This window comes from Terasakiella sp. (genome assembly GCF_048267425.1).
In the GTDB taxonomy this organism is placed as follows: Bacteria; Pseudomonadota; Alphaproteobacteria; order Rhodospirillales; family Terasakiellaceae; genus Terasakiella.
The window spans coordinates 1-57,671 of record NZ_JBLWXN010000003.1 but is presented as its reverse complement, the minus strand read 5'-3'; the positions used below and the strand labels follow the sequence as shown (position 1 = coordinate 57,671).

At 47.7% G+C, this 57,671-nt stretch carries 40 protein-coding genes and 4 tRNA genes (1 of these 44 running past the window's edge); 26 read left to right on the top strand and 18 right to left on the bottom strand.

Annotation, left to right across the window (positions count from 1 at the left end; genetic code table 11):
• The 3 genes from ACN0VA_RS06410 to ACN0VA_RS06400 form a co-directional block, all read right to left on the bottom strand.
• A protein-coding gene (locus ACN0VA_RS06410; RefSeq protein ID WP_417820358.1) for a bacteriohemerythrin crosses the window boundary here: on the bottom strand, positions 1-2,547 show its 5' portion. 108 nt of this gene lie to the left of the window's left edge; the window shows 2,547 of its 2,655 coding nt (coding positions 1-2,547); it begins with the start codon at positions 2,545-2,547; its stop codon lies beyond the left edge, outside the window.
• 67 nt (positions 2,548-2,614) lie between these two features.
• Complete coding sequence (locus ACN0VA_RS06405) at positions 2,615-3,100, bottom strand: YchJ family protein (protein ID WP_417820357.1); 486 nt, start codon at positions 3,098-3,100, stop codon at positions 2,615-2,617.
• Between the two features lie 124 nt (positions 3,101-3,224).
• On the bottom strand, positions 3,225-8,939 hold the full coding sequence (locus ACN0VA_RS06400; protein ID WP_417820356.1) for a cadherin-like domain-containing protein: 5,715 nt from the start codon (positions 8,937-8,939) through the stop codon (positions 3,225-3,227).
• Between the two features lie 328 nt (positions 8,940-9,267).
• On the opposite strand from ACN0VA_RS06400, the gene ACN0VA_RS06395 reads away from it, so the two are divergent.
• Genes ACN0VA_RS06395 through ACN0VA_RS06380 form a run of 4 tightly spaced genes read left to right on the top strand, consistent with a single transcriptional unit; the run spans position 9,268 to position 15,884 of the window.
• Complete coding sequence (locus ACN0VA_RS06395) at positions 9,268-11,016, top strand: peptidase domain-containing ABC transporter (RefSeq protein ID WP_417820355.1); 1,749 nt, start codon at positions 9,268-9,270, stop codon at positions 11,014-11,016.
• Positions 11,016-13,199, top strand: coding sequence for a peptidase domain-containing ABC transporter (locus ACN0VA_RS06390; RefSeq protein ID WP_417820354.1), 2,184 nt, complete (start codon positions 11,016-11,018; stop codon positions 13,197-13,199). Before ACN0VA_RS06395 ends, ACN0VA_RS06390 begins: the two co-directional genes overlap by 1 nt.
• Complete coding sequence (locus ACN0VA_RS06385) at positions 13,196-14,560, top strand: HlyD family type I secretion periplasmic adaptor subunit (RefSeq protein WP_417820353.1); 1,365 nt, start codon at positions 13,196-13,198, stop codon at positions 14,558-14,560. The genes ACN0VA_RS06390 and ACN0VA_RS06385 overlap by 4 nt, the downstream gene beginning before the upstream one ends.
• A 43-nt stretch (positions 14,561-14,603) precedes the next feature.
• Positions 14,604-15,884 carry a DUF2336 domain-containing protein gene (locus ACN0VA_RS06380; protein ID WP_417820352.1) on the top strand — a complete coding sequence of 427 codons (1,281 nt, stop codon included), beginning with the start codon at positions 14,604-14,606 and terminating at the stop codon, positions 15,882-15,884.
• Positions 15,885-15,890: 6 nt separating this feature from the next.
• Here ACN0VA_RS06380 and ACN0VA_RS06375 read toward each other — a convergent pair whose 3' ends face one another.
• On the bottom strand, positions 15,891-16,718 hold the full coding sequence (locus tag ACN0VA_RS06375; RefSeq protein WP_417820351.1) for a substrate-binding domain-containing protein: 828 nt from the start codon (positions 16,716-16,718) through the stop codon (positions 15,891-15,893).
• A gap of 147 nt (positions 16,719-16,865) precedes the next feature.
• On the opposite strand from ACN0VA_RS06375, the gene rnd reads away from it, so the two are divergent.
• Complete coding sequence (rnd, locus tag ACN0VA_RS06370) at positions 16,866-18,029, top strand: ribonuclease D (RefSeq protein WP_417820350.1); 1,164 nt, start codon at positions 16,866-16,868, stop codon at positions 18,027-18,029.
• Between the two features lie 3 nt (positions 18,030-18,032).
• Here rnd and ACN0VA_RS06365 read toward each other — a convergent pair whose 3' ends face one another.
• Together ACN0VA_RS06365 and ACN0VA_RS06360 are read right to left on the bottom strand one after the other, a co-directional pair.
• Positions 18,033-19,526 carry a hypothetical protein gene (locus ACN0VA_RS06365; protein ID WP_417820349.1) on the bottom strand — a complete coding sequence of 498 codons (1,494 nt, stop codon included), beginning with the start codon at positions 19,524-19,526 and terminating at the stop codon, positions 18,033-18,035.
• A 24-nt stretch (positions 19,527-19,550) separates the two neighbouring features.
• On the bottom strand, positions 19,551-21,704 hold the full coding sequence (locus tag ACN0VA_RS06360) for an RNA degradosome polyphosphate kinase (protein WP_417820348.1): 2,154 nt from the start codon (positions 21,702-21,704) through the stop codon (positions 19,551-19,553).
• 169 nt (positions 21,705-21,873) lie between these two features.
• Between ACN0VA_RS06360 and ACN0VA_RS06355 the strand changes: the two genes are divergently transcribed.
• Entirely contained in the window at positions 21,874-22,392 is a 519-nt protein-coding gene (locus ACN0VA_RS06355) for a SixA phosphatase family protein (protein ID WP_417820347.1), read from the top strand.
• On the opposite strand, the gene ACN0VA_RS06350 is transcribed toward ACN0VA_RS06355, so the two are convergent.
• Positions 22,389-22,769: a hypothetical protein gene (locus ACN0VA_RS06350; protein ID WP_417820346.1), complete on the bottom strand. Its 381-nt coding sequence runs from the start codon at positions 22,767-22,769 to the stop codon at positions 22,389-22,391. The genes ACN0VA_RS06355 and ACN0VA_RS06350 overlap by 4 nt on opposite strands.
• Before the next feature lie 97 nt (positions 22,770-22,866).
• On the opposite strand from ACN0VA_RS06350, the gene pyk reads away from it, so the two are divergent.
• Positions 22,867-24,282, top strand: a complete 1,416-nt coding sequence (gene pyk / locus ACN0VA_RS06345) for a pyruvate kinase (protein ID WP_417820345.1) — start codon at positions 22,867-22,869, stop codon at positions 24,280-24,282.
• A gap of 4 nt (positions 24,283-24,286) precedes the next feature.
• Entirely contained in the window at positions 24,287-25,162 is an 876-nt protein-coding gene (locus ACN0VA_RS06340; protein WP_417820344.1) for an AEC family transporter, read from the top strand.
• Positions 25,163-25,236: 74 nt separating this feature from the next.
• On the opposite strand, the gene ACN0VA_RS06335 is transcribed toward ACN0VA_RS06340, so the two are convergent.
• The 3 genes from ACN0VA_RS06335 to ACN0VA_RS06325 form a co-directional block, all read right to left on the bottom strand.
• Positions 25,237-28,707 carry an indolepyruvate ferredoxin oxidoreductase family protein gene (locus tag ACN0VA_RS06335; RefSeq protein ID WP_417820343.1) on the bottom strand — a complete coding sequence of 1,157 codons (3,471 nt, stop codon included), beginning with the start codon at positions 28,705-28,707 and terminating at the stop codon, positions 25,237-25,239.
• Between the two features lie 239 nt (positions 28,708-28,946).
• On the bottom strand, positions 28,947-30,059 hold the full coding sequence (locus ACN0VA_RS06330) for an HD domain-containing phosphohydrolase (RefSeq protein ID WP_417820342.1): 1,113 nt from the start codon (positions 30,057-30,059) through the stop codon (positions 28,947-28,949).
• A 107-nt stretch (positions 30,060-30,166) separates the two neighbouring features.
• Positions 30,167-31,951 (bottom strand): AMP-dependent synthetase/ligase, encoded by a 1,785-nt coding sequence (locus ACN0VA_RS06325; protein ID WP_417820341.1) that lies wholly within the window; start codon positions 31,949-31,951, stop codon positions 30,167-30,169.
• A gap of 145 nt (positions 31,952-32,096) precedes the next feature.
• Between ACN0VA_RS06325 and ACN0VA_RS06320 the strand changes: the two genes are divergently transcribed.
• A complete protein-coding gene (locus tag ACN0VA_RS06320; protein ID WP_417820340.1) occupies positions 32,097-33,860 on the top strand; it encodes a M3 family oligoendopeptidase in 1,764 nt (587 codons plus the stop codon).
• A 37-nt stretch (positions 33,861-33,897) separates the two neighbouring features.
• Here ACN0VA_RS06320 and ACN0VA_RS06315 read toward each other — a convergent pair whose 3' ends face one another.
• Entirely contained in the window at positions 33,898-34,176 is a 279-nt protein-coding gene (locus ACN0VA_RS06315) for a DUF3572 domain-containing protein (RefSeq protein ID WP_417820339.1), read from the bottom strand.
• A gap of 6 nt (positions 34,177-34,182) precedes the next feature.
• Positions 34,183-35,274, bottom strand: coding sequence for an HD domain-containing phosphohydrolase (locus ACN0VA_RS06310; RefSeq protein ID WP_417820338.1), 1,092 nt, complete (start codon positions 35,272-35,274; stop codon positions 34,183-34,185).
• A gap of 506 nt (positions 35,275-35,780) precedes the next feature.
• Here ACN0VA_RS06310 and ACN0VA_RS06305 point away from each other — a divergent pair.
• Positions 35,781-36,743: a DMT family transporter gene (locus tag ACN0VA_RS06305; RefSeq protein ID WP_417820337.1), complete on the top strand. Its 963-nt coding sequence runs from the start codon at positions 35,781-35,783 to the stop codon at positions 36,741-36,743.
• 14 nt (positions 36,744-36,757) lie between these two features.
• Here ACN0VA_RS06305 and ACN0VA_RS06300 read toward each other — a convergent pair whose 3' ends face one another.
• Positions 36,758-37,693: a LysR family transcriptional regulator gene (locus ACN0VA_RS06300; RefSeq protein WP_417820336.1), complete on the bottom strand. Its 936-nt coding sequence runs from the start codon at positions 37,691-37,693 to the stop codon at positions 36,758-36,760.
• Between the two features lie 127 nt (positions 37,694-37,820).
• On the opposite strand from ACN0VA_RS06300, the gene ACN0VA_RS06295 reads away from it, so the two are divergent.
• Entirely contained in the window at positions 37,821-38,741 is a 921-nt protein-coding gene (locus ACN0VA_RS06295) for a DMT family transporter (protein ID WP_417820334.1), read from the top strand.
• Here the strand turns inward: ACN0VA_RS06295 and ACN0VA_RS06290 are convergent.
• Positions 38,738-39,424, bottom strand: a complete 687-nt coding sequence (locus ACN0VA_RS06290; protein ID WP_417820333.1) for a GntR family transcriptional regulator — start codon at positions 39,422-39,424, stop codon at positions 38,738-38,740. The genes ACN0VA_RS06295 and ACN0VA_RS06290 overlap by 4 nt on opposite strands.
• A gap of 199 nt (positions 39,425-39,623) precedes the next feature.
• Here ACN0VA_RS06290 and ACN0VA_RS06285 point away from each other — a divergent pair, with 199 nt between their 5' ends.
• The 12 genes from ACN0VA_RS06285 (at position 39,624) to ACN0VA_RS06230 (ending at position 53,103) form a co-directional block, all read left to right on the top strand.
• Positions 39,624-40,439 carry a transporter substrate-binding domain-containing protein gene (locus ACN0VA_RS06285; RefSeq protein ID WP_417820332.1) on the top strand — a complete coding sequence of 272 codons (816 nt, stop codon included), beginning with the start codon at positions 39,624-39,626 and terminating at the stop codon, positions 40,437-40,439.
• An 81-nt stretch (positions 40,440-40,520) separates the two neighbouring features.
• Positions 40,521-41,180, top strand: a complete 660-nt coding sequence (locus tag ACN0VA_RS06280; protein WP_417820331.1) for an amino acid ABC transporter permease — start codon at positions 40,521-40,523, stop codon at positions 41,178-41,180.
• A 13-nt stretch (positions 41,181-41,193) separates the two neighbouring features.
• The gene (locus ACN0VA_RS06275; protein ID WP_417820330.1) at positions 41,194-41,856 is read left to right on the top strand and encodes an amino acid ABC transporter permease; all 663 of its coding nucleotides are present in this window, start codon (positions 41,194-41,196) and stop codon (positions 41,854-41,856) included.
• Positions 41,853-42,575, top strand: coding sequence for an amino acid ABC transporter ATP-binding protein (locus ACN0VA_RS06270; protein ID WP_417820329.1), 723 nt, complete (start codon positions 41,853-41,855; stop codon positions 42,573-42,575). The genes ACN0VA_RS06275 and ACN0VA_RS06270 overlap by 4 nt, the downstream gene beginning before the upstream one ends.
• 151 nt (positions 42,576-42,726) lie before the next feature.
• On the top strand, positions 42,727-43,626 hold the full coding sequence (locus tag ACN0VA_RS06265; RefSeq protein WP_417820328.1) for a dihydrodipicolinate synthase family protein: 900 nt from the start codon (positions 42,727-42,729) through the stop codon (positions 43,624-43,626).
• A gap of 21 nt (positions 43,627-43,647) precedes the next feature.
• Entirely contained in the window at positions 43,648-45,078 is a 1,431-nt protein-coding gene (locus ACN0VA_RS06260) for an aldehyde dehydrogenase family protein (RefSeq protein ID WP_417820327.1), read from the top strand.
• Positions 45,079-45,089: 11 nt separating this feature from the next.
• Entirely contained in the window at positions 45,090-46,325 is a 1,236-nt protein-coding gene (locus tag ACN0VA_RS06255) for an NAD(P)/FAD-dependent oxidoreductase (protein WP_417820326.1), read from the top strand.
• Between the two features lie 17 nt (positions 46,326-46,342).
• Positions 46,343-47,344: a 4-hydroxyproline epimerase gene (locus ACN0VA_RS06250; protein ID WP_417820325.1), complete on the top strand. Its 1,002-nt coding sequence runs from the start codon at positions 46,343-46,345 to the stop codon at positions 47,342-47,344.
• 1 nt (position 47,345) lies between these two features.
• Positions 47,346-48,383: a trans-3-hydroxy-L-proline dehydratase gene (locus ACN0VA_RS06245; RefSeq protein ID WP_417820324.1), complete on the top strand. Its 1,038-nt coding sequence runs from the start codon at positions 47,346-47,348 to the stop codon at positions 48,381-48,383.
• Positions 48,384-48,387: 4 nt separating this feature from the next.
• A complete protein-coding gene (locus tag ACN0VA_RS06240) occupies positions 48,388-49,317 on the top strand; it encodes an ornithine cyclodeaminase family protein (RefSeq protein ID WP_417820323.1) in 930 nt (309 codons plus the stop codon).
• 3 nt (positions 49,318-49,320) lie between these two features.
• Positions 49,321-50,817 (top strand): L-serine ammonia-lyase, iron-sulfur-dependent, subunit alpha, encoded by a 1,497-nt coding sequence (locus ACN0VA_RS06235; RefSeq protein WP_417820322.1) that lies wholly within the window; start codon positions 49,321-49,323, stop codon positions 50,815-50,817.
• A gap of 144 nt (positions 50,818-50,961) precedes the next feature.
• Positions 50,962-53,103, top strand: coding sequence for a methyl-accepting chemotaxis protein (locus ACN0VA_RS06230; RefSeq protein ID WP_417820321.1), 2,142 nt, complete (start codon positions 50,962-50,964; stop codon positions 53,101-53,103).
• A gap of 160 nt (positions 53,104-53,263) precedes the next feature.
• Here ACN0VA_RS06230 and ACN0VA_RS06225 read toward each other — a convergent pair whose 3' ends face one another.
• The 4 genes from ACN0VA_RS06225 to rlmB form a co-directional block, all read right to left on the bottom strand.
• Positions 53,264-55,783: a DEAD/DEAH box helicase gene (locus ACN0VA_RS06225; protein WP_417820320.1), complete on the bottom strand. Its 2,520-nt coding sequence runs from the start codon at positions 55,781-55,783 to the stop codon at positions 53,264-53,266.
• A gap of 148 nt (positions 55,784-55,931) precedes the next feature.
• Positions 55,932-56,007 (bottom strand) — tRNA-Thr (locus ACN0VA_RS06220).
• A 34-nt stretch (positions 56,008-56,041) separates the two neighbouring features.
• Positions 56,042-56,117: transfer RNA gene (locus ACN0VA_RS06215), tRNA-Thr, on the bottom strand.
• A gap of 93 nt (positions 56,118-56,210) precedes the next feature.
• Positions 56,211-57,074, bottom strand: a complete 864-nt coding sequence (rlmB, locus tag ACN0VA_RS06210; RefSeq protein ID WP_417820319.1) for a 23S rRNA (guanosine(2251)-2'-O)-methyltransferase RlmB — start codon at positions 57,072-57,074, stop codon at positions 56,211-56,213.
• Between the two features lie 166 nt (positions 57,075-57,240).
• Between rlmB and ACN0VA_RS06205 the strand changes: the two genes are divergently transcribed.
• The 3 genes from ACN0VA_RS06205 to ACN0VA_RS06195 all read left to right on the top strand — a co-directional run.
• A tRNA-Tyr gene (locus tag ACN0VA_RS06205) sits at positions 57,241-57,325 on the top strand.
• Positions 57,326-57,395: 70 nt separating this feature from the next.
• A tRNA-Gly gene (locus tag ACN0VA_RS06200) sits at positions 57,396-57,469 on the top strand.
• Between the two features lie 57 nt (positions 57,470-57,526).
• The coding region (locus ACN0VA_RS06195; protein ID WP_417820599.1) for a GTP-binding protein at positions 57,527-57,671 on the top strand (145 nt) is incomplete at its 3' end.

Below are 57,671 nucleotides of genomic sequence, written 5' to 3'. Positions count from 1 at the left end.
CTTCAGGAATGTATGGATTTCTTCCGCGTCTTTTTCTGATATTGGGAAACGGAAGTTTCTTTTCAATTCATCAACCTGTCCGACCAGTTTGGCATGAGTATCCATATGCGAAGCGGCTTCTGAATAGCCGGATTCAATAAAGATGTCTTCTTCGCGGGAAAAGTGGAAGCTTGTGTAATCCATCAGGCCATCAATAAGGCGTGCAATGTCTTCTTGAGGTTTTTGAGCGTCAATTGCATGAATAAGGTCTTTGGTTAATTCAAGCAGGCGCTTGTGATGGGCATCAATTTCAGGGATACCGACGCTATAGGCATCGTGCCATATCAGTAAGCTTTCATCCCAAAGACGGGAGTTGGACAAAGCACGCATTTGACGGGTCACGGTTTCCAGAAGTTTCCACTGTACGATGGGGATTTCCTGAATGGCAGAAACTGGGATTAAAGCGACCGCGCAATTGGGGGAAAATGCCAGTGTAAAGATGCTTTTCATCTTGTAAACAGCATGATCTTCAAATAGGGCGTCCCCTGACGAAAGTGTAAGAAAGTCATTTTTGCCCAGTTGGAGGGTGACTTGGCCTTCCTTGATTAAGCCAATATAATTTTGGGTCAAGCTGTAATCATGCAGGTCATTGATATCTTTTATTAAATGCATACTGGCCGCAATCGCATTTTTTATGCCATCGGATATAGAACCACCGAATAGCCATGATTTTTGCAATAATTCGCGTTTTTCTGCCAAGGCGGCAATGGCGGAAAATGAATCGTTGCGCTTAACAAATTCCCGGTACATTTGGATGGGTAGCTTCAAGGCTTTGACAAAACTGACTGCCCGATATGTTTCGCTGGACAATGCATCGCAAAGACCATGCATATCGCCCACAAAACAACCTGCCGACATACGGTGTGTTTGGTTGCTGATGGGGTCGAGGATTTCTGTTGTTCCGCTTAAAATAAAATAAGCATGGTCGATTTTGTCACCGGCTTTGAGAATAATTTCTTCCGGGTTGATCGTCACAATTTCATGGTTCAACAAAAGCCTGAATTGGTTTTGTGGGAGATCGGGGAAAAAGGATTTGAGCGATTTTAAGGCACAGTCAAACGTATAATCATGATTGCTGGGGATAATGATATCTTCGGTGCCAAAGGGGGCACCACTGCCGATCAGGCGTTCATCTTCATTCAACAGGCGTGCGGTGTGGGCAAAGATGATTTTGCTGGATTTATCATCCGTAAAATCTTTAGCTTTACCGTGAATCATGCCCCCACCGTTATCGACCTTTTTTATATCACAGGGTTCGAGATAGGCTTGTTTCACCTGATCACAAAATTTCTGCGATATGCCGGGGGCAGTCTCGTCTGTGGTGATCATGGTGTCCAGTACATCAAAGGCCGCAATATCAGCGAGATGCCCGTAGGTTTTATAACCACCGTCCCATTGGGTGCGGAAATACAGAATGCTGGTTTCCATCGGATGAGGGGAGTTGACAGGTTTGACTTCCAGCCCGTCAATATCGTTCCATGTGCCTTCATACAGTTCGTGAATATCGAAGAATTGATCAAAACGGCTTTCGTCCAGGCCCATAAGGGCGGATAATTTTTTAACGGTTGCATGGCGAACCAAGGAGGTTGCGAAAAATTTAATCCGATGATCGGAACGGATTAATGTCGGTAAACCTGCAAAATGATCATCATGGCAGTGGGTCATAAAAATCCCTTCAACTTCGCTGATATCGACGCTGAGGGATTTTAAAGTCGTTTCAATATTAGGGCCGACATCAATCAAGTAAATGCGCCCTTGGAAAGTAAGCAAGCTTGCCATAGAGGGACGTTCAATATCCCAGCCATCGCCTTCGCCAGAATGCACAACACTGAAATATTCTCGTGCAATTTCAAAATGGCCCAAGGCATAAGACGGCATATATTGTTCGCCCTCAGCCAAATTTAGGTCAACTTGGACGCTTTCATTTTCATAAGTGAATTCAAAAACATTTACATCCAGACGGCGCACGGCGACACCGTTTCGAATGGGTGTTATTGCGCTGTCCACAACAAGACTATCGAGTAATTCTTTAGGGTTGGCAATTTGACCGAAGGCGAATTTCAGTTTCAGGCGCATTAATTCTTTCGCCTGTTCAGGGCTGGCCCCTGCGTCCATCAGTTCACGTTCACTTACCAGACCGTAATTGCCACGATAGATATATTGAATTTGTGCAGAAAGTTGGTCGGGATGACCAATCAACAGGGGTTTTACCCCGGTATTGCCCGGATGATCCGGTAAAATCATCCCTTGGCGGTATAACATCTGCAGGACAGGGAACTCGCCCAGATTAGAGAAACTGCCTTTTTGAACACTAAGATCTGATAGTAAAATGGCATTGGGGCCGGTTTCTAGAAACACGGGGCTTGCCTCATTTTGCAAGATAAGCCCGCGTTTCATCATATGTTTGACTGAGTCGGCCGGACATCCGCATAAAATACGCAGGTCTGCATCAGGAAATTCCAGCCAGAAAACACCGTTTGCCAGTTTGGACTTGATAATCCGCCCCATGAATAAGCCCCTTCATTATATCAGTTTAAGACATTCTGACATAACTTAGGGCTTTATCCCAAATGCTTTATGCCCCACAGCATTTTTTGAATTTCTTACCGGACCCACAAGTGCAGGGATCGTTGCGCCCGACTTTATTGGCCACAATGCGTTGTTCCTGAGCGGGGTTCATTTCACCGTCTTCATAATACCAGCGGCCCTCGACCTTGGTAAAACGGCTACGTTCGTGATGGACCTGCTTACGTCCATTGATTTTGAAAAAGGCACGAAATTCAACAATGCCTGTGTCGTCATCTTCCTGACCACCTTCAGTTTTGACGATTTCCAGACTGTCCCAGCGTGCTTGATTGGCCCATTGCGCGGTTTCTTCAGCGTCATAATCTTTGCGACTGGCAAAGCTGAGTGTTTCTTCAAGATAGCCAAGATGGCCTTTTTCAAAAGCACTATAACGTGAACGCATCAGTTTTTCAGCGGTGGGTGCAATCTCACCGTTATGAAATGGGGCGCAGCAATTTTCGTATTCCTCGCGAGAGCCGCAGGGGCAAAGAGACATGATCTCGTCCTTTATTCCAAATGTTAAAATTTTCTTGTGATCCCATTTGACGCGGGCTCTGTCAAGTCACAAAAAAAGGCGGATCCTTATTCACAAAGATCCGCCTTATAGTTTTAGGGGTTCCTTACCATTCGAAACGTTCAATTCCTTCGAAGGTTAATTCGCTGCCGTCGGAGAAAGTGATGGTACCGGAGGCATCGTCTGAAAGCTCGATATATCCATCGGCTTGTTCTTCGACAGATCCATTTTCCAGATCCAGTGACCATTCATGTTCGGCTGCGGCGCTGCCATCTTCATTTTCAAGATAGACGGTATCCATCCATCCTTCGGCCCCACTGTCTCCACCATGAATAACATCATCGCCGGACCCTTCACCGAAATAGAACAAGTCATCGCCTTCACCGCCAATCATGGTGTCGTTGCCAGCTCCGCCATAGAAGGTGTCGTTACCGGCGCCACCGTCCAGCGTATTGCTGCTCCAATCATTGCCGGCATCCAGAACATCATTGCCATCTCCGCCGGATATGTCGTCAGAACCACGACCACCAAACAAGGTGTCGTCCCCGGCACCGCCATCGATATCGTCATTGCCCCAATCGGTACTGTCGCGATCATCGCCGTAGATGGTGTCGTTTCCGCTCCCACCAACCAGCTTGTCATCGCCCCCATCGCCCATCAGGGTGTCGGCGCCGGACCCACCGACCAATTCGTCGTTACCAGACCCGCCTTCAAGTGTATCGTCGCCCGATCCACCATGCAGGGTATCGGTTCCAGAGTCCCCAATCAATTGGTCATCACCGGACCCGCCGACAAGGAAATCATCACCGGATCCACCGTCCAGAACGTCGTTACCACCTTCGCCGTAAATTTCATCGTTGCCGGACCCGCCGTCTAATGTGTCGTTGCCATCGGTGTTATTGTCTGTGGCGGCATCCAGATTGTTGCCATTATCGCCGTACATTACATCGTTATGTGCGCCACCATAGACACGGTCATCGCCAGCCCCACCGGACATAAGATCGTCGCCATAGTTGTCACTGTCGTTGCCGACACGGTCATCACCTGCATTACCTTCGTAGACTTCCTGACCGCCTTTAACCCAGTCAAAACGGTTGGCATTCATATTGTCTGCGTGATCACTTCCTTCGTTGTGCACAAAGGCGTTATCCCCGCCCATATCCGTTTTTGCTTCTTCGAATTCACGATAAGCGCTGTTATCTGTATTTTCGTTTTCGGCTTCGATATTGGATAATGGTACTTCTTCTTCTACGACTTCATGTGCTGCGATTTCAGCACTTACACTTGTCGTTGCTGTATCAGAACCTTCACTGGCGGTTACAGAAGCAGACAGATTAAATTCGCCATGACCTTCGGGTAAGCGAAGGACGACATCTCCCAGATTGTCAGCCGAAACATCAGCCGATCCTGCGGTGATGGTAACTTCTTGTCCGTCAACCAACAGGACGGCTCCATCAGGAATATCGCTAAGCGTTACATCAGAAAGAGTTTCTGAACCGTCTGTATCCGTTAATTCGGCACTCAGGTTTACGGGGTAATCGACAAATGTTTCACCCGGATTATCCGGCAATGTTTGTGTTGCATCGATGTTATCGAGATACATTCCCCGGCCATAATCCTGTGCATCGCCGACACTGACAAATTCGATGGTCATAGGCTCGCCCGTTCCGGTAAAGCTGAAAGACCCATCTTGCCAGTTGGTATCTGATCCATGAGAATTGTCGTGGCTGAACTCCGCAACCGTTTGGCCATTGATGCGAACTTCAATGGCATTGACGTTTTCATCAAAGCCGGGGCGACCAGAATAATCAAACTCGATGTTGTAGGTCGCATCTTCTACCGTATCAATGGTCCGATTAATGCTGGTTGCATCATCATAATGGTCGCGCGCATCGTCATTTAATTCAACGTAGGCCCCATCACCGGAATAATCATCGTTATAACGTGACTGGTTCCAGACTTCGATGGCATCAGAATTTGTGTCCCAACCATCCACTTCACCGGAATGGAAACCGCTGCTGGCTTCGCCAAAGCTTGTGGAAAAGACTGATGTGGTTTCACCTGCTTCGGCGCCTAGAACGATTGGGCTTGCGTCACCGATTTCAAGGTTCAGTAAAGGGGCATCAGCATGTGCATCGGCTGTGACCTGGGCCGATGTGCTGCTTGTCGCGCTATCATCCCCGTCTGTTGATGTGACGGAAGCGGAAAGATCAAAACCATCGTGGCTTTGTGGCATCCGCAGAACAACATCACCTAAATCATCCGTGGAAAGAGTTGCGCTGCCATCATTGACCTCGACTTCTTCTCCGTTTACCAGAAGAACAGCCCCGTCGGGAATGTCATTTAAGGTGATGTCGGATAATGTTTCCGATCCATCCGCATCTGTTTGGGCAACGTTGATGTCAATGGGGTAATCAATGACAGGGTCACCTGCTTCAACATGTTCAAATTCGATATTGTTGATCAGGAAATCGTCATCATTTCCAGGTGCGGTGAAAATAATTTGATCAAAGGCGCTGTTGTCATCTGTATGGATTGTGATTGCGGCATCAACGCCGTCACTTCCCCCATGAATAACGCCTTCACCAACTTTTTCACCATCCTGATACAGTTCGTATTTGGCGTCTTCTTGACTGTTTTGCCAAGCAAAGGAAACATCGACACTGGATACGTCATTATCAAAATCAACGATTAATTCCTCAGATAAACCATTGCTGTGACCTGTTTCGACATCGGCACCTGAAGCTTGACCGTTGACGCCAAAACCTGAAGGGCTTCCGTTGCTAATACCTATATTATCGCTGGAGGCTTCGCTCAGTTGCCCATGATCAATGACCCGACCAGAGACGCTAAATCCATTTCCACTGTCCAGCACGTTATTGTTGTCGATTGTTACTTCTGTGGTTTGTCCACCCACAATCTGGGCTGTTCCGTCACCAATATTCATAGAAATTGTGGGGGCATCGGCCACTGCACTGACATCAACAGTCGCGCTTGATGAGGCGCTGTTGGTGCCATCGCTGACGGTATAGCTGAAGCTTTCGGTTCCACTGTAATCGTCATCGGCGCTGAACTCGACCGTGCCATCTTCATTCAATGTGACAGTCCCATTGCCAACGTCAACGCTATCACCTGCTGATACATCGACACCGTTGATTTGAGTGATGTTGAGATCATCACCTTCAATGTCGCTGTCATTGCCTGTCAGATCAAGTGTGACCGGCGTATCTTCCAACGTACTTGCCGTATCGGCACTCGCTGTCGGACCGTCATTGACCGCGGCCACTTCGATGGTACCGCCGGCGGCTGTTGTTGTGGTGCCATCAGAAACATCATAAGACAGATCGATGGATCCGTTGAAATCATCGGCCGGTTCAAACGTCCAGGTGCCATCGCCGTTATCGGTGAGGGTGCCGCCGTCAGCAGACAGGTTCTGAACGGACAGGGTATCGCCATCGACATCTGATGCGTTGGCGAGCAACTGATCTTCAGAGATGGTGATGGTGCCATCTTCGTTCATGGCAAACGAGGTGTCTTCGGACACGACCGCTGCGTCATTGACCGCGGCCACTTCGATGGTGCCGCCGGCGGCTGTTGTTGTGGTGCCGTCAGAGACATCATAAGACAGATCGATGGATCCGTTGAAATCCTCAGCCGGTTCAAACGTCCAGGTGCCATCGCCGTTATCAGTAAGCGTGCCACCGTCCGCCGACAGGTTCTGAACAGACAGGGTATCGCCATCCACATCCGAAGCATTTGCCAGCAACTGATCTTCAGAGATGGTGATGGTGCCATCTTCGTTCATAGCAAACGAGGTGTCTTCGGACACGACCGCTGCGTCATTGACCGCGGCCACTTCGATGGTGCCGCCGGCGGCTGTTGTTGTGGTGCCGTCAGAGACATCATAAGACAGATCGATGGATCCGTTGAAATCCTCAGCCGGTTCAAACGTCCATGTGCCATCGCCGTTATCAGTAAGCGTGCCACCGTCCGCCGACAGGTTCTGAACAGACAGGGTATCGCCATCCACATCCGAAGCATTTGCCAGCAACTGATCTTCAGAGATGGTGATGGTGCCATCTTCGTTCATAGCAAACGAGGTGTCTTCGGACACGACCGCTGCGTCATTGACCGCGGCCACTTCGATGGTGCCGCCGGCGGCTGTTGTTGTGGTGCCGTCAGAGACATCATAAGACAGATCGATGGATCCGTTGAAATCATCGGCGGGCTCGAACGTCCATGTGCCGTTCCCGTTATCAGTAAGTGTGCCGCCGTCCGCCGACAGGTTCTGAACGGACAGATTATCGCCATCGACATCGGATGCGTTTGCCAGCAACTGATCTTCGGAGATGGTGATGGAACCATCTTCGTTCATGGTGAAGCTTGTGTCTTCGGACACGACCGCCGCGTCATTGACCGCTGCGACCTCGATGGTGCCGCCGGCGGCTGTTGTTGTGGTGCCGTCAGAGACATCATAAGACAGATCGATGGATCCGTTGAAATCATCGGCGGGCTCGAACGTCCATGTGCCATCGCCGTTATCAGTAAGCGTGCCACCGTCCGCCGACAGGTTCTGAACAGACAGGGTATCGCCATCCACATCCGAAGCATTTGCCAGCAACTGATCTTCAGAGATGGTGATGGTGCCATCTTCGTTCATAGCAAACGAGGTGTCTTCGGACACGACCGCTGCGTCATTGACCGCGGCCACTTCGATGGTGCCGCCGGCGGCTGTTGTTGTGGTGCCGTCAGAGACATCATAAGACAGATCGATGGATCCGTTGAAATCCTCAGCCGGTTCAAACGTCCATGTGCCATCGCCGTTATCGGTGAGGGTGCCACCGTCCGCCGACAGGTTCTGAACGGACAGATTATCACCATCCACATCCGAAGCATTTGCCAGCAACTGATCTTCGGAGATGGTGATGGAACCATCTTCGTTCATGGTGAAGCTTGTGTCTTCGGACACGACCGCTGCGTCATTGACCGCTGCGACCTCGATGGTGCCTTCAACGGTTGTTGTGCTTTCGCCGTCTGTTACTTTATAGGAGAGGTCGATATCGCCGTTGAAATCGGCATCGGGTTTAAAAGTCCATGTGCCGTCGCCATTGTCGGTCAGACTGCCGCCGCCCATTTGCAAATCGAAAGCTGTCAGTTGGTCACCGTCCGCGTCTGTGACATTTTCCAGAAGGTCGGCTTGGGTAATGGTCAGGGTGCCGTCTTCGTTGACTTCAAGGGATGCATCTTCTGTTGCAACAGGTGCGCTGTTTTCTTCTGGGTCGTAAATGCTAGCCCCTTTTTTTATCTCGATTTCGGGAACAATATCGACTTGGAACTGAATGTCGGTTGTTTGCTGAGGATCAATGGCGAGATAAAACTCGTTACTATCAGAAGTATTGATGACGATAGAACCGTCTTCTTGGATGTAGCCCGCAGAAGACTCAACGCCTTGGGGAAGGTTGCGCAGGATAATCTGTTGGTTGGTACTATCGGTATATTTAGATAAATCAAGAGAAAGGAGAGCGAATTTTCCGGTTTGGGCGGCAGAGCTCAGGTCTTCCGAGGAGATGTTGACTTTCAGGTGTTGCAGATTGTTTGCGTCATCGTCGTTTGAAAGGTTGCCATCTGTTGAGATATTTTGTTCGCCAAGGGCTTTGGATTTATCGCTCGCAATATGGGTGGATTGCAGGGCCAGATCGCTTTCCTGTTCAATCTCAAAATTGTTAATAACGACAACTTTGTCGGACAAGCCCTGATCGTTTGCCCCTGTGTCGAGATCAAACATTTCGATACTGCTTTTGGTGGCCTGATTCTGTTCCATGAGAGCTCCCCTGACGCAAACACCGGATTCGGGTGTAAGCAACTTTTGAAAAGTAAACTAGAAGTTGCCTTATCCTATCATAGAGGAGGAGATGAGATTTGGGCTTTCCATATCTTCATGTAAATAAGATTAATTAATATTATTTAAAATAACAATATTGATATTGGTATTAAGTATAATTACGTAAATATAAGGGAACTTACTTATAGCTATATGGATAGGTGTTACAATTTATTAACCAACGAATCCTACACTTTGAATAGAGTCTACTAAAGTCGAAGCATTTTACGTTTTAGTAAATATTTGAAAAAGTTAATGAAATAATCCTATGGCCCGTAAAAAAGCACAAAACCGATTTGTAAGACCAATGCATCGCGTCATGCTGAGTCGCATGGATGTGCTTTTATCGTCATTTGCTGTAAATTTGTTGACATTAGCTCTACCTTTGGTGGTTCTTCAGGTATATGACAGGATTATACCCAGCAATTCCACAGACACCTTTACCTTTATGGTTTTGGGATTGATTGGTGTTGTTTTGCTGGATGGAAGTCTACGGGTTTTAAGAACATATACGATTACATGGGCAGGGACACGCTATGAGCATGCCGCATCTGTGCGCGCCTGTGAAACTTTTTTAAGTTCGGAAATTCAGGATTTTGAGACAACGCCACCGGGTGTGCAAATGGAGCGTTTTTCATCAATTGAGGCGCTGCGTGATCATCAATCCGGGCAAGGTTTGATCAGCTTCACCGAATTACCGTTTGCATTGATTTTTGTGGCTTTGATTGCACTTATTGGCGGACCCTTGGTGATTGCGCCGATCGCGGTCTGTGCTATAGCCGCTATTTTTGCGATTTGGCTGGGCTATAGCCTTGATAAAATTATCCGGACAAGAAACGAGCTGGATGATGATCGCTATAATTTCATCTTTCAGGTTTTAAATGGCATCCATTCCGTCAAGGGGTTGGGGATGGAAGGTTTGATGTGTCGCCATTATCAGCATTTACATGCACCAGTTGCCCTGATTATGGAAAAAATGGTTTTTTATTCTTCCCTTGGGCAATCCGTTGGCGCGATTTTGAGTAACTTTGCGATGGTATCGGTCGCCTTGCTGGGTAGTATCTTCGTGATTGAAGGCAGTTTGACAGGGGGGTCGTTGATGGCATGCACTCTGTTGGGGGGGCGTGCGATTCAACCGTTGATCCGTATGATTGGTGTTTGGGTGCAATATCGGTCATTAAAATTGTCAAACGAGCGACTGAAAAAGCTGGGAGCGATCCGTCAGGAAAATAAAGAACCCGTTCACGAAGAAAATACACCGCAAATCAAGGGGGATATCGTTTTTGAAAAGGCGACGATTTATCAGATTAATACGGGAATGCCAATTTTCAAGGATTTGAATTTGCATATTCGCGCAGGTGAAACGGTTGCCATTTTAGGGCAGGTCGGAGGGGGGAAATCTTCTTTGCTTGAGGCAATCGCGGGCTTTATTCCTGTTTTGGAAGGAAACCTTTATTATGATGGTGTTGATTCAAGGCAGTTGAGTTACCGCAAACTTCGTCAACAAATGGGATATGTCCGCCAAAATGCCCCGTTATTTAGAGGGACCTTGCGCGAGAACCTGACAAAATTCAGAGGTCGGGATTATTTACCCGCCGCCCTTGATATTGCGGATAAATTGGGGTTGAGCGAGATTATCGCGGCGATGCCGAAAGGCTTGGACACACCGGTGGGGGAGTCGGCATCGGAAGGATTGTCAGGGTCGGTTCAACAGATGGTGAGCTTAACCCTGACATTTGCAGACAAGCCCCGCATTCTTTTGTTGGACGAAGCCAATACGGCCTTGGACGGTGATGCCGACAGACGATTGCGCGAGTATTTGGAAACGTTAAAGGGGGAAACGACAATTTTAATGATCACGGAGCGTCCATCCCTGATCAACATTGCAGATCGGGTATTTGATGCTTCACATGGTGTTGTGAAGCAAATTGAATGGGAGGGCTTTGGGTCAAGGCCGAAACCAAGGCCCAATCCCTTGAAACCATCACGCCCACGCGAACAGAAGGGAGTGGCATAATGGGACATGTTGTTTTACATCAGTCGCCACCCGAAAATTTATCGCGTTTATGGCGAAAGGCTTTGTTTAATTATACAGGGGCAGAAGAACTTGAACCTGTTTTGCAAAGTTTATTGTCTCTGTTGGAAGAGATTGACTGGAAAGGGTCGCCTCATCGTTTAATCGAGGCTATGCCGTATGATCCGGGGCAAATGACGATTTATGATTTGCGCGATATTTTGATGCGTTTGGGATTTAAAACCATTCGATTGAAAACGCGACATGATAAGCTGTCGCTGCGGCTGTGTCCTTGTATCTTGTATGCAAAAGGACGGTATTATGTTGTGCGTGCGGACGGGCGAAAAATTGTTGCTCATGACCCGATTTCAAGTGACGACAAACCCGTTCGCAGTGTGCGCGGCGGTACATTCTATGTCATTGAAAAGATTGATCGGGAAAAAACGGACGATATAGACAGGTCCGCTCTGTGGTTTAGAAATTTGTTTTTACAATTCCAGCCCTTGATCGCGAAGTCCTTCATTGTCAGTTTTTTCATTAACTTAATGGCCCTGACCATTCCGTTGGCCGTTATGATGATTTATGATCAGGTGATTGCGAAAGAGTCCAAGGTTACCTTGTTGTATGTTGCCAGTGGGGTAGGGCTTGCCTTGGGGTTTGAGCTTTTGTTACGGATCATGCGATCCAAGGAACAAGCCTATATCGGGGCGCGTTTTGACTATCTGGTCAGCACGAAGGTCTTTGAGCAGATTTTGCATTTGCCACCCGTTTTTACCGAACGCGCCCCTGTCGGGGGGCAAGTTTCACGTATTCGCAGTTTTGAATCTCTGCGCGAAATTTTCACGGGTTCGTTGGCCAACACAATATTGGATTTACCGTTTGTTCTTTTGTTTGTGGCGGTGATTGGTTTTATTGCGGGCCCTATGGTCGCTGTTCCAATGGTGCTTGCGACCATATATGCGATCTTGGCTGCGGTTATTATGCCGGAAATACGGGCACGGTCGAAGATGTCAGCAGAGGTTCGATCTTCGCGTTATACTTTTCTGGTCGAGATGCTCTGGCAAATGCGTCAGGTGAAACAAAGATGTAGTGAAGAACGTTGGTTGAAACGCTTTCGGGAATTATCCGGCGATGCGGCATGGGCGAATATGCAAGTGACTCGCCTGCAAGGCAATGTGCAGAATATTGCACAAAGCCTGATGATGGCGGCAGGTGTTTCGACACTTATTTTTGGTGTGTATGGCGTTATGAACGGCGTCATCAGTTTGGGCGCGTTGGTGGCAACTATGATGTTGGTCTGGCGCATTTTGTCACCGTTACAAGCCTTGTTCAATGTGTCCAACCGGATTGAGCAAATGCAAAATGGTGTCCGCCAACTGAAAAGTATTTTGCGTTTTGCCCCGGAACAGGAACCGGGGGATACGCCGCATGCAAATGTTGCCTATAAAGGCGCAATTGAATTCAACCGCGTCAGTATGCGCTATAAATCCGATGCCAATCCGGCCATGCTGGGTGTAAGCTTTAAGGTGAAACCCGGTGAAATGATTGCGGTTACAGGGCATTCGGGGTCAGGTAAAACCACATTGGCAAAATTAATTCTGGGGCTTTATCGTCCGCAGGCCGGGTCGGTGACTTTGGACGGGGTCGATATTCGACAGTTGCGCCCGATTACATTGCGCCAGACATTGGCGTATGTCCCGCAAAGCAATCATGTTTTTCCGGGAAATATATACGAAAACCTGACGTTAGCGGATCCAACGGCGAGTTTTGCACAAGTGCGCAAAGCCTGTCGCCAAGCCGGTATTCTTGATACGATTGAGGCCTTGCCGCGTGGGTTTGAGACGGAATTTAAAGAGGGGTTGCAGACGCAAATTCCGCAAAGCTTCTTGCGCAAAATTGCCTTGGGCCGCGCTTTCTTGCGAAAAGCGCCCGTATTGATTTTGGATGAACCCGCCGGTTCGATGGATGAAAAGGATGAAGCCGTCTTTATCGAGGCCTTGAAACGGGTACGTGGGAAACAAACGATTATTATGATTACACAACGTCCCAGCCATATGCGGATGTGTGATCGACTATTGGTGTTGAAAGAAGGGCAAATCGACATGAATGGTAACCCGGAGGAGGTGTTGGCAAAAATGTTTGCAAGACCGCAACCTAATCCGAAACCGCAAGGAACAGCAGCATGAGTAATTCATCCGATAACGGCGTACAGGAGATGCTGTCAAAAACACGTACGATGCCGCGTGAACAGCTTAAACTTTTGTCGCACGAAGCGATGCTGGAAGAATCTGGTCCGTCGCGGGCGGCCTCAACCCTTATTGTCTTGATTACATCAATGCTGTTTGTCGCTTTTGTCTGGGCCAATTATGTGGATATTAAAACGTCCGCAACCACGCTAGGGACGGTTATCCCATCTGGTGATAAACGTGTGGTGCAGCATTTGGAAGGTGGGATCGTTCAATCCATTTTGGTCCGCAATGGCGATATTGTTGAAAAAGGACAGCCGTTACTGCAATTTGAACCTACGTTGCGTACGGCAGAATTAAACCAGATCCGCGCGCGTGAGGCGGCATTGTCGGTTAAAAAACAGCGCTTGCGCGCTTTCATCGATGGTACGATGCCGGACTATAGTGCTTTTGAGAAAGAATACCCGGAATTGGTGGAGGAAAGTAACTTTAACCTGAAGGGGATACGGGCGCGTATCGAAGGGGAGAAGACGGTTTTAAGTTCCCAAATTGCGCAACAGCGGAAATCCGTTGAAAATTTCGAAAAACAGATTGTCAGTCTGAAAAAGCAGCAAAAATTGCTGAGCCAGTCAGTGACGATGCGCAAAAAATTGTTTAATTCCGGTCATGGTTCGCGGGTGAACTTGATCAATGCGGAACTGGATCTGGCAAAAAACCGAGGCTCGATTACGGAGGCTGAAGTCTCCAAGGAACAAGCATTGGCAAGCATTGTGGAAACGGAAAACCAGATGCTTGAAATTGATGTGACAGAACGGGGGCGGGCACTGGATGAATTGGACAATGTCGGGGCGCAGTTGGCCGAAGTGCGAGAAAATATTGCCCGCCTTGAAGATAAAGTCACGCGTTTGGAACTTGTCAGTCCAGTCAGCGGGGTTGTCCATGCCTTGAAAGTAAATACCCCCGGGGCGGTGGTTGAACCAGCACAAGTGGTGATGGAAATTATCCCGGCAGATGAAGATGTCTTGATCGAGAACAAGATCCTACCCAGTGATATCGGGCATGTTGAGGTCGGACAGGAAACCACCGTTACCGTCACAGGGTTTGATGCCAGACGGTATGGTACCATGAAAGGTAAATTGATTAATATGTCGCCAACTACTTTTATGGATGAAAAAGGAAATCCATTTTTCAGGGGGCATATTCGATTGAATGAAGAACATCTGACCGCCAATGGTGTGAAACACAAAATCGTCCCCGGCATGACGGTTCAGGCCAATATTATTACAGGTGAGCAAACCTTGTTGGAGTACCTGACAAGGCCTGTCTATGTGTCCTTACTTAATGCATTTAGGGAGCGATAAGCCTATGTATGTTATTGCATCTATTTTCATGGAGAAGAATTAAGTGTTTGGGTGGTTAAAAGGCAAACGTGATACGAGCCCCTCTTATGAAGAGGCGAAGGAAATCGCGAAAAGCGATGACATTGCTGCGCGCCGTGATCTTGCTGCTTTAACCGATCTGGAACCGGAACTTTTGTACTTCTTTGCAACCGACAAAGACCCGAAAGTCCGACAAGCGGTTGCTGAAAACAAGGCCGCCCCGGTTCAGGCAAAAGTTGTTCTGTGTAAGGATGAAGATAAAGCGGTCCGTGCAAAGCTGGCGTCCCGTATTGCGGAACTGACACCGGCCTTGGATCAGGACGCATCATCGCGTGCCTCGCAAATGGTAATTGAGGTGTTGGAGGGGCTGGCAACGGATCAGCTTTCTGAAATTCGGGCGATTTTGACCGAAGAAATAAAGCATATGGATAGTATTCCGAAACATACGGTGTCCAAGTTGGCGCGCGATATGGATGCGACTGTTTCTTCGCCCATGTTGCAGTTTTCTCCCTTATTGGAAGATAAAGAGCTGATCGAAATTGTTTCAGATAGTATTCAAGACGATGCCTTGACAGCGATTGCAAAACGTAAAGGGTTGGGCGAGCACGTCGCACATGCGGTTGCAGAAACAGAAAGCGGTCAAGCGGTTCAGGCGTTGTTGGAGAATAATTCGGCGCAACTTTCCGATAACACTTTGACGTTTATTTCTGAAAAAGCGATCGATCATCAAAATTGGCATGGCCCGCTGGTAAACCGGGATGAATTGCCGGAACAGGCTGTTAAAAACATTGCAGAATATGTAACGACAAGTCTGGTTAACCAGATGATTTCAAAGCATAACCTGCCCAATGATGTTGTTATGGAATTGCGACGGACTGTCTTTAACCGGATGAATAAGGTGCGCAGCCGATATACGGAACATTTTTCAAACAGCCGTGTTTTGCTGGCGGAAGAAAACGATGAAATGCGTCGCCGTCTTGAAAACTCTTTAACGGAGCTCGGCTTTATTGATATTCGCAGTGTCGGGGATGGTGAGACGGCCTTGCGTGTTTTTGAGGCGGAACGTACACCTGTGAAATTGATGATTTGTTCGGATAACTTGTCCGATATGGAAGGTCAGGAGATTCTCGAAGAAGTGCGTGAGCTGGATGAGACTTTGCCGTTTATGCTGTTGTCGCAAAAAAACGACGAGGCCTCCATTATGGAAGCCAAGCGGTATGGTGTGAATGAATATGTTCTCATGCCCTATAGCGAGCGTGATTTGATCAAGCGAATTGAAAATATTTATCGCAAGATTGCGCGGTGATTCATTTTATTTTTGTGCGTTGGGTGTGAATAAACGTTCCCCGTTTATTTTGAAATCCCCGATCAGCTTTTGACCTTTATCTGAAACCAGCCAGTCAATGAAGATTTGACTGTCTTGTGCTTTTACATGAGGAAAACGGTTTTTATTAACGGCAATAACACCATAGGGATTAAGTAACTCGTTAGCGCCTTCACACAAAATAACGAGTTTGCGTTTGTTTTTAAAGGCAAGCCATGTTCCCCGGTCACTGAGGGTGTAGCCATCCATACCGGCGGTAATGTTCAGGGCCGCGCCCATACCGGAACCTGTGCTGCGATACCAGCTTCCGTAAAGTTGTTCCGGTGTAATTTCAGCCGCTTTCCAAATGGAAAGTTCACGTTTATGCGTACCGCTGTTATCCCCGCGCGACACAAAAACCTGTTTGCTTTGACGAATATCCAACAAGGCTTGCATCGGTGATGTGCAGTTTTTGATGTGTGCTGGATCGTTATCAGGGCCGACAATGATGAAATCGTTATACATGACCTCATTACGTTTGGTCCCATACCCGTCTGCAACAAATTTATCTTCAGAAGGGCGATGGTGAACGAAGAGAACATCAGCATCGCCTTTGCGCGCAATACGTATGGCCTGACCTGTACCAACGGCGATGACGCGCACTTCAATCCCGGTTTCTTTTGTAAATTGGGGAAGCAAATAGGCAAATAGGCCGGAATTCGCTGTGGATGTTGTGGAAGCAACTGTAATGAAACGTTGTTCAACGGCCTGTGCGGTGTGACTTAATCCCAATAAAAGAGTAAGTACAACCAAAAAGGAGGAAAGCTTTTTCATCATATTCCAATCATTTCTTTTAAAATGCCGACAATTTTTATGCGCTTTTACAGCTAAGAGTATGTGAAAGGTTGTGTTGGAATCAATCGACTTTTTATTTGTAGGGTTTTCTCGTTTCCTCCTCTCGGGAAAAAGTGTATAGCTATCGTCATGGATTTAATTACTGATACAGAAACGCTTGCGGCGTTTTGCGACAGGTTGGCGGCGGAACGTTTCGTCACGGTCGATACGGAATTTATGCGGGAAAAAACCTACTGGCCGACGCTTTGTCTGGTGCAGTTGGGCGGCAGTGACGAGGCCTGTTGTGTCGATGTCCTTGCCGATGGGATCGACTTGCAACCTTTGTTCGATCTCATGGCAAATAAAAATGTGCTGAAAGTATTTCATGCCGCCCGTCAGGATGTTGAAATCTTTGTCAAGGCGACCGGGGCAACACCGACACCTATGTTCGATACGCAAGTTGCGGCAATGGTTTGCGGATTTGGGGAATCGGTTGGTTACGAAACGCTGGTCAATAATATTTGCAAAAAAAATCTGGATAAGGGATCGCGCTTCACCGATTGGAGCAAGCGGCCTTTGACAGAGCGTCAGATCAAATATGCCTTGGGTGATGTTACGTATTTGCGCGATATCTATGTCTTTTTACGTGACAAGCTGGAAGAAAATAATCGGGCCGGCTGGCTGGATGAAGAAATGACGGCCCTGACCAGTCCTGAAACCTATATTGTTGATCCGCAAACTGCGTGGAAGCGATTAAAGGCACGTACGAAAAGCACAAAAGTTCTGGCTGTTTTACAGGCTGTTGCCGCATGGCGTGAACATGAAGCGCAGCGTAAAAACATGCCGCGCAACCGCGTTATTCGCGATGACACCTTAATTGATATCGCCCACCAATCGCCTAAAGATGCGGCGGCATTGGAACGGGTGCGCGGAATGAATAAATCCATCGCAAACGGACGTTATGGCAACGAGATGCTGGAAGCCATTCAACAGGCGTTGAGTCTGGCCCCGGAAGATCATCCGGCAGCACCGACAAAAAGGGATTTACCCAAAGGGTTGGGGCCGGTTGTTGATTTGTTAAAAGTGTTATTGAAATTCAAATCTGAACATAACGATGTGGCACAAAAACTAATCGCTAATGCAGGTGATCTTGAACATCTGGCCGCTTATGGTGAAGAGGCGGACGTACCGTGCTTACAGGGTTGGCGACGCGATCTTTTTGGAAAGGATGCGTTACGTTTACGCGCGGGCAATTTGGCCTTGGCGGTAAAAGGACGTTCAATCCGTGTAATCGATGTCGGGGAAGACGCTTAGGTCTTAGCCATGTTCCAGACGACCGCTTAAGCTGAGATGTTTTGCAACGGTTTGAACGCGTCTGGCGACGGCTTCTCCGATAAAGATATCTTCACCTTCGGGCAGGGATAAAATCAGTTCACCACCGCGAATTTCAAGCCGCGTATCTTCCAGTAAATGGGGCGCACCGCTGGCCAGCGTGTGTGCCAGTCGTAAGGTCGCACCGACTGTCTTTGTCCATGTTGCATCGTCATTGTCTAAAAATGTGCGTAATGGTTTGGCGATACGGGCGTTAAAGTTGCCTTTATATCGACTGTAAACACAGGCGGCCATCAAGGCGCGATCGTGATGGGAAAGCCCGGCAACAGGCAGGCGCAAAACCCGTAAAAAACCATGATCCGCGCGATAATCCGGGTGCTCCGCCCAGGCAATATCATGCAGAAGACAGGCGGCGTGACGCAGTTTTTTATGTTTATCGCTTTCATCGGTAAATAAAGGGGTCATCCAGTGGAAAACCTCTTCGCCTTGTTGACCGAAACGACCTTCGCGTTCAACCAGATTGATACATGAACTGATTAAGGGGTCTTCGGCCTTCTGGTCTTCATCCAGCGAAAGAAAAAATTGACCTTCGCGCATGCTGTATCCTGAAAAAACAAGGCAGGACGGTTTTATGGTTTCTAAGACCTCTTGCAGCAACGCAATTGCGGCGGCCAGTGTTTCTTGTCGTTTTTTTGAAACATCGGGAACTTGCATGAATTCTTCCGGTGTCATTTGAACCAGTTGATCCAGCAGGTTTAAGGCCTGATCGGCGGGTAGGGTAAAGTTATCAATGACATGCAAGGGATAGTCAAGACGGTGCATAAACAAACGGGCGACGGCGCGCAACGACCCGCCAACGGCGTAAAACGGGCGACCCTTCATCTGGTCTGTCCAACTCAAGGGCTTTAGGTGTTCGCGAATGAAGTCGCGCATTTTGGCGACTGTATTGCGTTTTTCATCCAGAATACGCAAGTGGCCCAATGGGGTGGTGTCATGTTGGGAAAAACGACCATGATCAAGGGCTACAAGGTCGAAGCTTGCGCCCCCCATGTCCCCTAAAAGACCATCGGCATCGGGTAAGCCGCTTAAAACACCCAAGGCAGCGAGCTTGGCTTCTTCTTCACCGCTTAGAACTTGTACTTCGGCATTGAAGAGGTCTTTTACCTTTTGCACAAAATGTGGGCCGTCATGGGCTTCACGCACAGCGGCCGTTGCCAGCAGGCTGACATTATCGACCTCCATGACCTCAACCAGTTTCATAAAACGATTAAGCGTTTCCAATGCAAGGTTGACACCTTCGGGATTGAGACATCCGCTTTGATCAATCCCCAAGCCCAAACGACATTGGACTTTTTCGTTAAAAATAGGCAAGGGGATACGCGCCGGGCCGTGAAAGACAACCAGACGAACGGTATTGGACCCGATATCGACAATGGCGGTCAGGCTTCCTTTGCGTGCGGACCCGAATTGATGTGTCATAAAGGCGTCTTCTTTTCTTTAATTTTAGTCCAGCATCAACTTTTTCAGGATGGTGCCCTTTTTCTTTAATGCTGAGCCTCGCCCAGAAAGACTGGGGTTGGTCATAAAATACGTATGGCAGGAAAAACCGTCATCCCCGGCTGGAACGCGGCTGAAAGACCCATCGGCTTTCAAAACCCAGCTTTGTGCTTCATCTTTCAAATTGGCAACCATAATCTGATCTAGAATTTGGCGATGAACGGTGTCGGTTTCAATAGGAATGAGGGTTTCAACGCGGCGATCCAGATTTCGCGGCATCCAGTCCGCAGATGAAATATAAATTTTCGCTTTGGCATTCGGCAGCTTTCCACCATTGCCGAAACACACAATACGGGAATGTTCCAGAAAACGCCCGACAATGCTTTTGACACGGATATTATCCGACAGGCCGGGGACGCCGGGGCGCAGGCAGCAAATACCGCGAATAACCAGATCGACCTGAACGCCAGCTTGTGATGCACGATAAAGCGCATCGATGATTTTGGGATCAACGATGGAGTTCATTTTTGCCCAGACATGACCGGGTTTGCCGGATTGGGCGTTCTGGATTTCCTGATCGATCCCGCGAATGACGGCGTCGCGTAATGTCAGGGGAGAGTATTCCATTTTCTCCATCTTTTCGGGCTCTGCATAACCTGTCATGTAATTAAACAGCTTGGTTGCATCGCGGCACAAGGCCGGGTCGCAGGAGAAGAAAGACAAATCGGTATAAATTTTTGCGGTAATCGGGTGGTAGTTCCCGGTTCCAAGGTGGACGTAGGAACGGAGTTTTTCACCTTCGCGGCGCACAACAAGGTTGATCTTGGCATGGGTTTTTTTATCGACGAACCCATAGACCACTTGTGCGCCAGCACGTTCCAGATCGCGTGCCCAACGGATGTTGGCTTCTTCGTCAAAACGGGCTTTCAGTTCCACCATTGCCGTGACGGATTTCCCGGCTTCAGCGGCTTCGACCAAGGCTTTGATAATCGGGGAGTTGTTGGAGGTCCGATAAAGCGTTTGCTTAATGGCAACGACATCAGGGTCACGTGCGGCTTGCAAGACAAACTGAACCACCGCATCGAAGCTTTCATAAGGATGGTGAACAACAAAATCTTTTTTGCGAATGGCGGCAAAACAATCCCCGCCAAAATCACGGATACGTTCCGGGAAACGCACGTTGTAGGGCTTGAATTGCAGATCAGGACGTTCATCAACAATCAATTCCTTGGTATCTGCCAACCCGAGCAACCCGTCCAGAACGAAGCAATCGGCAGGATCAACACCTAATTCTTCAACCACCAAATCGCGCAATTCGTCGGAGAGTTCAGCATCCAGTGACATGCGGATAACGGACCCGCGACGACGGCGTTTTAAGGCTGATTCGAAGGTGCGTACCAAATCTTCGGCTTCTTCGTCGATTTCCATCTCGCTGTCACGAATGATTTTGAAAAGCCCGGATGAAGCCACCGCATAATTGGGGAACAGATGACGTTGAAACAGGCGAATAACCTCTTCCATCGGCATGAAACGAATAGTTTTCCCGTAATCGGGTAAACGCACGAAACGCGGCAACATTTGCGGCAAAGGAACAAGGGCTTTGAGGGCGCTTTGGTCAAGATCGGATTCCAAGGCAAACATCATCGCAAGCCCGAGGTTTGGAATAAACGGGAAGGGATGGGCCGGGTCAATCGCCAGTGGTGTCAGGGAGGGGAAAATCTGTTCGAGGAAATGTTCTTCCAGCCACGCAATATCGCGTTTGGGGATATCCTGACATTTTAAAACCTTGATCCCTTCTTTTAACAGCAACGCGCGCAGTGAACGATATTGTTCCTGCTGTCCCATAATCAGTTTATTTGCTGATTTATGGATTTGTTCGAGTTGTTGTGCCGGGCCGAGGCCATCATAACTTAGGTTTTTAATACCGGCATGGACCTGACCGTTAAGGCCAGCGACGCGCACCATGTAGAACTCATCAAGGTTTGCGGCTGAAATAGACAGAAAGCGCACACGTTCCAATAAAGGATGGCGCACATTGTCTGATTCTTCCAACACACGGGTGTTGAAGGCAAGCCATGAGAGTTCGCGGTTGATAAAACGTTCCGGGGAGTCCGGTGCGATAGCAGGGGCGGATGGATTGGCCTGATTTTCTGTCGTCATGCGGCGAGACTCCCTATTATATTGAAAGACGAGAATACAGAGGCAAACGCGAATAAACGCGATTTGGTTTGCGATATGTATCCGATTGGCTGGGGTGTAATCGAAAATTATGAAACTTTTATGATAACAGCTTATTATATATAAAATAAATCGCAGGGAAAGGTGGGAAATGAAGCATTTACTTTTATTTCGGCATGCAAAATCCAGTTGGGCGAATATGGATCTATTGGATTTTGATCGGCCGTTGAATGAACGGGGAATGCAGGCCGCGCAAAATATGGCAAACTATTTGAGCCAACACCTGCCGTTGCCTGATGTCATTTTATGTTCCACGGCACAGCGGACACGACAAACATTGTCGGCCTTGTTGCAGGTCTACGCGCATCCCGTTGATATTGCGCTAAGACGTTGCCTTTATCATGCGAGTGAGACTGTCTTGATTGATGAAATCACCAAGGCTGGAACGTCTGATGTTTTGATGTTGATCGGACATAACCCCGGACTGGAAATATGCGCCCACGTTTTATGCGGGGCAGGGGATGAAAACTTACGCGCGGATCTGGCGATAAAATTCCCCACGGCGGCTTGCGTCCATTTAACTTTCGATATTTCTGATTGGACAGAGGTTAAACAGATAAAAGGAAGCTTGGCGAATTTTATAAAGCCCCGTGCGCTGGATGTAGATTAATTTCGTCCAGTAAAGGCGCGAATGGCGGTCAGGTAAAGTTTCGCCCGTGTTTCATCATCAAGATCTTCGAGGATTTGCGCTTTCGCTTTGCGTACTTTTTGGGCCGACTCGATTAAGGCTCTGCGTTCAGGTGTCATTTTTTTGGCAGCTTCGGCTTTGACTTGTGCAAGAAGGTCTTCGTTTTTCGCCAGCAGGTCATCCATCTTTTCGCCGCTGTTTTCTAACTTTTGGATAGCATCGTCCAAGGCGACACCCGAGACGGTACGCAAGTCATTTTCTTGAGAATGCTTGTCTTTTTCCTTGGCTTGACGTTTTTTTTTCTTATCCGTTTTGCCCATTGCTTTGTTTAGCAAAATCTTTTGTAAGGACTCGAACATGGTGTCTTTTGTTTCAACTACATGAAAATTGAACTGATATCTGATTGTAGCACGAAAATCTTGTGGAAATCTAAACACATCTCGCTATTCTACCAATATGAAAAGATCAAGAAACGCAAAAATTATCGCAACGCTGGGCCCGTCGAGTTCGACCCGCACACGTATCGAGCAGTTGTTCAAGGCCGGAGCCGATGTCTTTCGCCTGAATTTCTCGCATGGTTCACACGAAGATCACAAGGAACGCTATGACGCGATCCGCGATGTGGAAAAGGAATTGGGGGCACCCATCGGTATTATGATGGACCTTCAGGGACCGAAGCTACGTCTGGGCAAGTTTCGCGATGGCAGTGCGTTGTTGGGGATCGGGCGTCGTTTTCGCCTTGACCTGAATGACGCACCGGGTGATGTGACACGCGCACCGCTCCCTCATCCCGAGATTTTCGAGGTGCTGAAGCCGGGCATGACCCTGTTGCTTGATGATGGGAAAATGCGTTTGAAGGTACTGGAATGTGGTGCTGATTTTGCAGAAACAGAAGTGATGGTTGATGGTGTGCTCAGTGACCGCAAAGGGGTGAATGTCCCTGATGCCGTTCTGCCCCTGTCTGCTTTAACGGAAAAAGATATGGCAGACTTGCGTTTTGGTTTGCAAATCGGTGTGGATTGGGTGGCCCTGTCTTTCGTCCAGAAAGCAGACGACATTCGTGAAGCGCGCAAGATCATCGGTAAGAAAGCATCCATCATTGCCAAGCTGGAAAAACCGTCGGCCATTGATGATTTGGATGAAATTGTTGAATTGGCAGATGCCGTGATGGTCGCGCGTGGGGATCTGGGGGTTGAATTGCCGCCTGAAGATGTTCCGATCCTGCAGAAACGTATCATCACAAAAGCGCGTGAAAAAGGGCGACCGGTTATTGTGGCAACACAAATGCTGGAATCCATGATCACAACACCGGCCCCGACACGGGCGGAGGCTTCTGACGTTGCAACGGCGATTTATGACGGGACCGATGCGGTCATGTTGTCTGCAGAAACAGCAGCCGGGGATTATCCGATTGAAACGGTCGAGATCATGGACCGCATTATTCAACGTGTTGAAGGTGATATCCTTTATCACAAACTGCGTGATGCGGACCGGGTTGCACCTGAAGAAACCGAAGCTGATGCCATTAGTGCAGCGGCGCGTCAGGTGGCGCAAACTATTAAAGCCAAGGCGATTGTAACTTATACAACGACGGGGTCGACCTCTTATCGTGTGGCGCGGGAACGCCCGGAAATTACGATTTTAGGATTGACGCCAAAAGTCGAAACAGCGCGTAAGCTGGCACTTGTTTGGGGTGTGCTGGCTTCTGTGACACCGGATGCCAAAAACTTTAATGAAATGGTTCAAGGTGCGCGTAAAATGGCCAAGGCTGAAAAGATCGGGGAACGTGGGGATACGCTGGTTGTGACTGCAGGGGTGCCGTTTGGTACGCCGGGGGCAACGAATATTCTACGGATCGCGACTTTAAGTTAGGTACATGTTCTCAGAAATCTTTTCTATTCTGGCGCCCGTTTTCGTTTGTGTTGGCATCGGCTACGGCTGGTCCAAAAGCGGACGGGCGTTCGACACCCCGATGGTTACAACAATTGTGACCTATTTTGCCACGCCTTGCCTTGTGTTTTATGCACTGGCCAAGGTTGAACTGGATACATCCTATCTTTGGGATATGGGGATTGCCGCCTTGGCAGCCAATATTGCCTTTACTGTTATTGGCGCGGCGGCTTTGGCGCTTTTTAAATTGCCGCAACGTGCGTTTTTACAGGCGTTGACCTGGCCCAATGTGGGCAATGTCGGCTTACCGTTGTGCCTGTTGGCATTTGGCCCTGAAGGTCTTGCGCTGGCGGTTGCTTTCTTCACCGTTTATGTGGTGTTGCAAATGACGGTTGGGGTTGCCTTTGTTTCGGGTAGTTTTTCGGCCAAAGCCCTTTTGAAAATGCCGATTATTCCTGCGACTATTCTGGCCTCGGTCTTTTTATTCAGCGACCTTGAAGTCCCGGTCTGGCTGTTCAATACGACGAAACTTATCGGTGACCTGACCATTCCTTTGATGTTGTTTACCTTAGGTGTTTCGCTTGCAAGCCTACAGATGGGCAGTTTAAAGCGCGCGGTTTGGCTTTCGGTCCTGCGCCTCGGTATGGGCTTTGGGGTCGGGGTTGGACTGGTCAAAATTATGGGATTAAGCGGTGCGGCCGCTGGTGTTGTGATTTTGGAATGCGCCATGCCTGCAGCTGTCTTTTGTTATTTGTTTGCCCAGCTTTACAACCAACGCCCGCAAGAAGTTGCCGGTCTCGTGATTGTCTCAACCTTCATGGGGTTTGCCGCTTTGCCTGCTTTGTTGTGGTACGTCTTGTAAATTCTTCAGCACGCTAAATTAAAAAGGACCGCACTATAAAATTTGCGGTCCTTTTTTTGTGAGCGTTGTTTCCTTTACTGTGCAGCAACCTGATGCGGTTTGTGGTTTCTGAACTCTTCCAGAAGAGTAACTTCTTTGGCTTTTACTTCTCGGATTGCTTTTTCTTTGACGTGACCATAACCACGAATATCGCGGGGAAGATCGGCAATGCGAATGGCAAGTTTCAGGTTATCTGCATTCAAGTTCTGACAGATTTCTTCAATCACCCCTTTATATTCTGAAATCAGGGCGCGTTCCTGTTTACGTTCTGCTGTTTTACCAAAGATATCAAATTTTGACCCGCGTAATCCTTTGAATTTTGCCAGCATGTTGAAGGCTTTCAAAACCCAGGGGCCGTATTCTTTTTTGACAAGATGACCTGTTTTGGGCTCTTTTTCAGACAGAAGCGGCGGAGCAAGGTGGAAGGATAGTTTATAGTTCCCTTCGAATTGTTCATCCAGTTTCTTTTTGAAGTCCGGCTGGCTATAGAGGCGGGCGACTTCGTATTCGTCCTTGTAGGCCATTAATTTTGCCAGAACGTGTGCCACTGATTTGGTAAGTTCTTGCGATCCCGTTCCTAATTCTTTTTCTGCACGATACACGCGATCAACCATATGACGGTACTGGTCGGCATAACTCGCATCTTGATAATCACTCAGGAATTTAATGCGATGTTCGATCAGCTTATCCAAATCTTGTGGGATGAACTCCGGTTTTTCCTCTTTGATCAGTTCGGACAGTTTATCCATGTCGTGTGCGGCCCAACGTCCCAAGATAAAGGCACGTTGGTTGAAATCGACCGCCACACCGTTCAGTTCAATGGCTTTCAGCAACGCACCTTCAGAAATGGGAATGAGACCGAGTTGAAAGGCGTAACCGACAACAAACAGGTTTGATCCAATGGAATCCCCCAGCAATTGAGAAGCCAGATGACTGGCATCAAAGAACCAGCTGTCATCTTTTGCAACGGACTCAGCAATGGATTGTTTCATATCGTTGGTCGGGAAGGGGGCGTCCCGGTTGCAGGTGAAATCCGGTGTCATGACTTTATGGTCGTTAATGATAACCTTTGATTTACCTGCTTTTAATTTTGCGAGGGAGTCAAAACTTGCAGAAGTGACAAGGTCGCACCCTAACAAAAGATCGGCTTCCCCAGCCGGGATTTTAACCGAATAGATATCTTCGGGACTGTCTGCCAAACGAATGTGCGAAATAACAGACCCGTTCTTTTGGGCCAGCCCTGTCATATCCAGAACGGAAACACCTTTTTGTTCCATATGGGCTGCCATCCCCAACAACGCACCGATGGTGACAACGCCTGTGCCGCCAATCCCGGTGACAACGATGGAATATGTGTCTTTGGTCGCGGGCAGGATCGGTGCGGGTAGGTGAGTTGTCGCAAATTGATCGGCTTGGGAGTTACCTTCTTTCTTACGCAACTTGCCGCCATGTACGGAAACAAAGCTCGGACAGAAACCTTTTACGCAGGAATAATCCATATTACAGGTGGATTGGTCGATCTTGCGTTTGCGACCAAGCAATGTTTCTTTCGGTGTGATGGAAACACAGTTTGATGCAACACCGCAGTCACCGCAACCTTCACAGACGGCATCGTTGATAAACAGACGGCGGTTTGGTTTTGGGGCTTTACCCCGTTTCCGCATACGGCGAAGTTCTGTCGCACAGTGCTGATCGTAAATCAGAACGGAGACGCCCTTCCAGTTGCGCAGGTCGCGTTGCACCTGATCCAGTTCATCGCGATGATTGAATGTGACGTTGGGGGCGAAGTCGGTTTTCGTCGGATATTTATTGGGATCGTCGGCTACAATCGCAATACGGCCCACGCCTTCACCATGTAATTGTTTGGTTAAGCCCTGAATGGTCAAGGGGCCGTCCACGGGTTGCCCGCCTGTCATGGCAACGGCGGCATTGAACAGGATTTTATAGGTGATATTGACATTTGCGCCCAAGGATTGGCGAATGGCAAGAATGCCACTGTGATAATAGGTTCCGTCACCCAAGTTGGCGAAAACGTGTTTTTCATCTGTGAAATGGCTTTGCCCGACCCACGGCACACCTTCCCCGCCCATTTGGGTAAAGGTCTGTGTTGTATCGGGGCGGACCCACGTTGCCATATAGTGACACCCGATCCCGGCCAAGGCACGAGATCCTTCGGGGACCTTAGTCGATGTATTGTGCGGACAGCCGGAACAGAAAGTCGGCATGCGATGGGTCGTATTGCGCGGTTTTGCGAGTTCCTGTTCCTTGGCATTCAACCAGGCAAGGCGTTTCTGCATGGTTTCATCATCATGGTATTTTTGAATGCGTGAGGCGATAACGCGGGCAATACGGGCCGGGGATAATTCGTTGGCGCTGGGTAAAATCCATTCGCCTTCTTCATTGAATTTGCCGATCACGCGCGGGCGCACATTTTCAGACCAGTTGTAAAGTTGTTCTTTTAGCTGGTTTTCAATGACGGCACGTTTTTCCTCCACAACAAGAATTTCGTCTAGGCCCTTGGTAAACTCTTTAATGCCTTCGGGTTCCAACGGCCAAGGCATGCCGACTTTATAAAGGCGGACGCCTAATTGGCTGGCGCGTTCTTTATCAATGCCGAGGTCGTCCAAGGCTTGAAGAACATCCTGATAGGATTTGCCGGATGTGACAATACCAAGACGGGCGTTTTTGCTGTCGATCTTGATTTGGTCAATTTTATTGGCACGGGCAAAGGCGATGGCGGCGTAAAGTTTGTATTTTTGCAGGCGATATTCCTGATCCAGCGGTTTGTCCGGCCAGCGAATATGAACGCCGCCTTCAGGGAAGATAAAATCAGGGTAGGCGGTCTGGATACGGTCCGGGTCTACATAGACGGAAGCAGAGGCATCAACCGTTTCGGAGATGGTTTTCATGGCAACCCAGCAACCGGAAAAACGCGACATTTCCCAACCGAGTACGCCGTAATCCAGAAATTCCTGTACGTTGGATGGATTGAGAACCGGAATTTGCGCATCCATGAACGCATATTCGGACTGACACGGGATGGTGGAGGATTTACAGTTGTGATCATCACCTGCCAAGGCCAGAACACCACCATATTTGGACGTGCCGGCATAGTTGGCATGTTTGAAAACGTCACCGGAGCGGTCAATCCCTGGGGTTTTGCCGTACCACATACCAAAGACACCGTCGTATTTTGCGCCTTTAAACAGGCCGACTTGTTGGGAGCCCCAAACCGCAGTTGCGCCGAGTTCTTCGTTCACACCGGGTTCGAACTGAATGTGCTGTTCGGCAATAAATTTTTTGGCGCGCCAAAGTTCACGGTCCAGATTGCCGAGCGGTGAACCGCGATAGCCGGAAATAAAACAGGCAGTATTTAATCCGCGGAGTAAATCGCGCTGACGCTGTAGCATGGGGAGGCGGACAAGGGCTTGCGTCCCTGTCATATAAGCTTGCCCACGCTCGAGCGCGTATTTGTCCGATAAGGTTACATCGCGTTGAATGTTCATGGCTCGTCCCTGATATAAATGTTTGTACTTATTATGTAAGTATCAGGGAATGAATTGCTAGATTTCAAGTAGGTAAGTGATGCTGACCTAAAATTCGCAATAAAAAATGTCGATTTTGGGAAAACGACTTAAAAAATTACCCAGCCACCCATTCCCGTGAAGGTAAAATTACGTGCCATGCAGTGCAGCATTTCGGTTGCGCTTGCGAAAAATGTTCGGTTGGCGAGCTGAATCGAGATTTAGCCGATGAAATCTTCTTCGAATTCCGCCTGAATTTTGTGGACCTCGTCCATGTGATTGTTCAAGGCCTGAACGCATTCTGCATCCAGACGTTTCCCGGCATTGTCTAATAACCATTGCATGGCGTCGCCATTGGACCACGCGTTTTTATAGGGACGTTTGCTGGTCAAGGCATCAAATACGTCGGCTACGGCGCAGATGCGTGATTCCAGCGGTATTTCGTCGCCTTTTAGACCGTGGGGGTAGCCACTGCCGTCCAAGGCTTCGTGATGATATAAAACAATATTGTGCAGCATGTCGAAGAAATTGACGGAATCTAATCCAAATTCACGGCTCATTAATGAAATGATTTGCCCGCCTTTTTGGACATGCGTTTTCATTATTTCATATTCATCGTTAGTCAAACGTCCGGGTTTTAACAAAATCTCGTCCGGTACGGCGACTTTGCCCACATCATGTAAGGGGGTGAATTGAAATATATATTCGACCCAATCATCAGCCTTGTGATATTTTGGGGCCAGTTCGCGTGCAATCAGATGGGCATAACGCGACATGCGTTCCAGATGATTGCCGGTTTCCTCGTCGCGTTGACGGCTGAATTCCCGCGCCGTTTGAACAGCACCGCGAAAGGTGGTCAGAGTTTGCATTTCGTTCACAACCAACAGGGAAATTACCCCGGCATAAGCCTTGATTGTTGCGCAACGGATATCGGAAAAGAAGTTCTTCTTCGGTGAATTGAAAAAGAGAAACCCATAAAGATGATCGTTAAAAATAATCGGCATGGTCATGCTCGATTTATAACCGGTTTCAAGCAATTTGGTCGAATGGACCTTTTGCGATTCCTGTGATGTCAAATCATCAATAATACGTGTTTGATTTTGTTTTGCGAGTTCTTGTAAGGAATGAGATTCCGACAGTTTTGCTTGATAAAAACTGATGGGAGAAATGCCATCTGTTGAATGAGCAAAGGTTTTTAAGATATCGGTTTCATGGTCGTATAACGCTACGGCAATCCGGCATAAATCGGGGAAATTTGCTCGTATTTCTTCGTGGATTTTATACAATCGCTCGCCGAGTGAGCGATCTCTTTCACTCAGGGTTTGTTGCAGCATAATATATTGTTCTTTCTTTTTTTACTGTGCTTTATCGCCTAGAGGCGTGCATTATACGAAACAAAATCGTGAAAAGCGATTATCTGGTTGTATTGGGACTTTAGTTCTTATTTATAGAGTTTTCGCAGCTCTTCTCCATATTTAGAATGAAGAATATGCCGGCGAATTTTCAAGGTCGGTGTTAATTCTTCATTTTCAATTGTGAAGGGTTGGGCTTTTAAAATGAATTTTCTAACTTTTTCAATATTGGAGAGTTCTTTATTTACACGGCTGATGGCGTGGGAGATATCGGCAACAAAATCTTTATGGATAATCAGTTGTTCCAGATTATATTCTATATTGTGTGTTTTGGCCCATTCCATTGCATATTCTTCATCGGGGATAATCAAGGCCACCAAATGTGGGCGTTTATCCCCATAGACCATCGACTGAGCAATTTCTTTTTCTAGTGATAGAAAACCCTCAACCCGCTGTGGGGAAATGTTATCGCCACCGGAATTAACGATGATATCTTTCTTGCGGTCCGTGATTTGCAGGTAGTTATCATTATCCAGAAAACCGATATCACCGGTATGTAGCCAGTCATTTTTTAGGGCTTCTTTGGTCGCTTTTTCATTGCGCCAATAGCCTTTCATAACCAGTTCACCGCGCACCAAAATTTCGCCATCTGATGCGATTTTTACATCTGTATGGTCAAGGGCGGGGCCGACCGTATGCATTTTGATTTTCTGTGGTGTGTTGACGCTGATAACCGGACCGGATTCCGTTTGACCGTAGCCCTGTAAAATCCGAATGCCTAATCCCTGGAAAAACAATCCGACATCCGGGTTCAAAGGACCACCGCCCGAGACCATCGCCTTGAGACGCCCGCCAAACCGTTGGCGGACTTTATTGCGGACCAGACGTTCCAGAAAGAAATTCTGAATGGTCCCGATTAGTCCAAGTGGTTCGCCCAAATGTTTGGCTTTGCCCAAGGCGCAGGTTTTTAAAAAGAGTGTGCGTTTGCTTTCACTTTCTTTTTCCAGTCCGCGCAATATTTTTTGACGCATCATTTCATAAAGGCGGGGGACGGCGGTCATCAGGGTTGGGTGACATTCCGCCATATTCGCAGCCAAGGTTTCTGCACGTTCAGCGTAATAGATTTGTGCACCAAGATAAATCGGCCACATCAACCCGGCGGTATGTTCATAAGAGTGAGATAAAGGAAGGAAGGAGAGGAAGACCTCGTTATCCAGCCCAATGGATTTCAGCAGGTTGGTTGCGCCGACACAGTTATGAAGTATGGAGCGATGGGGCAGCATCACGCCTTTTGGGGTGCCGCCTGTCCCGGACGTATAGATAATACAGGCTGTATCTTCGCGCGTTATGGCGTTGGCTTCCCCAATGATGTCGTCGGTGAGCATAGCCCCCTTATTCAACATGTCGTCCCACAGATATACGGGATGCGATAACTCTTGTTTTAAATCGAGTTTTTCCATTGATATGGCAAATTCGACATCGGCGGCTTCATGGCTGGCATGAAGCAGGGGCGCGGCAAGCTTGGCGGTGGAGACAATGACGGCTTTGGCTTGTGCATTGTTCAGGATATGGCGATGATCATTCACCGTATTGGTCGTATAGGCCGGGACCGTAATGCCACCACAGGCCATAATTGCCATATCGGCCATGACCCATTCACTGCGATTTTCCGAGACCAGAACAATACGGTCACCTTTTTGAATGCCAAGATTACGCAAGGCACGGGCCAGATGCACAACATTATCTGAACTTTGTTTCCAACTGGTTGATTGGTACGTGCCGTTGACTTTCTGCCAGACGAAGGGATTGAACGCACGCTTTTGCGCTTGTTCAAAGAACATGGATACCAGATTAGGCCAATTGGGATGTGTCATGGAAATATTCGGTGCTGAGAGTTGACAATATAGGCGGATACAACAATTCTAACCCGAGAGGCGGAAAATGCATGCGCCGATCTACTTTATGAATATCCGTTTATGCCCTAAACTTCCCTATCGTTCAAAGTGAAATGACAAAAATATGACGACAAAATTACCGACTTGGGACTTAACCCACCTTTACAGTGCCATTGATGCCCCGCAGTTGCGAGACGATCTGAACACGGCAAAAGAATTAGCACAGAGCTTCGCCAAAGCGTATCAAGGCAAGCTTGCTGAAATTGGAGGGGCAGAGTTTGCAAATGCGCTGAAACGGTATGAAGAACTGGACGATATTTTGGGCCGTGTGGTGAGTTATGCGCAACTCCAGTATGCTGCGGACAATGCAGACAGCGCGATTGCGCAATTTTACCAGAACGTACAAGAAGAAATAACAGACCTTTCCAGCACTATTTTGTTCTTCACCTTGGAAATCAATAAGTTGGATGATGCTGTTCTGGACGGGTATTTTGAAGATGACGCCTGTGCCTATTACCGTGCATGGGTGATGGATGTGCGCGCCTATCGTCCATATCAACTGGATGAAGAAATTGAACGCCTGCTCCATGAAAAATCGGTCAGTGGACGACGGGCGTGGTCACGTTTGTTTGATGAAACAATGGCGGGTTTACGTTTCCCATTTCAGGGGAATATGCTGACCAATTCGGAAATTCTGGATAAATTATCGTCCAAAGATGGCGCGGTGCGTAAAGAGGCTGCGAAATCATTTGGTCAGGTGCTTGGTGATAATATTCGTTTGTTGTCTTTAATTACCAATACGCTTGCCAAAGACAAAGCGACAGAGGATCAATGGCGTGGGTTTGATCGACCGATTTCGTCGCGCAATATCTCCAACTTGGTTGAAGACGAGGTCGTGGATGCTTTGATTGGATCGGTTAAGGAGTCTTACGGGGATTTATCACACCGTTATTACGCCCTGAAAGCCAAATGGTTTGGTGTGGATCAAATGGATTATTGGGATCGTAACGCCCCTTTACCGGAAGATGACGATGGCAAGATCGAATGGGACGACGCGCGCGAAACTGTTTTGAATGCTTACCATGCCTTTGATCCGAAAATGGCACAGATCGGCAAGCGGTTCTTTGACGAAAACTGGATTGATGTACCGCCGCGCGCTGGCAAGGATAGCGGAGCCTTTTCCCATCCTGTAACTCCGTCAGCACACCCCTATATTCTGCTGAACTATCATGGCAAAGTGCGCGATGTGATGACGCTGGCCCATGAATTAGGACATGGTGTGCATCAGGTCTTAGCGGCGGATCAAGGGGCCTTAATGGCCAATACACCTTTGACCTTGGCGGAAACGGCATCGGTCTTTGGGGAAATGTTGACGTTCCGCTCTATGCTCAACGGTGAAACAGATGAAAAACGCCGCCGCATTATGTTAGCGGGTAAGGTTGAGGATATGCTCAATACTGTTGTACGTCAGGTGGCTTTTTGTGATTTTGAACGCCATGTACATGATGAACGGCGCAAAGGGGAGTTAAGTTCGGATCGCCTTGGTGAAATCTGGATGAGCGTACAAAGCGAAAGTCTGGGCGGTGCGTTTCGTTTTGATGAAGAATACAAGCATTACTGGGCTTATATTCCACACTTCATTCATTCCCCCTTTTATGTTTATGCCTATGCGTTTGGGGATTGTTTAGTGAACTCACTTTATGACGTTTATCAAAACGGCCATGACGGATTCCAGCAAAAATATATGGATATGCTGCGGGCCGGTGGGTCAAAACGTCACAAGGAACTACTCGCCCCCTTCGGGCTGGACGCCAGTGATCCAACCTTCTGGAAACGGGGGCTAAAAGTCGTTTCCGGCTTTATTGATGAATTGGAAGACGTTATTTAAAGGATGTGTGTATGGGCGGCTGAACCTATTTTTTGGGTCAGCCGTCCCACAGGTTTTCACCACCGGGCAGGCAACGGCGCGCACGGATCAGGAATTCAGGGGCAATTTCAATTGCTTCGCAAAATGCCAGCAAGGCACTTTCATCACTCAGCAAGAAATCTAGAATACCGCCTAAAAAAGCGGGATCCTGCATATTCTCACGCAAATCATCCAAGCCCATTCCGGTTTGGGCAAGCAAACCGTTTAACGCGCGTTCTTCCTGCCCGATAAAGGCGATGGCCTGCAGGGCGATGGTTTCGGCTTGTTCTTGTTGCAAAGTTACTTAACCCACTTGTGTCTGCGGTTCGTCCGGGTCTTGATGTTCTTCACGTATTTCGAGGATACGGGGCAGAATGCTCATAAAATGAGGAACCAGATTGGGATCAAAATGGGTGCCTGATTGTTCTTCAACAAACGCAATGGCATCCTTGACATCCCACGCCTTTTTATAGGGGCGTGCTGAGGTCAGGGCATCGAAAACATCACAAATGGCAGCGATACGGGCTTCAATCGGAATCTCTTCGCCTTTCAGGCCATAAGGATAACCAGATCCATCCCATTTTTCATGGTGCGCAATTGCAATGGTACGCGCCAGTTGGATCATTTCAGACTCATTATCTGCCAAAATATCAGCGCCAAGTTCGGCATGGCTTTTCATGGTTTCCCATTCTTGTGGCGTTAACTTGCCTGGTTTTAGCAGGATATGATCTGGGATGCCGATTTTACCGACATCGTGCATGGGGCTTGCGTAAAGAATCAATTCCGCATGACGTTCGGTTAAACCGGCTTCAAGGGCGAGAAGCTGGCAGCATTTTGACATGCGGATAACATGTTCGCCGGTTTCATTGTCGCGATATTCCCCCGCACGCCCGAGACAGCGAATGATATCAAGCTGTGATTTGCGTAATTCTGCCGTGGCCTCATGGACCTTGTCTTCCAGCGTATGGGTATATTCTTTCTTTTGTTTGTAAAGATGGCGAATTTCGAGAGAATTATGAATGCGTTGCAACACTTCGGCATGCTGGAATGGTTTGGTGACAAAATCACGCGCCCCAAGGTCAAGGGAGCGCAGCCGCGTTTCCATATCCGTTTGTGCTGTCAGGACAAGAACCGGCAAGTAGTCGTCCTGGTCGTGATGTTCTTTAAGCTGCTTCATAACTTCAAAGCCGTTCATTTTCGGCATTTGAATATCAAGTAAGATTAGATCGAAATCGTATTCTTCATGCAGGGCACGAACCTGAGTTGGATCGGTCGTGCTGCTGACATTTTGATAGTCTTCCTGCATAAGCAGGGCTTCCAATAGTAGAACATTGGATGGGTTATCGTCGACGACAAGAATGCGTGACTCTTTTAAAATTTCAACTTCAACAGCCATTCGGCTCTCCCCTCGCGTCCTATCTTTTGGAGCAGTCGTGTATTTTTATCATACCGTTACACAGTTTCCAAAAAACTTTCGTAAAAAAATACCATTTATTTTAGAGGGTTATCTTTATGCGTATGATGAATACAAAATCTATATAGTCTTTTAAAGCGAAATAAAGGGTAATTCCATAGATAAAACAACTTTTATTGTTTTCTCTTTAAGATTGTTTTTTCATTATATGGCTGAATTCTATCAGACCTTTTTATACTTTTGATCGTTGCAAGTGGTGGTTTTGGCGCAGATCAGATTACAAGTGGTGTTTTGTCAGGTTTTTATTTTAACACATTGGAGATGATTGTGAGGCCCGATTTTAGCCTTTCTTCGTCGGCTTCGTGACTGATGCAGATGCGGATAGCTTCAGGTGTATCATCTACATTTATTGCAAAGCTGCTTATTGCACTTGTTCATGGATAGGTGCAATTGTTGTGTATATCAATGCAACTTGTGAGTCCTTAGTTATGTCGATTCCCTATCCGTCTGCTGCTAAAGGTATTGCCCTTTCTCTGGTTTGTCTCGTTCTGCTCGGTATCATGCCAATCATCGCGAACCTTCGTGAAGAAGACGTGGGTGCGCTCAGCTTCGCCTTTGCGCTCTCTGTATGGCAAGTCGTGTTTGCAGCACCTCTTTTTGTGTGGGAGATGCAAAGGGGGACGAAAGGGATTTTGGGCCTGAACCTATCTTGGCGAAAACGAGGTCGGATGATCTTTGTCGCGTTGTTTACGGGGGCACTGTTCGGCCTTTCAACCTATCTCTATGTTCTTAGTGTTGAAAAAGCAGGTGCAACAAACGCAGCCATTGCCATTCAGGCTTATCCGCTGTTCGCTATTCTCTGGGAAACCGTATTTCTAAAACGTCGTAAAACAGCGGTAGAACTGATGCTGACCGCTGTGTTGATAGGTTCACTTTATTACCTTGGCACGGGGGGGACATTCATCGTATCCGGGTTATCCCCTTGGTTTGTAGCTTCACTTGGGGTGCCTCTACTTTGGAGCATTGCACATGTCATCATAAGGGAGGAGTTGAACAAAACGCCCATCACGCCTGTGCAAGTCACATTTTTCCGAGTTGTGATCTCGACGCTTTTCCTTTTAGCTGTTTTGATTATTGCCCTACCGACAGGATTTTCTGTAGGTCTCGGAGCAATCTTTCAAACAATGTCCGTAATCATGGGCTTGATTTATGTTCTTGAGCTGATTGTCTGGTTCTACGCGATGCGTCATGTTGACGTGTCTTTGGCCAGTTCAATCACCACGCCTTGGCCTGCTTTGACAATGATCCTTGCCGTACCGTTTCTTGGTGATGAGATTGCAATGTATCAAGTTGTGGCATTGATGATTGTCGTGGCGTGCATTTATGGTTTGACACTCACCAGTCTGAGAAAAGGCAAAATGAAAGTGGGTATCGAACGTATTCCCTCGTAAATGAGATTCATTCCTTAAGGGCCGTCTTTCCCCCATGTGAATTTGGCATAGTCTTTTAGGACTGTGATAAAGGCTTTTTCCAAAGCGGAAGGTTTTTTATCCAGTAATTGAGCAAGGCAAATGCTGTTGTTCTCGCCACGGCTGCGCGGGGTGATTTCGATCAATTCGCCACGTTCCACATACTCTTTGATCAGATTGCTGCCGTTGGCAAAGGCGCCGAGGTGGCGCCGCGCACAGTCAATAAGGGCAATGCCGTTATTCGCGATGACCCGCTTTGTTAAAGAGGTCGGTATTTTGCCAAATTGGTCATGGAACCAGCTTTTGAGTTCCAGTGCCGTGTCACGTGTTGTCAGAAAATCCAGCGAAGACAGTTTGTCAAAACTGAGATCACCTGCGATGTTTTCTTCGTAATACTGAGGGGAACATGCCAGAACGACAAATTCTTTGACAAGGGTTTCACTGAAACAATAGGACTGGAAATTACGATGGAGTTCCTCACCGCCATAAACATCTATAATGGCGAAATCCAATTCTCCTTTCATTAAACGGGCGAGTTGTAAGGTTGAATTTTCCAGATAGAGGTGAATTTCTACGTTGGGATAGAGCGCGTTGAAACGTTCAACAATGCGCGGCATGTAAAGTGTGCCGGTTGCTTGGGGGGCACCGATATGCAAAACACCGGCGCGACTGTCCTGATTGTGTGAGACCGCATTTATTTCAATATTTAACTGATCCAGTAGAGGGCCGATACTGCGGGCCAGTTGATGTCCCTGTGGCGTGGGAATGAGCCCTTTGGGTAAACGGGTGAAAAGGCTAATGCCCAGCTCGTCTTCCAAACGTGATAAGTTCTGGCTGATGGCTGGTCGGGTGACTTTGAGCAGAGCGGCCGCATCAGCCGTATTCCCGCATTCATAAACAGTTTTGAAAATGTGAAGCTTGTTTAAAGACATGAGTAATAAAATCTAACTCTATATTTAAGTAAGTTTAGATTTTATTATCCATCGTGTTGCGGCATCCTGTCAAGGAAACCTCCAAATGAATACGACGTTCTATTAAAAATAAAGAAAGATAATGCCGATGCCCGCAACCAAGTTGACCGGTTTAATTGCCGGTTTTGCGATTACGTTGACATGGTCGTCCTGGATTATGGCAACCCGTTTGGGTTTAAAAACGGATATCGGTGTTTATGACCTATTGGCACTACGCTTTATCGTCGCCTGCTTGGTTCTGGTGCCTGCCTTATGGTATTTGGGTACATGGAAAGGGCTGTCTGCACGACGTTACCTTATTCTTGCGGTTCTGGGGGGCTTGCCTCAAAACATCCTGACGTATGAAGCGGTGGAACGCAGTCCAGTTGCATTAGTTTCCGTCTTTATGTATGGGACAACACCCGTTGTGACAGCCGTTATTTCTTATTTGTTTTTGCGCAAAAAAATTACGGTGGAACAAGCGTTGGGTAGTGCGGTTATCTTCGGCGGCATTTTGTTGATGGTTGCCGATCAATCGGGCATCGCATTTGATCTGACAGTCTGGAGTGGCAATGCAATGGCTATCCTTGCAATCGCGTCTTTTGCAGCCTTTATTATCTATGCGGAGCGCTGGCAGGTCAGCATTGGGCAAAGTTTGACGGCCTGTACTGTTTTAAACGGGTTGTTTTTTCTGCCGCTGTGGCTTTTGTTTTCTGATACATCGCTATTGGCTGAATATAAGATCAGCGAGCTTTTGTTTCAGGGCGCGTTGCAGGGGCTTGTACCCGGCTTGTTTGCGATGCTCATAACGACTTATGCCGCACGTACGATTGGTGCCAGTGCTGTTTCCCTGTTTTATGCCATGATCCCGGTTTGTGCCGCGACACTTGCGGTGCCTTTTTTGGGCGAAGGAATGACCCAGAGCCAGATGATTGGTGTGGGCATTGCGACGCTGGGTATCGTCATGGCCTCAACAGACCGAAAACGATGGATGAAATTGCGTTGGGCGAAAACGCAAGGCACGCTTTAATCCAACACTGCACCTTGATGACCCAGATGATTCATAACGGTACTGTATGAATCTTTAATGTGACGGGCCGTCAGTTCGTAAGCTTTTTCAACGTCACCGACTTCGCAGGCTTCTAGAATGGCCAGATGTTCTTCATGTGCTTTTTCCATACCACCGGACAAATTGAGCTGCGCGCGAATATAAGAATCAATCCGGTCGATTGAATCATTGACGATTTTCAGATGGATTGGGCGGCCTGCATCCCGATAAAGCGCCTCGTGGAATTGTCGGTTCAATTCCCCCCATTTGCTGGAATCTTGTTCGGCGGCCAATTTATCCAGACACTCGCTTGCGATTCGCAATGTCCCTTTGGACATATTTTGTACGGCGTAACGAATGATATTAGGTTCAAGCAACAAACGAATTTCGTAGATTTCGCGGATTTCCTCTTTATTGGGGGAGGAAACGATGGCGCCCTTATAGCGTTCGTTGCGAACAAGTCCTTGTGATTCAAGGCGTTTCAAGGCTTCACGTACAGGAATACGAGAAACATTGAAAATTTTTGCGATATATTCCTGACGAATGGATTCACCCGCTTTCAACGAACCGCTGATGATGGCATCACGCAACGCGTCGAAAATAATATCTGAAGAAGATGCTGTCTTTCCCAGATCAATCGCCCGCTGTTTCAAGTCGTCGTACAAAGTCCGTCCTTTCAATGGTTTCAGCCGCTTGGTGCATAATCCACAAACAACTTTATGTCAAACTAAGTGCAGTATATAGAAATTTTTGTAAAAAATATATTGCATATTGGATCCAATTTAAAATATGGTTCTACATCGCTGGTTTGAAGATGACGAATAAAGCGCGCAAATCAGATTTGTTTTATATTTGGAGGTTTCAATGATTGGACGTTTTCTTAAGACTATGGCACTGGGTGCTGGTCTTGCCATCGCATTTTCCCAATCCCCTGCGCACGCAGACAAACTGGATGATGTAATCGACAACGGTGAGCTGCGTTGTGGTGTTGTTCTTGATTTCCCGCCGATCGGCTATCGTGACGAAAACAATGAACCGGCCGGTTACGACGTGGATATGTGTAAAGATCTGGCAAAAGTACTTGGTGTAGATCTTAAGTTATTACCTGTGACATGGTCCGAGCGCCTGCCGTTGATCGTTACAAACCGTGCAGATGTCGTTATCGGATCAACGTCAGATGCGTTGGAACGTGCAAAAACTGTTGGCTTTTCAATTCCTTATGTGATTTTCTTTGCGCAAGCTATCGTCAACAAAGATGCGGGTGTGAAAACATTTGATGATCTGGCCGGTAAACGTGTTGCCGCAGGTCTGGGAACTGTTGAAGAAGCTGCGTATCTGGAAATTGCAAAGAAACGCGGTTGGGAAAAAGATTATCAAGCTTATCAAAGCCAAAACGAAGTTGTTCTGGCTGTTGCACAAGGTAAAGCGGACGTTGGTATTACAACCAACACAGCCGTTCGCCCGATTGTACAACAATATGACACGATTGAAGCTGGCCCGCGTATGCCGTGGACACCGGATTATGCCTCCTTTGCCGGTCCGCGCAAGGATGTCTCTTGGCTGAATTACCTCAACCTGTTCATCACGCACCAGGTTCGTTCCGGTCGTTATGCTGAATTGTGGGAAACTTATGTCGGTGGCGAAGCTCCCGAACTGCGTATCCCCGGCGTAATGTACTAAGAGAACGCTCGCATATATTCCCCGGGTCATCATCCGCTGATAAACTCGGCCCGGGGCTTTTTTTGCCGGAGGTAAGTAATCGTGGATTACCATTTTCACTGGCGCCCTGTGTTTCAGAAACTGCCCGAACTTCTTCAGGCAAGTCTGACGACGCTTGAGGTTGCCGTACTTTCAATGATCATCGGCATTATCCTCGGCCTTTTATTGGCTTTGGCTAGAATGTCGCCGATCAAGCCGCTACGGTGGTTTGCGACGTGTTGGGTCGAGCTTGCTCGTAACACACCGGCGCTGTTCCAATTATTCTTTTTTGGTTTTGGTCTGGGTGCGTTCGGGATCCATTTCGCACCGTATTTTATCGTTCTTTTCGGGCTTTCTTTTAATAATGCAGGTTATTTGGCAGAAAACTTCCGTGGTGGTTTTCAAGCTGTTCCCGATACACAATTACGCGCGGCACGTTCGCTGGGCATGACGATCCCGCAAGCTTATATTCGTATCATTATTCCGCAGGTTTTGCGCATTGTTTACCACCCGATGACCAACCAGATGGTCTGGGCTGTTTTGATGAGCTCGCTTGGGATGATGGTCGGTTTCCGTGAATTGTCAGGCGAGACCCAGTTCTTTGCATCCAAGACATTTCGTATTTTTGAATATTTTGCAGCGACTGCCATTATCTATTACGCGATCGTCAAGATTATTTTGGGCGCAGCAAAATTGGCATCTATCCGCCTGTTTCGGTATTAGGGAGGCGAATTAGATGAGTAATAATATGTCATTCTTTAGTGGTTTTCAGCCCCATGACCTTTTGTTCATGGCTGAGGCTGCGGGGCAAACACTGCTTATTTCCGTTTTGTCGATTTCGACCGGAACCGTGTTTGGGATTATTTTTGGTTGGATGTTGCAAAGCGGGAATTGGGTCGTTCGCGCTCTGCTAGGGACTGTTCTGGACGTTTTCAGAAGTGTACCGCTTTTGATCCAGTTGGTTTTGTTCTTTAACTTTTTTCCGATTATGGGATGGCCGCTGGAACCGTTTGCGGCAGGGACGTTTGTTTTAAGTCTCTATACGGCTTCGCTGGTTGCACAGGTTGCGCGTGGGGGGATCGAAGCTGTTGGTAAGCCGATGCGCCGCGCCGCACGTTCCTTGGGCATGAGTTATTGGCAGGATATGCGCTATGTCGTGTGGCCAATTGGATTGCGTGCTGTTTTCCCAGCGTGGGTCGGTGTTGCCCTTGGGGTGATGAAAGATAGCGCGCTGGTATCTGTCTTGGGTTATGTCGAATTGCTGCGCGCGTCGCAAATCCTGATCACACGAACACAAGAACCCTTTATCATTTTGGCAGTGGCAGGCGCCTTTTACTTCGCGCTTTCCTATCCGCTGTCTAAATATTCACAGAAATTAGAAGAAAGGTGGGCGTCATGATCGAGATCAAAGGGCTCCACAAGTATTTCGGGGACCTGCACGTCCTCAAGGGCATTGACCTGAATGTTGCAAAAGGTGAAGTGCTGAGCGTGATCGGGTCTTCCGGCTCCGGGAAATCGACGTTGCTCTACTGTATCAACGGTCTGGAAGAAATTCAGAAAGGTGCGGTTATTGTGGATGGCGTCGATGTGCATGCCAAAGGGACCGATGTCAATAAATTGCGCCAAAATCTGGGAATGGTTTTCCAGCAATGGAACTCTTTCCCGCATTTGACCGCCCTTGAGAACGTGGCCCTTGCGCCGCAGATTGTGAAAAAGCATTCTAAGACAGATGCTTTGGAAATTGCCGCCAAGCAACTGAAACACGTTGGCTTGGGCGACAAGCTGGATGTTTATCCCAATTCATTGTCCGGTGGTCAGCAGCAACGTTTGGCCATTGCGCGCGCATTGGCAATGGAACCGGAATATATGTTGTTTGACGAAGCAACGTCTGCACTTGACCCGGAACTGGTCGGTGAGGTTTTGGAAACCATGCGCATGTTGGCGGAAGAAGGCATGACCATGATCTGTGTCACGCATGAAATGGGGTTTGCCCGCGATGTGTCTGACCGTGTTGCCTATTTCCATCAAGGGATTATGGAAGAAATCGGCCCGCCGGAGCAAATTTTCGGTGAAGCCCAGAGTGAACATACACGTAAGTTCCTCGCAAACGTCCGTTAAGACGAAACTAACGCACCCCGGTTTGGGTTGTGATGACGCAAGTTGCGTCAACCGACTAAGTTAGAGCATGGCAAGTGACAGTTATTGAGCGCGCCATGCTCTAATACAAAACAATAAAATCATATACTTATCTTTGGAAGGATTGAGAACCATGTGGAATGGAATGATGCCTGCTGTCACAACGAAATTTACAGCAGACGGTGCGATTGACGCCGCGGAAATGGAACGTTGCGTTGGTTTGCAGATGGATGCAGGCAATGCAGGCGTTATTGTGTGCGGCACACTTGGGGAAGGCAATATGCTGTCCCACGAGGAACGCATTGAAACGGTAAAAATTGCAAAATCGGCTTGCGGTAATAAACCCGTCTTATTGACCGTTAGCGAAGCGGGTACACGCGAAGCTTGTGAACTTGCGCAAATGGGGCGCAAAGCTGGTGCGGATGGCCTGATGATTGTACCAAGTCCGATCTATCACACAGACCGTGATGAAACGATCACGAACCTGAAAGCGATTTCTTCTGCGGGTGATCTGCCGGTGATGATTTATTCCAACCGCGTGGCTTACCGTGTGGATGTGACACCGGAAATGATGATGGAACTGGCCGATGATGACCGTATGGTTGCCGTTAAAGAAAGTTCTGATGATATCCGTCGTTTAACAGAGATCATCAACGTTTGTGGTGATCGTTATAAAATCCTGACAGGTGTGGATAACCTTGGTCTGGAAGCTCTGTTGATGGGGGCTGATGGCTGGGTTTCCGGCGTTTCAATTGCTTTTCCGGAAGAAAACCAACGTATCTATGATCTGGTCCGTGCCGGTCGTACGGAAGAAGCGCGTGAAATTTATCGTTGGTTGCGCCCACTTCTGGATTTGGATGTTTCGACGTTCCTTGTTCAACAGATTAAACTGGCCGAAGCCATTTCCGTAGGTTCCACGGAATATGTACGTCCGCCGCGTCAAATCCTGAAAGGTGAGCACCGCGCACGTGTTGAAAAAGTCATCCGTGACCAAATCGCTTGCCGCCCGGACCTGTCTAAATACGCACTCTAAGTAAAAGGGACGTTTTATATAATGACTACTTTTCCCAACTTGATCGGTGGGGAATGGACGATGGGGGCCAACAGTGTCCCCAACGTCAATCCGTCCGATACAAATGATATCATCGGTGAAGCCGCCAGTGCGACTGCCGATGAAATGAATACAGCGATTGAAGTCGCCCATGCAGCGCAAGCCGGGTGGGGGGCGTCAACCCCGCAGCAACGATTTGATGTGCTGGATACAATCGCAACAGAAATTCTTGCCCGTAAAGAAGAACTGGGTGAATTACTGGCGCGTGAAGAAGGCAAGACATTGCCGGAAGGGATTGGCGAAGTTGCCCGTGCTGGACAAATTTTTAAGTTCTTTGCCGGGGAAGCCTTACGTATACCGGGGGAACGACTTGATTCTGTTCGTCCCGGCGTGGAAGTCGACATGCGCCGCGAAGCTGTTGGCGTGATCGGCCTGATCACACCGTGGAATTTTCCCATCGCCATTCCGGCGTGGAAAGCAGCCCCGGCCCTGTGTTACGGCAATGCGGTTGTTTTGAAGGCTGCCGAAGCTGTACCGGGTAGTGCCTGGGCCTTGGCAGACATCATTCACCGTTCCGGTCTGCCTGCTGGTGTGTTTAATCTTGTCAATGGTCGTGGTTCTGAAATTGGCCCGGTTATGATTGATCATCCGAAAGTTGCGGCTGTTTCCTTTACGGGGTCCGTCCAAACGGGTCGTTCTGTTGCACAAGCCTGTGCCAAAAACTTGAAAAAAGTTCAGTTGGAAATGGGTGGCAAAAACCCGATGGTCGTTTTGGATGATGCCGATCTTGATGTGGCTGTCGGTGCGTGTTTGAACGGGGCGTTTTTCTCCACTGGACAACGTTGCACAGCGTCCAGCCGATTGATCGTGACAGAAGGTATTTATGACGATTTCGTCGCGGCGCTTAGCAAGGCTGTTAGTGCACTGAAAGTCGGTGATGCCCGTGACAATGCCACACAAATCGGCCCGGTCATTGATGATCGCCAATTGGCAAAAGACCTTGAATATGTCGAAATCGCCAAGGCAGAAGGCGCGAAACTGGCCTGTGGTGGTGAAAAAATCGATGGCAAAGGGCATTTCATGGCCCCGGCATTGTTTGTCGATACCACCAATGACATGCGCATCAACCGCGAAGAAGTCTTTGGTCCGGTCGCAACTGTGATTAAGGCCAAAGATTATGACGAAGCGCTGGCAATTGCCAATGATACGGAATTCGGTCTGTCCGCCGGAATTTGTACAACATCCTTGAAATATGCCACCGATTTTAAGGCACGTTCCAAGGCGGGCATGGTGATGGTCAATCTGCCGACAGCGGGTGTGGATTATCACGTGCCGTTTGGCGGGACCAAAGGGTCCAGCTACGGCTCGCGTGAACAAGGCCGCTACGCAGTTGAGTTCTACACCACCGTTAAAACGTCTTATACTCAAGCTTAAGGACACATATCATGGGGAAGTCAGAGGATATCATCGTTATCGGCGCAGGGATCGTCGGATTGGCGATTGCGGAAAAACTGATATACGAAGGTCACTCAGTGACCTTGGTTGAACGTGAAGAAATCGCAGCAGGCGCCTCACGCGGTAATGCGGCAGGATTGGCGTTTTCCGATATTATGCCTTTGGCTTCACCCGGTATTGTTAAAAAAGCAATTAAGTGGTTTTTGGATCCTGTCGGCCCCTTTGCCGTGGTGCCACAGGATCTTCCCCACACAATGGGCTGGTTATTACGTTTTCTGAAAGCAGCGCGCCCCGGACAATTTAAACGCAGTATAGATGTGCAGGCCGCGTTGATGCATCTGGGCAAGGATAGTTTTGCCTTGATGCTGGATCGTTGTGGCCTGTCATCGATGGTGCGCACAAACGGTGCGCTGCATCTTTATGAAAGTAGATCGGCTTATCAAAATGATCTGAAAAACTGGGAATTTAGAAAACAGCATAATATTGCATATGAATGTTATGAAGATGCGGCTTTGCATCAATTCCAGCCCGGCCTTGCCCCGTCCTTTGTTGCCGGTATTTTTGCATCTACGTGGCAATCGGTGTCTGATCCGCATGATTTCTGTCTCGCCCTGCACCGTGTGCTGAGTGAAAAAGGCCTGAAAACGGTTTATGGCGAGGTGTTATCTGTTGCAAAGGGTAATGTAACAATGGCCAGTGGTGATCGTCTGGAAGCGGATAAAATTGTAATTGCGGCTGGTCCATGGTCTGCGCAACTCAGTGGACAGCTGGGCGACCCTGTCCCGTTGATCGGGGAGCGTGGTTATAACACCACTTTACCCAAAGCGGCATGGTCTGATCTGGATCATACGCTGGTCTTTAGTGAACATGGGTTTGTTGTCGTACCGTTGGAAAATGGTGTGCGGGTCGGTGGTGCATCTGAAATTGCAAAACTGGGACGAGATCCCAATTATAAGCGATCCAGAACCATGCTGGCGAAAGCGAAAAAACTATTACCAGCCTTAAAACCGCAAGACGGGGAAGAATGGATGGGCGCTCGTCCAGCGATCCCCGATACCTTGCCTGTGATCGGTCATTCATCGGCGAGTGATGATATTATTTATGCTTTCGGGCACGGGCATTTGGGGCTGACCCAATCCAGTGCAACGGCCCAGCTTGTCTGGGAACTGATCAATAATAAGAAAACGTCCATTGATATAACGGCGCTGCGTGCGAACCGTTTTTAAATAAGGAATAAAAAGAAATGGCAAAACATACTTTCTTCTGTATCGACGGTCATACCTGTGGCAATCCGGTTCGCCTTGTTGCAGGTGGTGGGCCTGACTTACAAGGGGCCACAATGCTGGAAAAACGGGCACATTTCTTGGCGGAATATGACTGGATACGTACTGGATTGATGTTTGAACCACGCGGGCACGACATGATGTCCGGTTCGATCTTGTATCCACCGACCCGTGAAGATTGCGATGTTGGCGTTCTTTATATCGAAACATCCGGTTGTTTACCCATGTGTGGGCATGGCACCATCGGGACGGTGACGATGGCGATTGAAAACGGCCTTGTAAAACCCAAAACACCGGGTGTTTTAAATCTGGATACCCCGGCGGGCAAGGTGGTTGCTGAATATAAACAAGTGGGCGGATATGTTGAAGAAGTCCGCCTGACGAATGTTCCCTCTTTCCTTTATAAACAAGGCTTAAGCGCAGAAATTGACGGGCTGGGCGATATCTTTGTGGATGTGGCTTATGGTGGAAACTTCTATGCCATTGTCGATGCACAAAGCAATTTTCAGGATATGGCGGATTTTACGGCAGGGGAACTGGTCGGGTTCAGCCCCAAACTGCGTGCTGCCCTAAATGAGAAGTACGAATTTATCCATCCTGAAAAACCGGAAATTCAAGGCTTGAGCCATATCCTGTGGACAGGCAACACAACCCAGCCTGAAGCCACGGCGCGCAATGCTGTCTTTTATGGCGATAAAGCGATTGATCGTTCCCCTTGCGGGACGGGCACATCCTCGCGCATGGCACAATGGGCGGCACTGGGTAAATTGAATGTGGGTGACGATTTTATCCACGAAAGCATTATCGGGTCCTTGTTTAAAGGCCGTGTCGAAGGGGCCACAAAAGTTGGGGATTATGAGGCGATTATCCCGTCAATTGCAGGCTGGGCACGTATGACGGGCACGAATACGATCTATATTGATGATCGGGACCCTTATGCACATGGATTTGTGGTGAAATAAGATGCGGTCAAACAAAATCATTCATATCGTTGGCTGTCATGCCGAGGGTGAAGTTGGCGATGTTATTGTCGGCGGTGTTGCCCCGCCACCCGGCGATACTTTGTGGGAACAATCGCGTTTTATTGCCAAGGATGAAAGCTTGCGCAACTTTGTCCTGAACGAGCCACGCGGCGGGGTCTTTCGTCATGTCAATCTGTTGGTGCCACCCAAGAACCCCAAGGCGCAAATGGGCTGGATCATTATGGAACCCGAAGATACACCACCGATGTCCGGGTCCAATTCCATCTGTGTGTCCACAGTTTTGTTGGAAACAGGTATTTTGCCGATGGTGGAGCCGGAAACCAAAATGACGTTGGAAGCCCCCGGTGGTTTGGTTGAAGTCACAGCAAGCTGCAAAGACGGCAAAGTCGAAAAAGTGACCGTCCAAAATGTACCTTCCTTCGCAGACAAACTGGATGCCACGTTGGAAGTTGCCGGACTGGGAACGATTACGGTGGATACGGCCTTTGGCGGGGACAGTTTTGTAATGGCGAGCGCCCAGGAACTGGGATTTGCCATTACCCCCGATGAAGCCCGCGATTTAGCGGAAATTGGGATTAAAATTACCAATGCCGCAAATGAACAATTGGGTTTTCATCATCCGACAAACCCGGATTGGACACATTGTTCTTTCTGTCAAATCCATGCCCCGATGATCGAGGAAGACGGGATCAAGTCTGTAAAAAATACCGTTGTGATCCAACCCGGCAAGTTGGACCGTTCCCCAACCGGAACCGGGGTGTCGGCGCGTATGGCCGTGTTACATGCGCGCGGTCTGATGGAAGTTGGCGAACGTTATATTGCGCGTTCGGTTATCAATTCACGTTTTGACGGACGGATCGTGAAAACGACCAAGGTTGGCGAAAAAGACGCAATTGTCCCTGAGTTATCCGGTCGTGGCTGGATTACGGGCACGTATCAACACATGCTGGACCCCACGGACCCTTGGCCGGGTGGCTACCGGATCGGTGACACGTGGCCCATGTTGAAAGGTAAATAAGAAAATGAGCACGATCCCTTTTTTGCAGGCAAGTGATGTCGAACATAATTTAAGCTGGATGGATGTCAGCGATGCCATGATCAATGGTCATAAACAGCATGAACGTGCCGACATTGATGATATCCTGTTCAAGCATGGGGATGATGCCATGTTGAACCGTGCAGCATGGATCAAGGGGGCTGGCATTGGTGTTAAAACAGCAACGATTTTCCCTGAAAACCTGAAACGAAGTCCGGTTTTGCCCAGTATTCATGCGGTGTTTAGCCTGTTTGATGATCAAACGGGTGTCCCAACCGCCTTGATCGACGGAACATTGGTGACGAAATGGAAAACGGCAGGGGATTCCATTTTGGGTGCACGTTTGTTGGCCCGTAAGGAAAGCAAGGTTTTAACCGTGGTTGGAGCGGGCGCGGTCGCCGCGTCCTTGATTGACGCCTATCGTGAAGTCTTTCCCGGATTGGAAACAATTCAGTTGTGGAACCGTACTTTTGAAAAAGCCCAAAAACTGGCGGCTGAAAAGGGTGTTATCGCGGTTGAAAACTTACCTGAAGCGATAGAGTGTTCAGATATTGTATCCAGTGCGACCATGACGATTGAACCGTTTTTAAACGGGGATTGGTTTAAACCGGGGACTCATGTGGACCTGATTGGTGCTTACCGCCCTGATATGCGCGAAGCACAGGATAACTTATTGACCAAATCCCGCTTATTCGTTGATGCCCGTGAAACCACCATTCATGATATTGGGGAATTGCGTATTCCCATTGAACACGGTGTCATTGGTGAAAACGATATCATTGCTGATTTTTATGATCTGTGTAATGGCGCAGCGGGTCGTATATCTGATGACGAAATTACCTTGTTTAAAAACGGTGGTGGGGCGCATCTTGATTTAATGACCGCGCTTTATATCCAAAAAACGGCGAAAGGTTAAGCGATGCATTATCCCAGCATATTTAACGATGCCATTGGCCCTGTGATGCGCGGGGCGTCGAGTTCTCATGTTGCCGCAGCCCATCGGATTGGTGCCTTGGCACGTGATTATATGAACGGCAATTTCCATACAGTCCTCATTGAATATGATCCAAATGGATCGTTGGAACCGACCCATGAAAGTCAAGGTTCCGATATGGGATTGTTTACCGCCTTGATGGGGTGGAATGTCACCGATGAACGTATGACAGAAGCCGGACGATATCTGGAAGAAAGCGGATGTTCGGTTGAAATCCGTATTACCGATTATGGGGCGACACACGAAAATACCTATAAGCTGACCTTGGAAAGTGAGGTGGACAAAGTCTGCATGATCGCCATTTCCACAGGTGGCGGCATGATCGAAGTGATTGAGATCAACGGCATCAAACTTTCTATGTTTGGGGATTATCACGAAACCCTGATTTTCAGCGAAGATGAAACATTGGTTGATGGGCAAAATGCAGATTATGTCTTGAAACGCCAAGGGGTGATCCAAGTCAAAGGCCAAGACTTTGTCACGGTTCCCGATGGAATTGAGGTACGCACAATGGCCCCGGTTTTACCTATTGGGGCACGCAAAATCATGAAGGTTCCCTTTGTTGATACGACATCCATGCTGGCCTTTAATGAGGATAAAAATCTCAGCTTGTGGGAACTGGCACTGAAATATGAAAGTGCGCGCGGCAATATCAGTGAAGAGATCGTGTTTGAAAAAATGCGCGACATTGTTCGTATCCTTGATCATTCCATCGAACAGGGGATCAAGGGCACGACCTATGAAGATCGGATTTATCCGGCACAAGCCCCAAAATATAAAGAAAAAACCGGGGCGAACAACTTCCTGAACCTTGGTCTGCATAATGATGTCATTCTGGCGGTGACGGCCTTGATGGATGTTAAAAGTTCGATGGGGGTGATTGTTGCCGCACCGACTGCCGGGTCATGCGGAACTTTACCGGGAACGTGTCTTGGTGTTGCCAATGCGCTGAATATGGACGAAGACCAAAAGGTCAAGGCCATGTTGGCGGCAGGATTGATCGGCGTTTTTATCGCCCATATGGCAACGTTTTCAGCAGAAATCGGCGGCTGTCAGGCGGAAACGGGATCCGGGTCCGGCATGGCTGCGGCCGCTCTTGTTACTCTGTTTGACGGCACACTTGATCAGTCTATCGGGGCGGCGTCAATGGCGTTGCAAAATACATTCGGTCTGGTCTGTGATCCAGTGGCAAACCGGGTGGAAGCCCCGTGTCTGGGTAAAAATGTCTTGATGGCAGGGAATGCATTATCAGCCGCCAATATGGCCTTGGCCGGGTTTGATCCATTGATTCCATTGGATGAAGTCATTATTGCCATGCATCAGGTTGGACAATCCATCCCCTGTGAATTGCGCTGTACCGGCAAGGGTGGTTTGGCAATGACCCCGACCGGGCAAAAGATTTTTAAACAAATGAACAACTAAGGAACGGGCGTTTCTTTCCGACATTTAAATCGGTAAGGAACCAACCGCACCATGATTTTAAATGGCAAGGCACGCGAACAGGCGTTGTGTCAATGGATCCGCTTTGTCTGAAACAAGGTAAGAAGTCGTAGTGAGGAATAGATTATGCAAACGGGTGTTGGTTTTTTCACTCTATCAAAAAAGATCCCCAGTCTGGTGATTGGGGCGGCATTGCTGAGCACATTGGCAATCGGTATTTCATCGGTTTTAAGCGGCAGTTCCATTTTGGAAGAAGCTTCAAAAACCCGGCTGGAGGCCCTGACAGCCTCGCGTGCCACACAGATTAACGAGATATTCCAACGCCTGAAAACGGACCTCAACCTGTTAGGCCAAACCCCTTCGACCATTAAAGGGGTCGTGAGCTTCACAATGGGGTTCGGGTCATCCGGCCGGTCCGGTTTGCGCAAGAAATATATCAAAAACAATCCGACCCCCGATGATCGCAAGGCTTACGACGGCGAAGACGATTTTTCCTTTTATGGACAACAGCATAAACAGAACCACCCTTATTTCCGTTCTTTGATTGAAAGCTACGGCTACCCGGAATTGATGTTGTTCGATTTGAAAGGCAACATGATTTATTCGGTCAACAAACGTGATGATTTTGCCTCGAAAATTATTAAAAAGGATGAACCGGATAGCCCGTTGAAGACGCTGGTGCAAACTTTGATTGATGAGAAAAAAACAGACCTTGTTCTGGCAGCAGATTATTTTTCTTATCCTTCCTTGGCAGGGCAAAAAGCAGCCTTTGCCGGACGGGGTATTTTTGCACAGGACGGGAACCTAGAAGGGGTGATTGTTTTGCAAGTGCCTGATAAGGGGATCAACGCGATTTTAGGTGATCGTTCAGGGCTAGGTGAGAGCGGGCGCATGATGCTGGTCGGCAATGATGGTCTGTTGCGTGGAACAAGCACGGGATCAGGCACAAGCAAGCTGGATTTGTCTGTTCTTTCTGTTGCCAAATCTCAAAAATTTGCAACCGATGTCTCTGTATCTGAAGATGGGCGAAACACATTGTACGCAGCACAAACGGTTTCTTTCTTCTATAAGGTCTGGTTTGTGTTGAGTGAGCAGGAAATGGATGAAATTTTGAAACCTGCCCATGATTTGAGCAATCGGATTTTAATCACGTCTGTGGCGTTGTTTATTTTAATCGGGGCGGTGGGGATGTACGCCAGTCGCTCCATCGTTTCGCCCTTGCAGAAAATTACGCAGGCGATGATGAATATCGCCAATGGGGATCTGGAACAGGAAATGCCAGCTTTATCACGTAGCGATGAAATCGGCAGCATGGCGCATGCGGTCGAGGTCTTCAAAAATAACGAGAAAGAAGCGGTGTATTTACGACAGTCTCAGGAGGCTGAACGTATCCGTAGCGAAGCCGATAAAATGCAGGCCATGTTGGAAATTGCCGATGGATTGGAACAACGAACAGGCGAGGCGATTCAACAGATGAATACGGTGATTGAGATGTTGAAATCCAATTCTTCGGAAATGGCGCAAACCTCTCAGGCGACACGCACAAAAGCGCAGGATGTGCAAAGCTTTGCGCAAACCACTTCCTTGAATGTCTCAACCGTTGCCTCTGCAACACAGCAGTTAAAAGAATCCTCGTTGGAAATCGCACACGAAATGGACAAGGCCACCCATACAACCAAGGACGCGAGCGAGGCAGTCAGCGGGGCGATGCAGGTTGTGGAAGGTCTATCCCAATCGGTTGAAAGTATTGGTGATATTGTCGAACTTATTCAAAATATCGCGGAACAGACCAATTTATTATCGCTGAATGCCACGATTGAGGCCGCCCGCGCTGGCGAAGCCGGAAAAGGTTTTTCCGTGGTGGCATCCGAAGTCAAAGGACTCGCCATGCAGACGGCCAATGCAACCGAAGGCGTGAGTGAAAAAATTTCTCAAATCAACAGCGAAACTGAACTGGTGATCGAAGCCTTAAAAGACATTTCAGATAAGGTTTTTGAGGTTCAAAATGCCTCGGTCGGGATTGCTTCTGCAACCGAAGAACAAAACACATCCATTGACGACATTAATCAAAGCGTTGGCGAAGCCTCCAGCGGCACCCAGCATATTTCCGATTATATGGAAGATTTAACGCAACATTCCGAAGAAACGAATGCCTCTGTTGAAAATATGCATAGTGCCATCGGCGAACTCGCCCATTCCTTCACCGTCCTAGGCAACGAAATCGACGCTTTCGTCAGCAGTATTAGCAATGCGTCGAACAAGGGGTGAGGGCTTTTCTAATATTAACCTAAACTTTCAGCGGGGATATTTCTCCTCGCTGAAATATTTTTTATGGAGCCGTTTTAGAATTTAAGATTAGCTGAACTAATTCCGACCTGATCTGACAATCCTTTTTTCAAAAAGGAAAGATTACCCGTTTTGATAGAGGTTATAAAGGGCCTTTGATTTTAGAGGTATAATTTACAGCCAATGTTCCTTTATCTAGTCCATAAATTTTTAAAGCCTCTTTTATTTGCACAGTTTGCAAGTTTTTTAATTCTTCATTTTTAAACTCATTGAAAAATTTACGGCACTGTTCAACTAAGTGTTTGAGGTTCCCTTTTTTCATAACATCTACGATGCAATTAAAACCTGCTCCATTAGCAAGATGACTGGAAGGAATAATAATTGTAGCGTGAAGCTCCCTCTCCGGATATTGCTTCTTAAACCAAGCACACGAGTTGTTCATTTGACCTGTTTCACTTTGATGGATTTCAGGTCGAGTTTCGAGAACTTCTGATTTGCATTCAAATAACCAATATTTGTTTCTATCAATACACCAGAGGTTATCGGGCCCTGCTTTCCATTGTTTTTCTGGTCGTTGACTTAAAAAACCAAGTGCTTCGCCCAATTCAAAAAGTGCTTTCTCAAAACGATCGGCTTTTACCCCAAATCGTAATCCGTTTAAAATTTCATCAGTTTTGACTGCCATTTCTTCATTGGAAGTAAAATTAGCGAACCAGTTTTTTATTCTATCAATACGTGCTGTGCCTGAGGGGTCTAGTTTTTCTATGACCATACCTTCTTTAGGTTTGAGAAGATTATTGTTTTTTTGATGTGCAATTGCTTGCTTTGGGATTGCCTTTAATGGGCTTTCTTTGTGGGTGTATCGTGCAATCTCTTGCAAATACCAGCCTTTATCGGAAGGCATTAAGTTCTCTGTGTCTAGTAGGTTTTGAATAGTCTTAACCGCTTTCGCCGTATCGCCGTATTTATGTGCTTCTTCGGCAGTTCGTTCAGCAGAGAAAATCTCTATCAAATCTATTCTGCCGTGATCACTTTCAAGTTCGTTCATTCGTTCTTGATAGAAATATTTCCAATCTTCATCTCTTAATAGACATTGATTAATGGTTTTCAAGAGCAATTCAGTAGTGTTGTTTTCATCTTCTTTTTCCTCTTTTGCCCAATTGCTTACATCTAATCCTATCTCTATTTGGTGTCTGGTTTGGGGTGAGAAAAATTTTTGTGTTTTCTTTGATCTAAGAGTTTTGACAAGATTTGGACCAATTACCAAAACTACACCGTAATCTTTTTCCCCCCTGATATGTCTGCCTAAACCTTGCTCTACTTTTTGCGCAAGTTTTACTTCTGTTACCTCACTATCTTCTCGAGCTTCTTCATAGTATCGATCTATTAATTCTTCAGAGAACGGCTTGCTATCAATGATTAGAATTCGACAACTATTGTCTGGGAGATCAATTCCATCATATCTGTTAGCAATCGCGATCGTGCTTTCGTAATTTCCTTGTCGTAAGGAAGATATTAAAGAATTGATGTTGCCGGATGTGGCTTTTGTTGCTTTGTAGTGTCCCCAAAGTTCTTGTTGTTTTCCTCCAGGTGTGAGAGCGACTATACCATGTGTGCGTGAGCTATTTGGTTTAGCAAACAAGCTAATTATTTTAGCTCGATTTAATTCCTCATCAATTAGTTGAGGAATTAAGATCATTTTTTCACCAGACCATTTTTCGTTATCATAAACAATGGGATTACGTACAGCATTTGCAGATACTCCGAGATGCTTAATGAAAAAGGAATCATCATTAATTGTTGCTGACATATATATTCTTTGGCTCGCTCTTGCATATGAGCCAAATACATCTACAGGGGGCATATATGGCGCAATTTCAATATGACTCCCAGATACAATGCAAAGGCATTCTTTCAAAATATCTCTTAATAGAGGCCACGCAAATTTGATGTCATTCGATGAATCAGCATATTTTGCGATATGTTGTGTGACTTTTTGTATATTGTCCTGCCATCCCCAATATGAAATTGGTAAGAATGCACTGTATTCACCCTTTCTAATATCTTCGAAGGTTCCTAAACCCTGATCATTCAAATCGTCTGAGAAGATTTGAATTAGATCTGAATATAGTTGTTCTCCTTTGTTAATGCGAATAGTGAAACATTTTCGAATGGAGTCTAAACATGAGTGTGAGTCATCTAGTACAATTGTACCTACATCTTGTGATCTTGCGCCTGTTTTGAATTTAGAAAAGCCATTGAATAATTTTTGAATATGAGTGATTAAAATTGCATTCTCGTTTTCAAACTCTGCTGGTAGTTCATCCTCTATTGTGCAGTATTTGAATCCGAATTGGCGCGCCTGTTCACATGTTTGTTCAGCGAGAAATTTATTCGGACAAAGAAAAAGAGCTGGTCCCTTTCCTTCATTTAATTTTGATTGAAGTATCAGGAGTCCAATTAGAGTTTTTCCTTGGCCGGTATGAAGTTTAACTATTACGTCTTTATCTTTAGTTCTGTTTTTATGCCATTCTTCTAGGACATGTTCCTGAGATGGTCTTAGTGGCCCTTTATCACTTGCACGGTCCAGTTGGTTATATATTTCACTAGGGTTGGTAGATTTTTCTACTTTTTTTCCTAAGCGTTTTCTGAATTGGACCATTATGCACCTCTGGATAGTAATTGTTAAATCTAGATTGTATATTCTTTCAGGTAGTAATTTAACGCAAGTGGAATGTTATAAGGGATTGATATAAGATGATTTAAAGAAAAAGGGTCTCAGCAAATTAGCTGAAACCCTTTATAAATTCTGGTGCCCCCACACGGACTCGAACCGCGGACCTACTGATTACAAATCAGTTGCTCTACCAACTGAGCTATAGAGGCATAATATATGTGGTTGTTCTTTTGGAGAGTGGAATGGTGCCCCCACACGGACTCGAACCGCGGACCTACTGATTACAAATCAGTTGCTCTACCAACTGAGCTATAGAGGCATATTCCAGATGCTCTCTCCTTGAGAGCGGGCGGAACTTAACTCAGCCCTTTACGTTATGCAAGAAAGATTTTTCACTTTTCGACATTTTTTTTCAACCCTCCTTTTGACGGGCGATTTCATAAAGGGAAACCGCCGTTGCGTTGGACAGGTTCAGGCTTTCAACAGCTTGGGAAATCGGGATTTTTGCAAGAAAATCACATTTCTCGCGCGTCAGTCGGCGCAAGCCTGTGCCTTCCGATCCCATAACAAGGACGGTTTTGCCTTTTAAATCGATTTTGGACAATGTGGTTTCGGCATATCCATCCAGACCGACGGACCAGAACCCTTCTTCTTTTAATTGATCAAGGCTGCGTGATAAATTGGTCACGCGGATGAAAGGAAGACGTTCCAAGGCTCCGCAAGCCGCTTTGGCCATTGCGGCGGTGACTTCTGGTGCGTTTTTATCGGGGATGATAACGCCCTGTGCACCAAAGGCGGCCGCAGAACGTAAAATCGCCCCGATGTTTTGCGGGTCGGTGGCCTGATCCAAGGCAACGATGACGGCGCTGTCGCGTTCCGCCAATTCTGGCAGGATGTCTTCTAATGTGGTGCGGGGCAGGGGATCAAGTTGCAAGGCGATCCCTTGATGAACCCCGGATACGATAAGGTCCTCAATTTCCTGACGTGTTAAAATCTCGGTTTCCGGTCGTTTGCGCTCTGTGGCGGCGAGGGCAGTACGCAATTCCTCCCCATGTGCTTTTACGAAGTCGTCGCTGGCAACCAGTCGCAAGCAATTGCGTTTCGGGTTGGACAGGGCTGCAATAACGGCATGACGACCATAAAGCCACGGCGGGCCTTTTTGCGTTGGGGCCGATCCACGCTCAGAGGAGTGTCTTGCGATTCCATCTGTATTTTTTCCTTTGGCGAAGTTTTTGCGTTTCGCAGGTGTTGCGCGACTTTTCTTTTGCTTGCTCATAGACCCATACCGAGAACTGAAAACTGTAAAATTGATACGCTCTGCGTTGCTGAAAGGAAACAATTTTATTTTTTCGACATTTCTTTCCCTTTTGGCGTTGACAGGGGGGATATTTTTCCATATTCCCTCCCCTCACGCATCATGCTGATTGATGGTCTCTTCCTATGGAGGGATGCCTGAGCGGCTAAAAGGGGCGGACTGTAAATCCGCTGGCTACGCCTACGTTGGTTCGAATCCAACTCCCTCCACCACCGCTAAGGGACTGTTAAAAGGCCTGGGGCACCATATTGCAAGAGACCGCGCGGAAAAATTGCGATCAGGGCGGGTGTAGCTCAATGGTAGAGCAGAAGCCTTCCAAGCTTACGACGAGGGTTCGATTCCCTTCACCCGCTCCAAATTTTCTTTCGTGGTCGTTTTTGTGTTTGCTAGTTACTTAGATTCAAGGACAGAAAATGGCTAAGGCAAAATTTGAACGTAATAAACCGCACTGTAACATTGGTACCGTAGGCCACGTTGACCACGGTAAAACCACGCTGACAGCTGCGATCACCAAAGTATTGGCGGAAGCTGGCGGCGCAGAATTTTCTGATTACGCTG

Excerpts from the sequence above, each read along its gene's own strand:
- ACN0VA_RS06405 (WP_417820357.1), bottom strand. The coding sequence starts at position 3,100 with ATGTCTCTTTGCCCCTGCGGCTCTCGCGAGGAATACGAAAATTGCTGC.
- ACN0VA_RS06400 (WP_417820356.1), bottom strand. The coding sequence starts at position 8,939 with ATGGAACAGAATCAGGCCACCAAAAGCAGTATCGAAATGTTTGATCTC.
- ACN0VA_RS06395 (WP_417820355.1), top strand. The coding sequence starts at position 9,268 with ATGGCCCGTAAAAAAGCACAAAACCGATTTGTAAGACCAATGCATCGC.
- ACN0VA_RS06390 (WP_417820354.1), top strand. The coding sequence starts at position 11,016 with ATGGGACATGTTGTTTTACATCAGTCGCCACCCGAAAATTTATCGCGT.
- ACN0VA_RS06385 (WP_417820353.1), top strand. The coding sequence starts at position 13,196 with ATGAGTAATTCATCCGATAACGGCGTACAGGAGATGCTGTCAAAAACA.
- ACN0VA_RS06375 (WP_417820351.1), bottom strand. The coding sequence starts at position 16,718 with ATGATGAAAAAGCTTTCCTCCTTTTTGGTTGTACTTACTCTTTTATTG.
- rnd (WP_417820350.1), top strand. The coding sequence starts at position 16,866 with ATGGATTTAATTACTGATACAGAAACGCTTGCGGCGTTTTGCGACAGG.
- ACN0VA_RS06365 (WP_417820349.1), bottom strand. The coding sequence starts at position 19,526 with ATGACACATCAATTCGGGTCCGCACGCAAAGGAAGCCTGACCGCCATT.
- ACN0VA_RS06360 (WP_417820348.1), bottom strand. The coding sequence starts at position 21,704 with ATGACGACAGAAAATCAGGCCAATCCATCCGCCCCTGCTATCGCACCG.
- ACN0VA_RS06355 (WP_417820347.1), top strand. The coding sequence starts at position 21,874 with ATGAAGCATTTACTTTTATTTCGGCATGCAAAATCCAGTTGGGCGAAT.
- ACN0VA_RS06350 (WP_417820346.1), bottom strand. The coding sequence starts at position 22,769 with ATGTTCGAGTCCTTACAAAAGATTTTGCTAAACAAAGCAATGGGCAAA.
- pyk (WP_417820345.1), top strand. The coding sequence starts at position 22,867 with ATGAAAAGATCAAGAAACGCAAAAATTATCGCAACGCTGGGCCCGTCG.
- ACN0VA_RS06340 (WP_417820344.1), top strand. The coding sequence starts at position 24,287 with ATGTTCTCAGAAATCTTTTCTATTCTGGCGCCCGTTTTCGTTTGTGTT.
- ACN0VA_RS06335 (WP_417820343.1), bottom strand. The coding sequence starts at position 28,707 with ATGAACATTCAACGCGATGTAACCTTATCGGACAAATACGCGCTCGAG.
- ACN0VA_RS06330 (WP_417820342.1), bottom strand. The coding sequence starts at position 30,059 with ATGCTGCAACAAACCCTGAGTGAAAGAGATCGCTCACTCGGCGAGCGA.
- ACN0VA_RS06325 (WP_417820341.1), bottom strand. The coding sequence starts at position 31,951 with ATGACACATCCCAATTGGCCTAATCTGGTATCCATGTTCTTTGAACAA.
- ACN0VA_RS06320 (WP_417820340.1), top strand. The coding sequence starts at position 32,097 with ATGACGACAAAATTACCGACTTGGGACTTAACCCACCTTTACAGTGCC.
- ACN0VA_RS06310 (WP_417820338.1), bottom strand. The coding sequence starts at position 35,274 with ATGGCTGTTGAAGTTGAAATTTTAAAAGAGTCACGCATTCTTGTCGTC.
- ACN0VA_RS06305 (WP_417820337.1), top strand. The coding sequence starts at position 35,781 with ATGTCGATTCCCTATCCGTCTGCTGCTAAAGGTATTGCCCTTTCTCTG.
- ACN0VA_RS06300 (WP_417820336.1), bottom strand. The coding sequence starts at position 37,693 with ATGTCTTTAAACAAGCTTCACATTTTCAAAACTGTTTATGAATGCGGG.
- ACN0VA_RS06295 (WP_417820334.1), top strand. The coding sequence starts at position 37,821 with ATGCCCGCAACCAAGTTGACCGGTTTAATTGCCGGTTTTGCGATTACG.
- ACN0VA_RS06285 (WP_417820332.1), top strand. The coding sequence starts at position 39,624 with ATGATTGGACGTTTTCTTAAGACTATGGCACTGGGTGCTGGTCTTGCC.
- ACN0VA_RS06275 (WP_417820330.1), top strand. The coding sequence starts at position 41,194 with ATGAGTAATAATATGTCATTCTTTAGTGGTTTTCAGCCCCATGACCTT.
- ACN0VA_RS06270 (WP_417820329.1), top strand. The coding sequence starts at position 41,853 with ATGATCGAGATCAAAGGGCTCCACAAGTATTTCGGGGACCTGCACGTC.
- ACN0VA_RS06265 (WP_417820328.1), top strand. The coding sequence starts at position 42,727 with ATGTGGAATGGAATGATGCCTGCTGTCACAACGAAATTTACAGCAGAC.
- ACN0VA_RS06260 (WP_417820327.1), top strand. The coding sequence starts at position 43,648 with ATGACTACTTTTCCCAACTTGATCGGTGGGGAATGGACGATGGGGGCC.
- ACN0VA_RS06255 (WP_417820326.1), top strand. The coding sequence starts at position 45,090 with ATGGGGAAGTCAGAGGATATCATCGTTATCGGCGCAGGGATCGTCGGA.
- ACN0VA_RS06250 (WP_417820325.1), top strand. The coding sequence starts at position 46,343 with ATGGCAAAACATACTTTCTTCTGTATCGACGGTCATACCTGTGGCAAT.
- ACN0VA_RS06245 (WP_417820324.1), top strand. The coding sequence starts at position 47,346 with ATGCGGTCAAACAAAATCATTCATATCGTTGGCTGTCATGCCGAGGGT.
- ACN0VA_RS06240 (WP_417820323.1), top strand. The coding sequence starts at position 48,388 with ATGAGCACGATCCCTTTTTTGCAGGCAAGTGATGTCGAACATAATTTA.
- ACN0VA_RS06235 (WP_417820322.1), top strand. The coding sequence starts at position 49,321 with ATGCATTATCCCAGCATATTTAACGATGCCATTGGCCCTGTGATGCGC.
- ACN0VA_RS06230 (WP_417820321.1), top strand. The coding sequence starts at position 50,962 with ATGCAAACGGGTGTTGGTTTTTTCACTCTATCAAAAAAGATCCCCAGT.
- ACN0VA_RS06225 (WP_417820320.1), bottom strand. The coding sequence starts at position 55,783 with ATGGTCCAATTCAGAAAACGCTTAGGAAAAAAAGTAGAAAAATCTACC.
- rlmB (WP_417820319.1), bottom strand. The coding sequence starts at position 57,074 with ATGAGCAAGCAAAAGAAAAGTCGCGCAACACCTGCGAAACGCAAAAAC.